45 protein-coding genes (1 of these 45 cut by a window edge) are annotated in these 52,488 nt (G+C 65.3%); 16 read left to right on the top strand and 29 right to left on the bottom strand.

Features of this window, described 5'->3' with window-relative positions; translation table 11 throughout:
* Positions 1–420 precede the first annotated feature (420 nt).
* From CXX84_RS17905 to CXX84_RS17895, 3 genes are read left to right on the top strand one after another with little or no spacing between them, the layout of a single operon-like run.
* Entirely contained in the window at positions 421–1,065 is a 645-nt protein-coding gene (locus CXX84_RS17905) for a biotin transporter BioY (RefSeq protein WP_102978074.1), read from the top strand.
* A 9-nt stretch (positions 1,066–1,074) separates the two neighbouring features.
* Entirely contained in the window at positions 1,075–1,800 is a 726-nt protein-coding gene (locus CXX84_RS17900; protein WP_102978073.1) for an energy-coupling factor ABC transporter ATP-binding protein, read from the top strand.
* Positions 1,797–2,420, top strand: coding sequence for an energy-coupling factor transporter transmembrane component T family protein (locus CXX84_RS17895; RefSeq protein WP_102978072.1), 624 nt, complete (start codon positions 1,797–1,799; stop codon positions 2,418–2,420). Before CXX84_RS17900 ends, CXX84_RS17895 begins: the two co-directional genes overlap by 4 nt.
* Before the next feature lie 16 nt (positions 2,421–2,436).
* On the opposite strand, the gene CXX84_RS17890 is transcribed toward CXX84_RS17895, so the two are convergent.
* Together CXX84_RS17890 and CXX84_RS17885 are read right to left on the bottom strand one after the other, a co-directional pair.
* Positions 2,437–3,615 carry a thiolase family protein gene (locus CXX84_RS17890; protein ID WP_102978071.1) on the bottom strand — a complete coding sequence of 393 codons (1,179 nt, stop codon included), beginning with the start codon at positions 3,613–3,615 and terminating at the stop codon, positions 2,437–2,439.
* Positions 3,605–5,011 (bottom strand): class I adenylate-forming enzyme family protein, encoded by a 1,407-nt coding sequence (locus CXX84_RS17885; RefSeq protein WP_102978070.1) that lies wholly within the window; start codon positions 5,009–5,011, stop codon positions 3,605–3,607. Before CXX84_RS17885 ends, CXX84_RS17890 begins: the two co-directional genes overlap by 11 nt.
* A gap of 59 nt (positions 5,012–5,070) precedes the next feature.
* Here CXX84_RS17885 and CXX84_RS17880 point away from each other — a divergent pair, with 59 nt between their 5' ends.
* Positions 5,071–5,955 (top strand): neutral zinc metallopeptidase, encoded by an 885-nt coding sequence (locus tag CXX84_RS17880; protein WP_102978069.1) that lies wholly within the window; start codon positions 5,071–5,073, stop codon positions 5,953–5,955.
* Positions 5,956–6,094: 139 nt separating this feature from the next.
* On the opposite strand, the gene CXX84_RS17875 is transcribed toward CXX84_RS17880, so the two are convergent.
* From CXX84_RS17875 to CXX84_RS17850, 6 genes are all read right to left on the bottom strand, one after another.
* Positions 6,095–6,427 (bottom strand): metal-sulfur cluster assembly factor, encoded by a 333-nt coding sequence (locus CXX84_RS17875; protein ID WP_102978068.1) that lies wholly within the window; start codon positions 6,425–6,427, stop codon positions 6,095–6,097.
* 13 nt (positions 6,428–6,440) lie between these two features.
* On the bottom strand, positions 6,441–7,235 hold the full coding sequence (gene sufC, locus CXX84_RS17870; protein ID WP_102978067.1) for a Fe-S cluster assembly ATPase SufC: 795 nt from the start codon (positions 7,233–7,235) through the stop codon (positions 6,441–6,443).
* A 79-nt stretch (positions 7,236–7,314) separates the two neighbouring features.
* Positions 7,315–7,674 (bottom strand): non-heme iron oxygenase ferredoxin subunit, encoded by a 360-nt coding sequence (locus tag CXX84_RS17865; RefSeq protein WP_102978066.1) that lies wholly within the window; start codon positions 7,672–7,674, stop codon positions 7,315–7,317.
* Between the two features lie 23 nt (positions 7,675–7,697).
* Positions 7,698–8,984, bottom strand: a complete 1,287-nt coding sequence (gene sufD, locus CXX84_RS17860; RefSeq protein WP_102978065.1) for a Fe-S cluster assembly protein SufD — start codon at positions 8,982–8,984, stop codon at positions 7,698–7,700.
* Between the two features lie 2 nt (positions 8,985–8,986).
* Positions 8,987–10,450: a Fe-S cluster assembly protein SufB gene (gene sufB / locus CXX84_RS17855; protein WP_013600910.1), complete on the bottom strand. Its 1,464-nt coding sequence runs from the start codon at positions 10,448–10,450 to the stop codon at positions 8,987–8,989.
* The gene (locus CXX84_RS17850; protein ID WP_411266227.1) at positions 10,450–11,292 is read right to left on the bottom strand and encodes a helix-turn-helix transcriptional regulator; all 843 of its coding nucleotides are present in this window, start codon (positions 11,290–11,292) and stop codon (positions 10,450–10,452) included. The genes sufB and CXX84_RS17850 overlap by 1 nt, the downstream gene beginning before the upstream one ends.
* Positions 11,293–11,397: 105 nt before the next feature.
* Between CXX84_RS17850 and CXX84_RS17845 the strand changes: the two genes are divergently transcribed.
* Genes CXX84_RS17845 through CXX84_RS17835 form a run of 3 tightly spaced genes read left to right on the top strand, consistent with a single transcriptional unit; the run spans position 11,398 to position 14,118 of the window.
* The gene (locus tag CXX84_RS17845; protein ID WP_102978064.1) at positions 11,398–12,366 is read left to right on the top strand and encodes an ABC transporter ATP-binding protein; all 969 of its coding nucleotides are present in this window, start codon (positions 11,398–11,400) and stop codon (positions 12,364–12,366) included.
* A complete protein-coding gene (locus CXX84_RS17840) occupies positions 12,363–13,166 on the top strand; it encodes an ABC transporter permease (RefSeq protein ID WP_223253152.1) in 804 nt (267 codons plus the stop codon). The genes CXX84_RS17845 and CXX84_RS17840 overlap by 4 nt, the downstream gene beginning before the upstream one ends.
* Before the next feature lie 7 nt (positions 13,167–13,173).
* The gene (locus CXX84_RS17835; protein WP_102978063.1) at positions 13,174–14,118 is read left to right on the top strand and encodes a COX15/CtaA family protein; all 945 of its coding nucleotides are present in this window, start codon (positions 13,174–13,176) and stop codon (positions 14,116–14,118) included.
* Positions 14,119–14,471: 353 nt separating this feature from the next.
* Here CXX84_RS17835 and CXX84_RS17830 read toward each other — a convergent pair whose 3' ends face one another.
* Complete coding sequence (locus CXX84_RS17830) at positions 14,472–15,431, bottom strand: heme o synthase (protein WP_102978083.1); 960 nt, start codon at positions 15,429–15,431, stop codon at positions 14,472–14,474.
* A gap of 509 nt (positions 15,432–15,940) precedes the next feature.
* On the opposite strand from CXX84_RS17830, the gene tkt reads away from it, so the two are divergent.
* Genes tkt through pgl form a run of 6 tightly spaced genes read left to right on the top strand, consistent with a single transcriptional unit; the run spans position 15,941 to position 24,161 of the window.
* Complete coding sequence (gene tkt / locus CXX84_RS17825) at positions 15,941–18,058, top strand: transketolase (protein ID WP_102978082.1); 2,118 nt, start codon at positions 15,941–15,943, stop codon at positions 18,056–18,058.
* 26 nt (positions 18,059–18,084) lie between these two features.
* The gene (gene tal, locus CXX84_RS17820) at positions 18,085–19,200 is read left to right on the top strand and encodes a transaldolase (RefSeq protein WP_102978062.1); all 1,116 of its coding nucleotides are present in this window, start codon (positions 18,085–18,087) and stop codon (positions 19,198–19,200) included.
* 6 nt (positions 19,201–19,206) lie between these two features.
* Positions 19,207–20,841, top strand: coding sequence for a glucose-6-phosphate isomerase (locus CXX84_RS17815; RefSeq protein ID WP_102978061.1), 1,635 nt, complete (start codon positions 19,207–19,209; stop codon positions 20,839–20,841).
* Between the two features lie 14 nt (positions 20,842–20,855).
* Positions 20,856–22,415 (top strand): glucose-6-phosphate dehydrogenase, encoded by a 1,560-nt coding sequence (gene zwf, locus CXX84_RS17810; RefSeq protein WP_102978060.1) that lies wholly within the window; start codon positions 20,856–20,858, stop codon positions 22,413–22,415.
* On the top strand, positions 22,412–23,353 hold the full coding sequence (locus CXX84_RS17805; RefSeq protein WP_102978059.1) for a glucose-6-phosphate dehydrogenase assembly protein OpcA: 942 nt from the start codon (positions 22,412–22,414) through the stop codon (positions 23,351–23,353). Before zwf ends, CXX84_RS17805 begins: the two co-directional genes overlap by 4 nt.
* A complete protein-coding gene (gene pgl, locus CXX84_RS17800; protein ID WP_102978058.1) occupies positions 23,343–24,161 on the top strand; it encodes a 6-phosphogluconolactonase in 819 nt (272 codons plus the stop codon). Before CXX84_RS17805 ends, pgl begins: the two co-directional genes overlap by 11 nt.
* Here the strand turns inward: pgl and CXX84_RS17795 are convergent.
* From CXX84_RS17795 to CXX84_RS17715, 17 genes are all read right to left on the bottom strand, one after another.
* On the bottom strand, positions 24,114–24,506 hold the full coding sequence (locus tag CXX84_RS17795) for an RNA polymerase-binding protein RbpA (protein WP_102978057.1): 393 nt from the start codon (positions 24,504–24,506) through the stop codon (positions 24,114–24,116). The genes pgl and CXX84_RS17795 overlap by 48 nt on opposite strands.
* A 113-nt stretch (positions 24,507–24,619) precedes the next feature.
* A complete protein-coding gene (gene secG / locus CXX84_RS17790; protein WP_102978056.1) occupies positions 24,620–24,877 on the bottom strand; it encodes a preprotein translocase subunit SecG in 258 nt (85 codons plus the stop codon).
* A 50-nt stretch (positions 24,878–24,927) separates the two neighbouring features.
* Positions 24,928–25,743 carry a triose-phosphate isomerase gene (gene tpiA / locus CXX84_RS17785; protein WP_102978055.1) on the bottom strand — a complete coding sequence of 272 codons (816 nt, stop codon included), beginning with the start codon at positions 25,741–25,743 and terminating at the stop codon, positions 24,928–24,930.
* A gap of 90 nt (positions 25,744–25,833) precedes the next feature.
* Complete coding sequence (locus tag CXX84_RS17780) at positions 25,834–27,060, bottom strand: phosphoglycerate kinase (RefSeq protein ID WP_102978054.1); 1,227 nt, start codon at positions 27,058–27,060, stop codon at positions 25,834–25,836.
* 10 nt (positions 27,061–27,070) lie between these two features.
* Positions 27,071–28,081: a type I glyceraldehyde-3-phosphate dehydrogenase gene (gene gap, locus CXX84_RS17775; RefSeq protein ID WP_102978053.1), complete on the bottom strand. Its 1,011-nt coding sequence runs from the start codon at positions 28,079–28,081 to the stop codon at positions 27,071–27,073.
* Between the two features lie 262 nt (positions 28,082–28,343).
* Entirely contained in the window at positions 28,344–28,970 is a 627-nt protein-coding gene (locus CXX84_RS17770; RefSeq protein WP_102978081.1) for a superoxide dismutase, read from the bottom strand.
* Positions 28,971–29,070: 100 nt separating this feature from the next.
* Positions 29,071–30,051: a DNA-binding protein WhiA gene (gene whiA / locus CXX84_RS17765; protein WP_015937022.1), complete on the bottom strand. Its 981-nt coding sequence runs from the start codon at positions 30,049–30,051 to the stop codon at positions 29,071–29,073.
* Positions 30,052–30,060: 9 nt separating this feature from the next.
* Positions 30,061–31,077 carry a uridine diphosphate-N-acetylglucosamine-binding protein YvcK gene (locus CXX84_RS17760; RefSeq protein WP_102978052.1) on the bottom strand — a complete coding sequence of 339 codons (1,017 nt, stop codon included), beginning with the start codon at positions 31,075–31,077 and terminating at the stop codon, positions 30,061–30,063.
* On the bottom strand, positions 31,077–32,000 hold the full coding sequence (gene rapZ, locus CXX84_RS17755; RefSeq protein ID WP_102978051.1) for an RNase adapter RapZ: 924 nt from the start codon (positions 31,998–32,000) through the stop codon (positions 31,077–31,079). The genes CXX84_RS17760 and rapZ overlap by 1 nt, the downstream gene beginning before the upstream one ends.
* 90 nt (positions 32,001–32,090) lie before the next feature.
* A complete protein-coding gene (gene uvrC / locus CXX84_RS17750) occupies positions 32,091–34,094 on the bottom strand; it encodes an excinuclease ABC subunit UvrC (RefSeq protein ID WP_102978050.1) in 2,004 nt (667 codons plus the stop codon).
* A 91-nt stretch (positions 34,095–34,185) separates the two neighbouring features.
* Complete coding sequence (locus CXX84_RS17745) at positions 34,186–34,854, bottom strand: lysophospholipid acyltransferase family protein (RefSeq protein WP_102978049.1); 669 nt, start codon at positions 34,852–34,854, stop codon at positions 34,186–34,188.
* Complete coding sequence (locus tag CXX84_RS17740) at positions 34,841–35,557, bottom strand: HAD hydrolase-like protein (protein ID WP_102978048.1); 717 nt, start codon at positions 35,555–35,557, stop codon at positions 34,841–34,843. Before CXX84_RS17740 ends, CXX84_RS17745 begins: the two co-directional genes overlap by 14 nt.
* 80 nt (positions 35,558–35,637) lie before the next feature.
* Entirely contained in the window at positions 35,638–38,562 is a 2,925-nt protein-coding gene (gene uvrA, locus CXX84_RS17735; RefSeq protein ID WP_102978047.1) for an excinuclease ABC subunit UvrA, read from the bottom strand.
* Between the two features lie 47 nt (positions 38,563–38,609).
* A complete protein-coding gene (locus CXX84_RS17730) occupies positions 38,610–38,990 on the bottom strand; it encodes a GntR family transcriptional regulator (protein ID WP_102978046.1) in 381 nt (126 codons plus the stop codon).
* On the bottom strand, positions 38,987–40,801 hold the full coding sequence (locus CXX84_RS17725) for an ABC transporter ATP-binding protein (protein WP_102978045.1): 1,815 nt from the start codon (positions 40,799–40,801) through the stop codon (positions 38,987–38,989). The genes CXX84_RS17730 and CXX84_RS17725 overlap by 4 nt, the downstream gene beginning before the upstream one ends.
* On the bottom strand, positions 40,798–42,549 hold the full coding sequence (locus tag CXX84_RS17720) for an ABC transporter ATP-binding protein (protein WP_102978044.1): 1,752 nt from the start codon (positions 42,547–42,549) through the stop codon (positions 40,798–40,800). Before CXX84_RS17720 ends, CXX84_RS17725 begins: the two co-directional genes overlap by 4 nt.
* Positions 42,550–42,708: 159 nt before the next feature.
* Positions 42,709–43,488 (bottom strand): trans-aconitate 2-methyltransferase, encoded by a 780-nt coding sequence (locus CXX84_RS17715; RefSeq protein WP_102978043.1) that lies wholly within the window; start codon positions 43,486–43,488, stop codon positions 42,709–42,711.
* A 96-nt stretch (positions 43,489–43,584) separates the two neighbouring features.
* Here CXX84_RS17715 and CXX84_RS17710 point away from each other — a divergent pair, with 96 nt between their 5' ends.
* The 3 genes from CXX84_RS17710 to CXX84_RS17700 are packed head-to-tail and all read left to right on the top strand — an operon-like array spanning position 43,585 to position 48,010.
* Positions 43,585–46,128 carry a DEAD/DEAH box helicase gene (locus CXX84_RS17710; protein ID WP_102978042.1) on the top strand — a complete coding sequence of 848 codons (2,544 nt, stop codon included), beginning with the start codon at positions 43,585–43,587 and terminating at the stop codon, positions 46,126–46,128.
* A gap of 42 nt (positions 46,129–46,170) precedes the next feature.
* Positions 46,171–46,671 (top strand): GNAT family N-acetyltransferase, encoded by a 501-nt coding sequence (locus CXX84_RS17705; RefSeq protein ID WP_102978041.1) that lies wholly within the window; start codon positions 46,171–46,173, stop codon positions 46,669–46,671.
* A 7-nt stretch (positions 46,672–46,678) separates the two neighbouring features.
* Entirely contained in the window at positions 46,679–48,010 is a 1,332-nt protein-coding gene (locus CXX84_RS17700; RefSeq protein ID WP_223253151.1) for an alpha/beta fold hydrolase, read from the top strand.
* Here the strand turns inward: CXX84_RS17700 and CXX84_RS17695 are convergent.
* The 3 genes from CXX84_RS17695 to uvrB all read right to left on the bottom strand — a co-directional run.
* On the bottom strand, positions 47,999–49,384 hold the full coding sequence (locus CXX84_RS17695; protein WP_102978040.1) for an MFS transporter: 1,386 nt from the start codon (positions 49,382–49,384) through the stop codon (positions 47,999–48,001). The genes CXX84_RS17700 and CXX84_RS17695 overlap by 12 nt on opposite strands.
* Positions 49,385–49,491: 107 nt before the next feature.
* Entirely contained in the window at positions 49,492–50,520 is a 1,029-nt protein-coding gene (locus CXX84_RS17690) for a TerC family protein (protein ID WP_102978039.1), read from the bottom strand.
* Positions 50,521–50,722: 202 nt separating this feature from the next.
* Positions 50,723–52,488 carry the 3' portion of an excinuclease ABC subunit UvrB gene (gene uvrB / locus CXX84_RS17685; protein ID WP_102978038.1) on the bottom strand. Its footprint extends 331 nt past the window's final position, so the window shows 1,766 of its 2,097 coding nt (coding positions 332–2,097); its start codon lies beyond the right edge, outside the window; it ends in the stop codon at positions 50,723–50,725.

Genomic DNA, 52,488 nt, shown 5'->3' with positions numbered 1-52,488 from the left:
CGACGCTCTTCGATCTGGCCACATCAATAACATCCTGGCGGAACTCCGCCCCATAAGCCGTGGGCATGGTCAACATCCTTCCACGAGCACAAGCTCGCTAGGTCAAGGAGTCAACAAAACCGGGGGCAGTCCCCCTTGGCTCTTATCTCTTTAGGAGACAACGCCTTGGTCCGGACTCATGGTGAACCAATTGTCGGCCTGTTTGGTCGTGCCCTCGACCGGGCGCGCGTCAGGGAGGCAACCGCGGAAGTTAAGAGACCCAAGCCGGACAGGTAGCGCAGCTATACACGACCACAGTTGTGCCCAGCCGTCAGCGCTTGGCACCGGCTTTAGTAGGCCCCCTACAAAAAACCCGCAGGTGCACAGCAGTAACGTCGGCAGTACATTAGATTCCGCTTGTACAACCCCGACAGGACTGCCATGAGCAACACCGACACCGCCGTCAAGAACACGCACAACACGAGGCGCCGCCGTTGGAACGCCACCGACCTCGGCCTGATCGCCGTTTTCGCCGCCCTGGTGGCCGGCGCAGCCCTGGTGCCCGGCCTGGCGGTCAACGGCTTCGGCGTCCCCATCACCTTCCAGACCCTGGCCGTCATGCTCACCGGCCTGGTGCTCGGCCCGGGACGGGGCTTCGCCGCCGTCGGTCTCTACGTCCTGCTGGGCCTGGCCGGCCTTCCCATCTTCAGCCAGGGCCGCAGCGGCCTGAGCATCCTCGCCGGCCCCTCGGCCGGCTACATCATCGCCTTCCCCATTGCTGCCGGCATCGTCGGATGGCTGGCCACAGTCGTCATCCGGCGGACGGCCAAGACCCGGGCCCTGTGGTTTTTCCTGTCCGCCGCCGTCACCAGCGCGGTGGTGGTGCACTCCCTCGGCATCGCCGGCATCTCCCTCAATACCAAGGCAACCCTGGAGCAGGCTTTCCTGAGCGACCTGGTCTTCTACCCCGGCGATATGGTCAAGAACATCCTCGCCGCCGTCATCGCCGTCGCGCTCCACCGGGCGTTCCCGGACATCCTGGTGCGCCGCGTCCGGCGCAGCACCGCCCAGCCCGCGAAGGCCTGAGGTGCCGCCATGCCCGCCGTCGCGTTTGACCACGTAACAGTCGCCGTCGAAACGGACCACTCCCCGGGGTCCAAGGTCCTGCTTAGCGACGTCAGCCTCCGGCTGGAAGAGCCGCGCGTGGGCGTCATTGGCGCCAACGGCTCCGGCAAGTCCACGCTGCTGCGCCTGGTCAACGGACTCGTCCAGCCCAGCACAGGCAGCGTAACGGTCGACGGCGACCATACAGTCCGTGCCGTCCGAAAAGTACGGCGGAACGTCGGCTTTGTCTTCACCGATCCCCTGTCCCAGCTGGTGATGCCAACGGGCCGGGAGGACGTGGAACTCTCCCTTCGCCGCTCCGTAAAGAACAGCGCCGAGCGGCGCAAGGCAGCCGAGGCCGCCCTGGACCGGCTGGGGCTCCTGCACCTCGCGGACCAGAGCATCTACGAATTGTCCGGCGGGGAGCGGCAACTCATGGCCCTGGCCGCGGTGCTCGCCGTTAATCCAACCGTGCTGGTGCTCGACGAGCCCTCCACCCTGCTGGATCTCCGCAACCGCGAGCTCCTCCGCAGGACCCTGGCCGGGCTGGAGCAGCAGATCATTATGTCCACCCACGACCTTGAGCTGGCACTGGAGATGGACCGGGTGCTGGTCATTGACCAGGGCCAGGTGGTGTTCGACGGGGGTCCTGCTGCCGCCGTCGCCGCCTACCGGGCCCTCTGCATGGACGGCCTCCACGCCAGGGAGCGGCGATGAGGGGACACGGCTTCCTCCTGGCCAACTACGTGCCCGGCAACTCGCTGATCCACCGGACACCGCTGGCCCTGAAGTTCCTCCTGGTGTTCGGCTGCGGCCTGGCCTCCTTCATCATTGTTGACTGGCGCATCTCGCTGGGGATGTTGGGACTACTATCCGGCTTTTTCCTGCTCACCGGCGCCGGTTTGAAGAAGCTTTGGGGCGCAATCCGCCCACTCACCGCAGTGCTGCTGGTGATAGGACTCTTCCAGTGGTGGCAGCTGGGAGCACCCACCGCGGCGCGCATCGTCCTGAATATCCTCGTGTGCGTCGTCGCTGCTTCGCTACTGACCGCCACGACTCCGGTCCAAAAACTCCTGGATGGCGTGGTCAAGGCAGCCACCCCCTTCAGGAGACTTGGCGCCGACCCCGAGCGGTTCGCGCTGACCATCGGCATCATGCTGCGCAGCATCCCCTATATCGCCGGCACCTTCGCCGACGTGCGCGATTCGGCCCGCGCCAGGGGTCTTGAGCGCAATCCGCGGGCCCTGATCCTGCCGGTCTTCATCACCTCCGTGGCCTTCGCGCGCCAAACGGGAGAGGCGCTCGCCGCCCGCGGGCTGGGCGAACCGGAAGACTGAGCCCGGGAAGATCGCGCTAAAACCGCCGGTATTCCAGCAGGGCTGCGGTTCCCATGCCACCGGCGCTGCTGATCATGGCAAGCGCCCGGCTCCCCTGTCCTCCCGCCCGCCGTGCCTGGGCGAAGATCCGGGTTACCAGGACCGCCCCGGAGGCGCCGTACGCGTGGCCCAGTGCCAGCGCACCGCCGTCGAGGTTGGCCCGCTCAGCATCGACGCCCAGCCCGTCAAGGCAGGCAAGCGTCTGTGATGCGAAGGCCTCGTTGAATTCGACAAAATCCAGCTCATCCGCTGCCACCCCCGCGGCTGAGAGCACGTCCCGCGCTGCGGCAGCGGCACCAATACCCAGCAGTTCCGGATCCACGCCGGCCGTCCCGCTGCCCAGCACCAGCAACGCATCGGCGGCCCCCAACTCTTGCGCCCGCTGGAGGGACGTCATGACGACGGCGGATGCCGCGTCCGCGTCGAAGCAGGAGTTCCCGGCGGTGACAGTCCCCCCATTGACGAATGCGGGCGGGAACCGCGCCATGACCGCTGCTGTCAGCCCCGGCCTGGGGCCGTCATCCACAGCAACCGTCCCCGTATCCATAGGCAACGGGACCAGCTCGCCGTCGAACAGCCCGGCCTTAACTGAGGCAAGCGCCAGGCGGTGGCTGCGCAGGGCAAAGGCGTCCTGGCGTTCCCTGCTCACGCCGAACGTCCGCGCCACGTTTTCCGCGGCCACGCCCATGTCCGGGTCTCCAAAGCCGGCCGGCACAAACTGGGCCCGGGCGTAAAACTCCGGCCCGCCGTCGTCATTCCTGTGAGCACGCAGGGGCGCAGTGCTGGTGCTCTCCACTCCCCCGGCCAGGAACAGCGGGCTGCCGCCGGCCGCCACCAGCCGCGATGCCAGGACCACCGCGTCGAGGCCGGAGCCGCACTGGCGGTCCACCGTCACACCGGGAACGCTGATGGGCAGCCCGGCTTCCAGCAGCGCCAGGCGTGCCACGTTTCCGCCGCCACCCACGGCATTGCCGATCACAACATCTGTCACCGCCCCGGCTTCCACCCCCGTCCCGGCCAGCAGTTCCCGGAGCACGGGGGCCAGCAGTTCATGGGCGCGCAGGTTCCGCAACGCTCCGTTGGCGCGGCACACCGGCGTGCGACGGGCGGCAATGATGACAGGCTGCCGGTCCGGAGGGAGCAGTTCAGCTGTCAAGGCGGCGCGCCTTCGGATCGCGGGACATGATCCAGTCCGCGAGCATGCGTCGGCTGACCTTGCCGCGCTCCGTCATGGGCAGCTCGCCCAGCAGGTAGTACTGCAGCGGATGCTTGTCGCGGGCAAGAACGCCTTCGAGTCCGGCGCGGAGCTGGGCGGCCGTGACTGCCCCATGGGAGGGGACAACCCCGGCCACCACCCGCTCGCCCCGCAGGTCATCGGGGATGCCGGCAGCCACGACGGCGGAAACACCGGGCACGGCCGCAAGCGCCAGCTCAACTTCATGGGGATAGATGTTCCTGCCGGATGTGATGATCATGTCCGCACGGCGGCCCAGGATGTGCAGCTCCCCCGCCTCAAGGTAGCCCTGGTCCCCTACCGTGAACCAGCCGCCAAAGGATTTCAGTGCCTGCCCGTCATCGCCCCAGAGATAACCGTTGCTGACCATGCCGCTCCGGACACAGATATTTCCTGCCGCCCCGTCAGGCAAGGGCAGCCCCGAGTCGTCAAGGATCCGCACGTCCACACCCGGAAAGGCCCGCCCGATGCCGGTGCCGCCCAGGACCGCCAACTGGCTTGCAGGCAGCCCTGCGCCCGAGACGAAACTCAGCTCCGAGGCGCCGTAGTACTCGAAAACGGTCGCGTTTGGCGCCCAGCGGCGGGCTGCCTCAAGCGTCCTCGCGTCGAGCTTGGAGCCGGCACAGATGATGGTCCGGACTCCGGAGGCATCCACGCATCCGGTCAGGCCGCGCTCGCTGAGCATCCTCAGCATGGTGGGCACCAGCACCAGCCGGGTGACGCGGTCATGGGCGATGGCGGCATGGACATCACCGACGTCGAAGCTTCCAAGGGTCTGGAATTCCGAGCCCGCGTACAGGCATTCCGCCAGTGCGTAGAGGTTGAGGCTGGCGGCCAGCGGGCCCGGTGCCAGCGTGACATCGTCCTGGCGGAGGCGGAAGAACTCGATGGATGCTTTAAAGGATTCCTGCCATGAGCGCCGCGAACGGCTGAAGGCTTTGGGAACTGAGGTGGTGCCGGAGGTCAGGCCAATGAGGAAGGTGGACTCCGGGGCGCCGTCTTCCAGGCGATCGTCCGGGGACACGGTAGCGGGCATTGCGCATGTTTCCACCCGCCGCCGGATGTCCTCCTGCAGTTGGGCCGGCCAGGCCGGATCGAGGACGGCGCACTGCCGACCGCCAGCCACCGCTGCGGCGAACTTCGCTGCGAACTCCACGGAGTTGGCTTCACAGAGGGAGGTCACGGCCTTGCTGTGCGCTACCAGTGCCGCAGCGAAGTCACGGAGCTGCATCCACGTGAGGCGGCGCCCCGCAATCACGACGGCGGTGTCGTGCGGCCGTTCGTCGGCCCAGCGCTGGATGTGGTTGAGGAAAGGCATCGGATCAACTTTACCGGCCGCCACGGATTGAGCTCCGGGACCGCGGGTATTGTGACTTTATGAGTTTCAATGACAATGTGCAGCTGGACCCCTCGCAGGTCCAGGACCGGCGCGGCATGGGCCGTGGAGCAAAAGTGGGCGGCGGCATCGGCGGCGGCCTCATCCTGCTGATCGCCGCGCTGCTGGGCGTGAACCCGCAGTTGCTGGAGGGCCTGGCCGGCGGCGCCGGACAGGAGCCCCAGACCCAGGGCACCGCCGCGGCTGCCTGCAAGGCGGGCACGGATGCGGACGCCCGGGTGGACTGCCGCATCATTGGCACCGTCAACAGCCTGAACGCATTCTGGCCCGCGTACCTGCAGCAGTACAACGTGCAGTACCCCCAGCCCGAGACGGTAATCTTCGAGCAGGGTGTCAGCACGGGCTGCGGTACGGCCTCCAGCGCCGTTGGACCGTTCTATTGCCCCACCGACACCACCGCCTACTTCGATCCCGGCTTCTTCCAGGAACTCGTGGACCGGTTCGGCTCATCAGGCGGCCCGCTCGCCCAGGAGTATGTGGTGGCCCACGAGTTCGGACACCACATCCAGAACGTCCTGGGAAATCTGGACCAGGCCCAGCAGGATCCGCAGGGCCCTGAGTCCGGGGCCGTGCGCGTTGAACTCCAGGCTGACTGCTACGCCGGACTGTGGGCCAAGCATGCTTCCACCCAGCCTGGCCCTGACGGGCAGCCGTTCCTCGAGGCGCTCACGCAGCAGGACCTGAATGACGCATTGTCCGCCGCCTCCGCGGTGGGTGACGACCGGATCCAGGAAGCAGCCACCGGGCGGGTCTCCCCCGAGGCCTGGACCCACGGCTCCAGCGAACAGCGCCAGCGCTGGTTCTACACGGGCTACGAGACCGGCGACATCAACCGGTGCGACACCTTCTCCGCCCCTAACCTCTAACGCGGGCCCACGCTCCCGAGGGGCCCCAATCGAGCTTGCGAGATTGGGGCCCCTCGGGAGCGGGGAACGACGACGGCCGGTTACCTTCGAAGCGAAGGTAACCGGCCGTCGTCGTACTTTTACGTATGCCGGTGGGGACTTAGATGTTGAAGCCGAGGGCCCGCATCTGGTCCTTGCCGTCGTCGGTGATCCGTTCCGGACCCCAAGGCGGCATCCAGACCCAGTTCAGGCGCCAGTCGTCAACTACGCCGTCCAGGGCCGTGCCCACCTGCTCCTCGAGCACATCCGTGAGCGGGCACGCCGCTGTAGTCAGGGTCATGTCGATCAGCAGCGCGCCGTCGTCATCGGAGTACTTCAGGCCGTACAGCAGCCCGAGGTCCACGATATTGACGCCGAGCTCAGGGTCGATGACGTCCTTGAGCGCCTCTTCGACGTCCTCAAGGCTCGTGCGAGCCGCGTTGATTTCGGTCATGGCAAGTCCTTTACTAGGCCTGTGCTGCGGCGGGTGCCGCGATGGCGGCTGAACCGGCGCCCTTGGCGTAACGGTCGTAGCCTTCTTCTTCGAGGCGGTCGGCCAGCTCCGGGCCGCCTTCCTCAACAACCTGGCCGTCCACAAACACGTGGACGAAGTCCGGCTTGATGTAGCGCAGGATGCGGGTGTAGTGCGTGATGAGCAGCGTGCCCATCTGGCCTTCGGCGTGGGCGCGGTTGACGCCCTCGGAGACAACCTTCAGCGCGTCAACGTCCAGGCCGGAGTCAGTCTCATCCAGGATGGCGAACCGGGGCTTGAAGAGTTCCAGCTGGAGGATTTCCACGCGCTTCTTCTCACCGCCGGAGAAGCCTTCGTTGACGTTGCGCTGGGCGAAGTCGGCGTCGATGCGCAGCTGCTCCATGGCAGCCTTCACGTCCTTGGTCCACGTGCGCAGCTTGGGGGCTTCGCCGTCGATCGCGGTCTTGGCGGTGCGCAGGAAGTTGGTCATGCTGACGCCGGGAACCTCCACCGGGTACTGCATGGCCAGGAAGACGCCGGCGCGGGCGCGCTCGTCAACGCTCATCTCCAGGACGTCCTCGCCGTCCAGGGTGATGGAGCCGCTGGTGACGTTGTAGCGGGGGTGCCCTGCAATCGTGGAGGCCAGGGTGGACTTTCCGGAGCCGTTCGGGCCCATGATGGCGTGGGTTTCACCGGTCCGGATGGTCAGGCTGACGCCCTTCAGGATTTCCTTGGTGCCCTGCTCCGTCTCAATGCTGACGTGCAGGTCCTTGATCTCAAGAGTAGACATGTGTCTTGTTCTCCTCTGCACCGGGCGTGGCGGCCGCGGTGCGCTCTTTGTCTGGAAGTTGGTTCGTAATTCGGTGGTGCTAGCTGAAGTTGGGAGCCTCGGCGCCATTGAGGACGTGGGTGAAGTCCACGTAGACCTCGTCCCCGACGATCTCGACGGCGAACACCGGCACGGGATCGTAGGCGGGCAGCTGAAGCGGCTGGCCGCTGCGCAGGTCGAACTGGGAGCCGTGGCCCCAGCACTCGATGGCGCAGCCCTCCACCTCGCCCTCGGACAGGGAAATGTCCGCATGCGAGCAGGTGTCGCCAATCGCGTGGATCTCCCCCATGGAGTCCTTGACGATCGCCACAGGATAGTCGTCAATCAGGATCCGCAGCGCCTGCTTCACCTGAATTTCGTCCACCTTGCAGACAAGCTCGCCCTTTGGCTGGTCAGTCATCTGAAAACCGTGCTCCGTAGCTTCTAGTTGTCCGTCAGGGCGAGTTCGTGCTCAACAGCCTCGGTCAGCCGCTCCTCGATGGAGGGGACCTTGATCTGCTGGATGATCTCGTTCAGGAAGCCACGGACCACCAGGCGGCGGGCAACATCTTCAGGGATGCCGCGGGCCATGAGGTAGAACAGGTGCTCGTCATCCATCCGGCCGGTGGCGCTGGCGTGGCCGGCACCCTCGATCAGTCCGGTCTCGATTTCGAGGTTGGGCACCGAGTCAGCGCGGGCGCCGTCGGTCAGCAGCAGGTTGCGGTTGGCCTCGTAGGTGTCGGTTCCTTCAGCTTCCTTGCGGATCAGGACGTCACCAACCCAGACAGCGTGGGCGTTGCGGCCCTGCAGTGCGCCCTTGTACAGCACGTTGGACTTGCAGTTGGGAACGGCGTGGTCCACAAAGAGGCGCTGCTCCAGGTGCTGGCCGGCGTCGGCGAAGTACAGGCCGAACATTTCGGCCTCGCCGCCGGGGGCGGTGAAACGGGCCGACGGCGTAACGCGGACCAGGTCGCCGCCGAGGCTCACCATGACGTGCTTGAGCTTGGCGTCGCGGCCGATCTTCGCCTGCTGCGAGGAGGCGTGGACGGCGTCGTCGTTCCATTCCTGGAGCGTGATCACGGTCAGGCTGGCGCCGTCTTCCACAATGATCTCGACGTTCTCCGACACGACGGCGGAACCACGGTGGTTCAGCACCACAACGGCCTTGGAGAACTTCTCCGCAACAATCACGAGGTGCTGGGCTGCGGAGTCCAGGGACGTGCCCTCGATGTCAACCGAAACCTCATTCAAGGCTTCGAACTCTGACGGGATGGTGACAACCGTGGCGCCGGCGAAGTTCTCCCAGGCGTTGGCGGACACGCGGTCCTCCGGGATACCGGCGGTACCGATCCGCTTGTCGTCGCGTCCCACGCTCTCGACGGTGATTTCCTCCGGGCCGGTGACGACGACGGTGGGCGCCGCGCCGGACAGGACCTCGGAGTGCAGGCCGCGGAGGCGCTTCAGCGGGGTGAAGCGCCAGTCCTCCTCCATGCCGGTGAGCGGCTTGAAGTCAGCGAGCTTGTAGGAGGTGAGCCGGCCGGCGCGTGAGCTGTCCGGAACGCCGACACCGCCGCCATGGGAGTGGCTCTTGGCCGAAGCGCCGGCGAGCGGGGCCTTGGAGCCGGCCGCGTTGATGGGCGAAAGGCTCTCGCCTTCCTCGGTGAAGCCGTCGATGAACGGCTGGGCTGAGGGCGCGCCGATGCGTGCCTTTTCAGTAGTGATTTCAGTCATCGTTATCCGACGGACCCTTCCATCTGCAGTTCAATCAGGCGGTTCAGCTCAAGTGCGTACTCCATGGGGAGCTCGCGAGCAATCGGCTCGATGAAGCCGCGGACGATCATCGCCATGGCTTCGTCTTCGCGCATGCCGCGGGACATCAGGTAGAAGAGCTGTTCTTCGCTGACCCGGGAAACAGTTGCCTCGTGGCCCATTACAACGTCGTCCTCGCGGATGTCGATGTACGGGTAGGTGTCCGAGCGGCTGATCGTGTCAACGAGCAGCGCGTCACAGCGGACGGTGTTGGCGGAGTGCTTGGCGCCTTCACGGACCTGGACCAGGCCACGGTAGGCGGCACGGCCGCCGCCGCGGGCCACGGACTTGGAGATGATGGAGCTCTTGGTGTTCGGCGCAATGTGCACCATCTTGGAGCCGGTGTCCTGGTGCTGGCCCTCGCCGGCGAACGCGATGGACAGGGTCTCGCCCTTGGCGTGCTCGCCCACGAGGTAGACGGCCGGGTACTTCATGGTGACCTTGGAGCCGATGTTGCCATCAACCCATTCCATGGTGGCGCCCTCTTCGCAGATGGCACGCTTGGTCACCAGGTTGTATACGTTGTTGGACCAGTTCTGGATGGTGGTGTACCGGACGCGGGCGCCCTTCTTCACGATGATCTCCACCACGGCTGAGTGCAGCGAGTCCGAGGTGTAGATCGGGGCGGTGCAGCCCTCGATGTAGTGGACGTAGGAATCCTCGTCCGCAATGATCAGGGTCCGCTCGAACTGGCCCATGTTTTCCGTGTTGATGCGGAAGTATGCCTGCAGCGGGATGTCCACGTGGACGCCCTTGGGGACGTAGACGAAGGAGCCGCCGGACCAAACGGAAGTGTTCAGGGACGCGAACTTGTTGTCGCCCACCGGAATGACGGTGCCGAAGTACTCCTGGAAAATCTCCGGGTGCTCCTTCAGCGCGGTGTCGGTGTCCAGGAAGATGACACCCTGCCGCTCCAGGTCCTCACGCAGCTGGTGGTAGACAACCTCGGACTCGTACTGGGCGGCGACACCGGACACCAGGCGCTGCTTTTCGGCCTCCGGGATACCCAGCTTGTCGTAGGTGTTCTTGATGTCCTCAGGGAGGTCGTCCCAGGACGTGGCCTGCTTCTCCGTGGAACGGACGAAGTACTTGATGTTGTCGAAGTCGATGCCCGACAGGTCCGCACCCCAGGTGGGCATGGGCTTGCGGTCGAAGTACTTCAGGCCCTTGAGGCGGAGGTCGAGCATCCACTCGGGCTCGCTCTTCTTGGCCGAAATGTCCCGGACCACTTCTTCGTTGAGGCCGCGGCGTGCGTTGGCACCGACGTCGTTCTTGTCAGCCCATCCGTACTCGTAGTTGCCGATGCCGTGGAGCTCGGGATTCTTTTCCAGAATCTCCGAGATCACAGTGTTTTCGGCTACTGCTTTCTCTGATAGTTGGTCCGTCATCACGGCCTTTCTTGCTGATGGTTGTTTACTTCATTCAGGCTGGCGGGGGCTGCTGAAGGCGTTGTGGGCCCTGCGACAGACAGCCGGCCTGTGGGTATATGGGTGGTGCAGACGTGCCCGCCGCGGGCAAGGGTGGAAAGCCGGCGCACGTCCACGCCCACCAGCCGGGCTAAGACTTCGGTTTCCACGTCACAGAACACGGGGAACCGGGCGGCGAGCTGCTGGATGGGGCAGTGGCCCTGGCAGAGCTGCACGCTGGAAAGGGCTGCCGGCAGCGGGGCTTTCGCTTCAATGGAGGCAGCGGATGCCACGAAGTTGTCCCGGCTTAGCGCGTCGGCCAGCGCCTTGGCGCGGTCGGTGATGTCCGGGCCGGCTTGATCGATCTCCGGCGCATAGCGGCGTTCCATATCAGCGAAACGTTCCACGGCGAATGCCCGCACGGCATCCGGTCCGGCAACTTTCTGCAGCTGCTGGAGCGCCAGTGCGGCGATGTCCAGGTAGTCGTTGCCCAGGCTTGACTGGCCCTGCGAACTCAAAACGTACCGTCGGGCAGGGCGTCCTGCGCCGGCTCCGGACTTGGCTACCCGCTTGACTTCGATAACGCCGGCGCGGGACAGGTGATCCAGGTGCCGGCGGACGGCGGCCGGAGTGAATCCCAGCAGGTCGCCCAGTTCGGCGGCGCTGACAGGTCCGTGTTCCAGGACAGCCGACAGGACGCGGTCCCGGGTGCGCTCGTCGGCGTCGGCCACCGGCCCTGCGGGCACAGCACCCCGCTCCGCTGGAACAGCGGAGGCCCCGTGCCTTACGGCAGGCACAGCAGTAGCGTTGGTCATGGAATACACAACACAATAGTGTCGTAATTTAGTCCCGCGTTCCAGTAAGGCGAGGCTGACCTGACCCGCCACGTAGCGGACTGCCGGTAATACTACTTCCCGTAGAATACTGGGGTGCGATCGCCCCATTCCCCCGTTCTGTCCATCCATGGGCTCGTTAAAGATGTAGGCCCGCTTTCCAGCATGGACGGAAAGATGCTCCGGGTGGTGAGCGGCGTCTCACTCGTTGCCGAGCGCGGACAGGTCACCGCACTGCTGGGAGCCAACGGTGCAGGGAAAACCACCACTCTCGAATGTGCGCAGGGCCTGCAGAAGCGCAGCGGCGGGAGCATCTCGCTGCTCGGCCAGGATCCGGCAGCCGCCGGCGCGGAACTGCGTTCCCGGGTAGGTGTGATGCTTCAGGACGGCGGCCTCCCGCCGTCGGCCCGTCCCGTTCCTCTGCTGCGGCACATCGCCGGACTTTACGCACAGCCCTGGCCCGTGGAGGACCTTGTTGATCGGCTGGGCATCGGCTCCTTCAGCCGGACCACTGTCCGCCGTCTTTCTGGCGGACAAAAGCAGCGCCTGGCCCTGGCTGCCGCCCTGGTGGGCAGGCCGGAGGTCCTGTTCCTCGACGAACCCAGCGCAGGCCTGGACCCGCAGTCCCGCCAGCTCGTGTTCGAGCTGATCGGTGAACTCCGCGACGCCGGGATGGGCATCATCCTCACCACGCACCTGATGGACGACGCCCAGCGGCTGGCCGATTACGTCTACATCATCGACGGCGGCCGCAACGTTGCCGAGGGAACCGTCCAGGAACTGCTGCAGCGCGGGCCCGCCGTGGAGGCCGGCGCGGACCACGTGCGGACCCTCGCCTTCGATGCACAGCCGGGGCTGGACCTGTCCGGCGTGCTGCCCGCCGACGTTGCCGTCCTGGAGGAGCGGGCCGGAAGCTACACCGCTACCGGCGCCCTGACTCCCAGCCACCTTGCCGCACTGGCCGAGTGGTGGGCCGCGCACGACATCATGCCCGCCGCCATGACCCTGCAGGCGCGTAGCCTTGAAGACGTCTTTCTGGACATCTCGGGAAAGGACATCCGATGAACCGGTCCTCCGCGGGCGCCGCAGCCGCCGTGCCCGTCAGCCCGGGCGCTCCCGGCGGGCAGCAGCCCGCACCGCTGTTCCGGCGCATCCTGCTGCAGGGCAAGTACGAAGCGCTGGCGATGCTGCGCAACGGCGAGCAGCTGATCCTCGCAGTGGTGCTGCCGCTACTGGCCCTCGTCGGACTGACCGTGACACCATTCCTGGACGGTTTGGGGGCCAGCCGCATCGACGTGGCCGTGCCCGGCATCCTCGCGCTCTGTGCCATGTCCACAGCCTTCACCGGACAGGGCATTGCCACTGGCTTCGACCGGCGCTACGGGGTGCTCCGCTTTCTGTCCACCACTCCCCTGGGCCGGGGCGGCCTGATTGCCGGCAAGGTGCTGTCCGTCCTTGTGGTGCTCTGCCTGCAGGTTGCCGTGGTGGCGGCCGTTGGCTTGGCCCTTGGGTGGCAGCCGACGGCGGCCGGCTGGGTTCCGGGACTGCTCCTCCTCGCGCTGGGGGCGGCGGCCTTCACCGCCCTGGGTTTGCTGGTGGCCGGAACCGTCCGCCCGGAGGCGACCCTGGCCATCACCAACCTGCTCTGGATCCTCCTCGGGGCCCTCGGCGGGATCGTGATTCCTGCGGAGCGGCTGCCGGCCGCGGCCCAGCAGATCGTGGGGTTCCTGCCCTCCGGCGCCCTCGGCGAAGCCCTGCGGGATGCCTTCCTGCACGGTGCGGTGAATGGCGCCGCCACCCTCATACTGGTGCTCTGGACAATCCTTGCCGGGGCTGCAGCAATCCGTTGGTTCAAGTGGAATTGAGATACTCGTGAGCACCGCCTTCCGCCTTCCCCAGTTCGCCGGCCGCCTGGCGTCACGGCTGCCCCGCACCGTGGACAGGAGTGTCCGTCGCCTCGCCGTGGCATCCCTGATCGGGCAGACCCTCCTGGTGGTCACCGGTGGTGCGGTCCGGCTCACCTCCTCCGGCCTGGGCTGCCCCACCTGGCCGCGCTGCACGGACACGTCCCTGGTGAACACGCCCGAGATGGGCATCCACGGGTTCATCGAGTTCGGCAACCGCCTCCTCACCTTCGCCCTGGCCGCCGTCGCCGCCCTGATGCTGGCGTACCTGTGGAACCTTCGCAAAGAGCGCCGGGACCTTTTCCTGCTGGCACTGGGCCTGCTGGCCAGCATTCCCGCACAGGCCGTCATTGGCGGCATCACGGTCCTCACCAACCTGAACCCCTGGGTGGTTGGCCTCCATTTCCTGGTGTCCATGGCACTGGTGGTGTTCGCCACGCTGCTGGTGAATCGCGCGTTCGGGCGGACCGGCCGCTTCCGTACCGTTCCCCTCGCCGCCCTGCCGGGGGTCATGCGGCCGGTGACGGCCGCCGTCGCACTTTTTTCCGCCCTTGCCGTGATGCTTGGCGTGGTGGTGACCGGCGCCGGTCCCCATGCTGGTGATGCCGATGCCCCGCGGAACGGGCTGGACTGGGACCTGGTCTCGCACATCCACGCCGTGCCCGCGTACCTGGTGACGGCTGGGACCCTGGTGGCACTGGCACTGGTGGTTCTGCGCCGTATCAGCGGGCCCATCCGCGCAGCTGTCGTGGGTCTTCTAGGGGTCACCTTGCTGCAGGCCGTCATCGGTTTCACCCAGTATTACAACGGCGTCCCGGTCCTTTTGGTGGCCTCCCACATGCTGGGGGCCGCACTGCTCATGGCCGCTGCAACCAACGCCTGGGACATTGCCCGGTCAAGCCCGGTGAAATAGCTCCACGCTTCCAAACCACCCCTGAGCGCTCCGGTTCGACTATGAACCGGGGCGTTCGCCCTTTAACGACGCTCCATCAGTTTCTGCGCCCATGTGGCCAACCCTTGCTCACCTCCTGCCCCCATGGCAGACCCTTACTCACCTCCTGCGCCCCAATGGCAGATCCTTACTCACCTCCCGCGCCCCCACCGCAGACCCTCCATCACCTCCCGCGCCCCCACGCCCAACCCTCCATCACCTGCTTAAAGCAAAAACCCTCCCTCACCAACAGGTGAGGAAGGGATCCGCTGTTTGACGCCATATGTGAGCGAGCGTCTCAGGAAAACCCGCCGGACGTGAGTGAGCGCGCGGCCCTACCCTGCCATGACAGCCGGCCCGATGAACGGATCGACGGCCAGGGCGATGAACAGGAGAGTCAGGTAGCTGATGGAGCCGTGGAAGACCTTCATGGCCCGCTTGTCCGAGATGTCCTCCCGCTGTGCCCTGTTGTACAGCCCATGGGACTCATAAAGGAACCAGGCGCCCGCCAGGACTGCGGTCACGGTGTAGACCCAGCCGGCACCGCCGGCGGGAACCATCAGCAGGGAGCAGGCAACCATGGCCCAGGCGTAGAGGACAACCTGCACGGAGACCACCTTGGCCCCTGCGATGGCGCCGAGCATGGGGACCTTGGCGTTGCGGTAGTCCTCGCCATAGCGCATGGACAACGGCCAGTAGTGCGGCGGTGTCCACAGGAAGATCACCATGAAGAGGATGACGGCCGGCCACTCCACCGAGTTGGTGACGGCGGCCCAGGCGATGAGCACGGGGAAGCACCCGGCCGCACCGCCCCACACAATGTTCTGCGCTGTGCGGCGTTTGAGGATGATCGTGTAGATCACCACGTAGAAGAAGATGGCCCCCAGCCCCAGCCAGGCTGACAGCGGGTTGGCGCCGAACCATAGGATTGCGATGGCGGCGGCGCCCAGGAGCCAGGAGAACACCAGCGCTTCACGCGGGGTGACTTCACCGGTGACGAGGGGACGGTTCTCCGTGCGGTGCATCAGTTTGTCGATGTCGCGGTCGATGTAGCAATTGAACGCTCCGGCACTGCCGGCGGCGAAGGCGCCGCCCACCAGCGTGGCCAGGATGAGTCCGATCGAAGGGAACCCGCGCTCTGCATAAATCATGGTGGGCAGCGTGCTGACCAGGAGCAGTTCAATGACGCGGGGCTTGGTGAGGGCGAGATACGCCTTTGCCTTACGGGCAATCCCGGGACGCGAGGCCCTGGATGCGTTTAGCGGCATATCTGTTGTGCTCACGGTGGCAGTCACCCGTTCTGTTGGCAGTTCTGTCTGGCTGTCCAGTTTTGTCATACGGCCCCGCCCCGACCGGGCGCCCGCGGAACAGTGATCCACGCAACAGCGGGAGTCCGGGCGGCTGAAGCAGTTTCCCCAACCCGGCGCTGGCCTCCGAATATCATACCGCGCCGGCCCCCTCCCAACCGCCGGTCATTTGGTGCTGATGATCGCTGGCGCATCAATTCGAGCAGATTAACTCACCCTCACTTCGGGCGTATTCACATAAGGCGAAATTGCGTCCAAAACGTGAGATTTGAGCCACCCAGAGAATGGATTAGAGCTAAGCTGTCACCAGATCAGCACGCAGCAAGGAAGCAGGGGAAAACGCATTCCCAGCTGTCCGGCGGCTGAGTGAAAAGATCAACGTTTCGATGGTGAACGGCTGGTACACACCGCAGCGGGCGCCACACAGCGTGCCTTCACACGGATCCGGTGTGCCACCTGCCATCAGCACAGAGAGGGGCCCGGTTTTCGTGCCACATTTGGAAGAGCAAGAACTGTCCTGGACCGACTTGGACCAGCGCGCCGTGGACACTGTCCGCGTGCTGGCCGCGGACGCGGTGGAGAAGGTGGGCAACGGCCACCCTGGTACGGCGATGAGCCTGGCCCCGGCCGCGTACCTTCTTTTCCAGAAGCTGATGCGCCACGATCCCCGCAATCCGGAGTGGCTGGGCCGTGACCGTTTTGTCCTGTCCCCGGGCCACACCTCGCTCACCCTTTACATCCAGCTCTTCCTTTCCGGTTACGGCCTGGAGCTGAAGGACCTGGAAGCGCTGCGGACGTGGGGTTCGCTGACCCCGGGCCACCCCGAGTACAAGCACACCGCCGGCGTCGAGATCACCACCGGCCCGCTGGGCCAGGGCCTCGCGTCCTCAGTGGGCTTCGCGTACTCGCAGCGCCGGATGCGCGGCCTGTTCGACGCCGATGCTGCCGCCGGTGAGAGCCCGTTCGACCACACCATCTGGGTCATTGCGTCCGACGGCGACCTCCAGGAAGGCGTCACGGCTGAGGCTTCCTCGCTCGCCGGGCACCAGGAACTCGGCAACCTTGTTGTTGTCTACGACGAGAACCACATCTCCATCGAGGACGACACCGACATCGCCTTCACCGAAGATGTCCTGAAGCGCTACGAGGCCTACGGCTGGCACGTCCAGCGCGTGGACTGGACCAAGACCGGCGAATACAAGGAAGACGTCCAGGAGCTCTACTCCGCGCTCCTCGCGGCCAAGGCTGAAACGTCCAAGCCATCCATCGTGTCGCTGCGCACCATCATCGGCTACCCGGCACCGAAGAAGCAGAACACCGGCAAAATCCACGGCTCCGCCCTCGGTGCAGAAGAAGTCGCAGCACTGAAGGAAGTCCTGGGCTTTGACCCGGCCAAGTCCTTCGAGGTTGACCAGGACGTCCTGGCCCACGCCCGCGCCGTCGTGGACCGCGGCGCTGCCGCCCGCAAGGAATGGGAAGAGTCCTTCAATGCCTGGCAGGCAGCCAACCCTGAGGGCTCGGCCCTGCTGCAGCGGATTGAGGCCAAGGAACTTCCTGATGACGTCGACGGCGCCCTTCCGGTGTTCCCCGCGGGCAAGGACGTTTCCACCCGTGCAGCATCCGGCAAGGTCCTGAACGCCCTGGGCCCGGTCCTTCCCGAACTGTGGGGTGGATCTGCTGACCTCGCGGAATCAAACAACACCACCATTGAAGGTTCGCCGTCGTTCGTTCCTGCCTCCAAGCAGACCGATGCCTGGAAGGGCAACCCGTACGGACGGGTCCTCCACTTCGGTATCCGCGAGCACGCCGCAGCCTCCATCGTGAACGGCATCAGCCTGCACGGCCGCACCCGCGCGTTCTCGGGCACGTTCCTGATCTTCAGCGACTACCAGCGGCCCGCCATCCGCCTCGGCGCGCTGATGGGTGTCCCGTCCCTGTACGTCTGGACGCACGACTCCATCGGCCTGGGCGAAGACGGACCCACCCACCAGCCGGTGGAACAGCTCGCCTCGCTGCGCGCCATCGTGGGCCTGGACGTTGTCCGCCCCGGTGACGCGAATGAAGTGGCTGTGGCCTGGAAGACCATGCTCGAAAACCACTCCAACCCGGCCGGCATCGTCCTGACCCGCCAGAACATCCCCACCTGGGAACGCGGCGAGGGAGAGGCCGACGGCGACACCTTCGGTTCCGTAGCCGGCGTCGCCAAGGGCGGCTACGTGCTGGCCGAAGCTTCCAGTGACGGCGCCACCGTCCCGGCCGACGTCATCCTCATTGGCACCGGTTCCGAGGTCCAGCTGGCCGTCCAGGCCCGCGAAGCCCTGCAGGCCGAAGGCATCGCAGCCCGCGTTGTCTCGATGCCCTGCGTTGAATGGTTCAACAAGCAGGACGCCGCCTACCGCGAGTCCGTCCTGCCCGCCGCCGTCAAGGCCCGCGTGTCCGTCGAAGCAGGACTTGCCCTGGGCTGGAGGGAATTCGTCGGCGACGCCGGCCGTTCCATCAGCCTTGAGCACTACGGCGCTTCTGCTGACTACAAGCGGCTCTTCCAGGAGTTCGGCATCACCGCAGAAGCAGTTGCCGCGGCCGCCAAGGACTCCCTCGCAGGCCTCCAGGCCTAACAACCGATTTCCAGGAGATAAACACCATGACTACTCCCACCCAGCAGCTCTCCGACGCCGGAGTTTCCATCTGGCTCGATGACCTTTCCCGCGGACGCCTGGACACCGGCACGCTGGCCAAGCTCATCGAAGAGAAGAACGTGGTTGGTGTCACCACCAACCCGTCCATCTTCCACGCCGCGATCACCGCCGGCACCGACTACGATGCCACGATCGCAAAGCAGGCAGCAGCCGGCGCATCCGTCGAGGACACCATCTTCGAAATCACCACCACGGACGTCGCCGACGCCTGCGACCTGTTCGCACCCGTGGCAGCAGCCACCAACGGTGTTGACGGACGCGTTTCCATCGAAGTCGACCCGCGCCTTGCCTGGGACACCGCCGGCACCATCGCCGAGGCCAAGCACCTGTACAAGCGGGTCAACAAGGACAACGTCCTGATCAAGATCCCGGCAACCCTTGAGGGCCTCGAAGCGATCACCGCCACCCTGGCAGAGGGCATCAGCGTCAACGTGACCCTGATCTTCTCCCTGGAGCGCTACCGCGCGGTCATCAACGCCTTCCAGGGCGGTCTGGAGCAGGCCAAGGAAAACGGCCACGACCTGTCAAAGATCCACTCCGTGGCCTCGTTCTTCGTCTCCCGCGTTGACTCCGAGATCGACAAGCGCCTCGACGCCATCGGCACCGACGAGGCCAAGGCACTCAAGGGCAAGGCCGGCCTGGCCAACGCCCGCCTGGCCTACCAGGTCTACGAAGAGCTCTTCGCCACCGAACGCTGGGCCCTGCTCGCCGAAGCCGGCGCACTCCCCCAGCGTCCCCTGTGGGCCTCCACCGGCGTCAAGGACCCGGCCTACCCGGACACCCTCTACGTCACCGAACTCGTCGCCCCCGGCGTGGTCAACACCATGCCCGAAAAGACCCTGGACGCCACCTTCGACCACGGCGTGGTCACCGGCGACACGGTCACCGGCACCTATGCAGAAGCCAACGCCACCCTCGACGCCCTCGAGAAGCTCGGCATCTCGTACAACGAGGTCGTCGCACTCCTGGAGTCCGAAGGCCTGGACAAGTTCGTGGCCAGCTGGAAAGAACTCCTGGGCGACGTCGAAGGCGCCCTCGCCTCTGCACGGAAGGCCTCCTAACCCACAATGAGCACACTCAGCTACGAAGCCACAGGTGCCGCGCAGCAGGCACTGGACCAGCACCTCCCCGTCCTGGTGGAGGACCGCATTGCCACCCGCATCTTCGCAAAGGACCACACCCTGTGGGGTCCCGACGCCGAAGCAGAGTCGGCCATCCGGCTCGGCTGGGTTGAGGCGGCCACCGTCTCCCAGCCGCTGGTGAAGGAGATCCTGGAGCTCCGCGACGCCCTCCGTTCCGAGGGTGTTTCCCGGATCGCGCTCTGCGGCATGGGTGGATCCTCGCTGGCTCCCGAGGTCATTGCCGGCACCGCCGGCGTCGAGCTGACTGTGCTGGACAGCACGGACCCGGACCAGGTCCGTGCTGCCCTGGCGGACCGGCTGGCGGAGACGGCCATTGTGGTCTCCTCCAAGTCCGGTTCCACCGTGGAGACTGACTCCCAGCGACGGGTCTTCGAAAAAGCGTTCAACGACGCCGGTATCGACGCCACCAGCCGCATCATCATCGTCACGGACCCGGGCTCGCCCCTGGACAAAGCCTCCCGCGAGGCCGGCTACCGGGCCGTCTTCAACGCCGACCCCAACGTCGGCGGCCGTTTCTCGGCACTGACCGCGTTCGGGCTTGTTCCTTCGGGCCTGGCCGGCGTGGACATCCAGGCCTTCCTGGACGAAGCCGAGGAAGCAGCCGAAGTCCTCAACGATGACGCGCCGGAGAACATCGGCCTGGCGCTGGGAACCGCCCTGGGCGGAACCAGCCCGCTGCGCAACAAAATCGTGATCGCCGAGGACGGGTCCGGCATCGTTGGCTTCGCTGACTGGGCCGAGCAGCTCATCGCCGAGTCCACGGGCAAGCTGGGCACCGGCGTCCTGCCGGTGGTAGCCGGCCCCGGCTCACCGGAGGTCAGCACCGGTGCACCGGACGTCCTGGTGGTGCGGCTGGTAGCTGCCGATGCCGACGTCGAACTCGGGGAAAACGAAGTTGCCATCGCCGGCGGGCTGCCCGCCCAGATGATGGTCTGGGAGTTCGCCACTGCCGTGGCGGGACGCCTGCTCGGCATCAACCCCTTCGACCAGCCCGACGTCGAGGCCGCCAAGGTGGCCGCCCGCGGACTGCTGGACGCACAGCCCGAACCTACGCCGGCAAAGTTCGTTGATGGAGCCATCGAGGTGCGCGGCGGTGAGTGGCTGGGCGATGCCGCGACGGCAGAGGACGCAGTCAAGGCCCTGCTGGACACGCTGGCCAGCGACAGCTACCTCAGCGTCCAGGCCTACTTCGACCGGCTGGCGTTTGCGCAGCTTGAAGGCATCCGGGACGAGCTGGCCGCTGTTTCCGGGCGCCCCGTCACATTCGGCTGGGGCCCCCGGTTCCTGCACTCCACCGGGCAGTTCCACAAGGGTGGTCCGGCCATCGGCGTGTTCCTCCAGGTCACAGCTGCTTTCGCGGAGGACCTTGCCATTCCGGACCGTCCCTTCACGTTCGGGGAACTGATCGCCGCGCAGGCCGCAGGCGATGCCCAGGTCCTGGCTGACCACGGCCGTCCCGTGCTTCGCCTGCACCTCACTGACCGCACTGCCGGTGTGGCACAGTTGCAGGACATCATTGCTGCGCTGTCCGCCAGGTCAGCCTCCGTTACTGAAAGCTAAGGCACAAAAGCACCATGCCAGAAACTGAATATGGCAGGAGGTCCGCTGGTCGCGGGCGGAATCCGCTCCGCGACCCGCGGGACCGCCGCCTGAACCGGATCGCCGGTCCGTCATCACTGGTCCTCTTCGGAGTGACCGGTGACCTTGCCCGCAAGAAGCTCATGCCGGCGGTGTACGACCTCGCCAACCGCGGCCTCCTGCCGCCCAGCTTTGCCCTGGTGGGCTTTGCCCGGCGCCAGTGGGACAAAGAGGACTTCGCGGCTGAGGTGAAGGCTTCCGTGCAGGCCTACGCCCGTACTCCTTTTGATGAAGCGGTCTGGAACCAGCTCTCCGAGGGCATCCGCTTTGTGCAGGGCGAGTTCGACGACGACGACGCCTTTGAGCGTTTGGGTGAAGTCATCGATGAGCTTGACGAGCTGCGCGGCACCCGGGGGAACCACGCGTTCTACCTCTCCATCCCGCCGAAGGCCTTCGAGCAGGTCTGCCGGCAGCTCTCCAAGCATGGCCTCGCGCAGGCTGAGGGTGACAAGTGGCGCCGCGTCGTGATCGAGAAGCCATTCGGGCACGACCTCGAGTCAGCCCGGCAGCTGAACGACATTGTGGAATCGGTGTTCCCCCCGGACGCGGTGTTCCGGATCGACCACTACCTGGGCAAGGAAACGGTCCAGAACATCCTGGCGCTGCGATTCGCGAACCAGCTGTTCGAGCCGCTGTGGAACGCCAACTACGTGGACCACGTCCAGATCACCATGGCCGAGGACATTGGCACCGGCGGCCGGGCAGGCTATTACGACGGCGTGGGCGCGGCCCGCGACGTCATCCAGAACCACCTGCTGCAGCTGCTGGCGCTGACGGCAATGGAGGAGCCCATCTCCTTCAATGCCGACGATCTACGCGCGGAAAAGGAGAAAGTCCTCGCCGCCGTCAAGCTCCCCGACGACCTGTCCTCGCATTCCGCGCGCGGCCAGTTCACCGGCGGCTGGCAGGGCGGCGAACAGGTCCAGGGCTACCTGGAAGAGGATGGCATCCCTGCCAACTCCACCACCGAAACCTTCGCCGCCATCCGGGTGGACATCCACACGCGGCGCTGGTCCGGGGTCCCGTTCTACCTGCGTGCCGGCAAACGACTGGGCCGGCGGGTCACCGAAATTGCCGTGGTGTTCAAGCGGGCACCGAACCTGCTGTTCCGCGACCATGCCGAGGACGACTTCGGCCAGAACGCGGTAGTAATCCGGGTCCAACCGGACGAGGGCGTCACCATCCGGTTCGGTTCCAAAGTCCCCGGCACCCAAATGGAAGTCCGGGACGTCACCATGGACTTCGGCTACGGCCACTCCTTCACCGAATCCAGCCCCGAAGCCTACGAGCGGTTGATCCTGGACGTGCTCCTGGGCGAGCCGCCGCTGTTCCCGCGGCACGAGGAAGTTGAACTTTCCTGGAAGATCCTTGACCCGTTCGAGGAATACTGGGCGACCCTGGACGAACAGCCCGAGCCCTACGCTCCGGGATCCTGGGGCCCTGCCTCGGCAGACGAGCTGCTGGCGCGCGACGGACGAACCTGGAGAAGGCCATGATTGTAGACCTGCCGGACACCACCACCTCAAAGGTTTCCAAGAAGATCATGTCCCTGCGCGAGCAGGGCGGCGTGATTGCCCTCGGACGCGTGCTCACCCTGGTCGTGGTCACCAAGTCCGGGCTGGAGGAAGAAGCCATCGAGGCCGCCAACGAGGCCAGCCGCGAACACCCCTGCCGGATCATCGTCCTGGCCGACGCCGGGGCAGACGCTGCAGACAAGCTGGACGGCCAGATCCGGGTGGGCGGTGACGCCGGAGCATCGGAGGTAATCGTGCTGCGCGGCTATGGCCAGCTCTCCCACGAAAGCGAATCCCTCGTGGCCGCACTGCTGCTCCCCGATGCACCAATTGTGGCCTGGTGGCCGCACGGCGCCCCGGAAAACGCCTGCGAAACGTCCATCGGGAAAATCGCGCACCGCCGCATCACCGACTCCGCCAACGAACCGGATCCGCAGCGGGCGCTGGAGAACATCCGGTCCACCTACAAAGCCGGCGACACGGACCTGGCCTGGACCCGCCTGACCAACTGGCGGATCCAGCTCGCCGCCGTCCTGGACCAGGTGGATTCCTCTCCCGTCACGGCCGTCGCCGTCGAGGGAGCCTCCGATTCCCCCAGCACCATCCTCCTCGCAGCCTGGCTGACCCTCACCCTGGACGCACCGGTGACCATCGTCGCTGACCCGGCAGGCACGGGCATCCGCCGGGTCCGGCTGACCAGGCAGAGCGGTGACATCCAGCTCTTCCGGCCGGGGTTGTCCGTCGCCGAACTGACCCAGCCCGGCCAGCCCGCACAGCGGATATCGCTGCCGCGGCGCAGCCTGCGGGACTGCCTCGCCGAGGAACTCCGCCGCCTGGACCCGGACGAAGTGTTTGGGGAAGTGATTACTATTGGACTGCCACGTACCAATCTAAGGAGCGTCCGACCCAGTGAGCGTTGACCCAAGAGTAAGCATCCATCCTGATTCGTCGGTCCTGATGGCTGCCATCGCGGCCCGCCTGATCACCAAACTGGTCGACGTCCAGGACAAATTCGGTGAGGCCACCGTAGTGCTGACCGGGGGAACAGTGGGGATCGGAACGCTGAAAGCGGTCGCTGACTCTCCGGCCGCTCCCGCTGTGGATTGGTCGAAGGTCAACTTCTGGTGGGGCGACGAGAGGTTCCTTCCCGCCGCGGACCCCGACCGGAATACGGTGCAGGCCTACGAGGCGCTGCTGTCGCACATTCCGGTTGACCCCGGGCGGATCCACGAGCCCGGATCAGCTGATGATTTCGGGAGTCCCGAAGAGGCCGCGGAGGACTACGCCCGGCGCCTGAATGATGCTGCCTCCCTTGAGCACGCGGCCGACATGTCCGATGACCGGCCCGAAGAGCCGGCCGCCCTGCCACGGCTGGACGTTGTCCTGCTGGGCGTTGGCCCCGATGCGCATATCGCCTCGCTGTTTCCCGAGCAGGCCGGTGTCCGGGACAAGGAACGCATGGTGGTGGGTGTGCGCAACTCGCCCAAGCCGCCGCCGCTGCGGGTATCGCTGACGCTGCCGGCAATCAACACCGCCTCCGAAGTCTGGATGGTGGTGGCCGGCGAAGACAAGGCCGGCGCCGTGGGACTGGCCCTTGCGGGCGCCAACCCGGTGCAGGTCCCCGCTGCCGGGCCGCGGGGTACATCGAGGACCTTATGGCTCATCGATGAGAACGCTGCCTCACGGGTCCCGCAGCAGCTCGTCCGGAAGGACGCCGCGGGCGCGTAGTTTTTCCAGGGCTCCGGCCAGGACGTCTTCTGCGTCCTGGCCGGAGCGCCGTTCTTTAACGTACTCAAGATGCGTCTTGTAACCGTCATCCAGCCCCTCCGCTGCTGCGGCCCCCTCCCCCTCCCGGGATGCGGGCGCTCCACAGCGGCGGCAATCCCAGATCAGCGGAATCTGGTCCTCGGGGAGCTTGAGGAAAACCGGGCTGGTCTCATGGCCCTTGGCGCACCAGTAGGACACCCTGATACGGGGCAGCGCCTTTCCCTGGTCCTCTGTCTCGAAGCTGACACCCGTCCCCTCCGTGACACCTGCCCGGGTGCCGCGGAAACCTGACGCCGGATGAATCATCGGGACTCCTGCCTGGTTAAACAAAAACTGTGGCTGTCGGGAACCGACAGCCACAGTTTAGTTCGCAGACCGGCGCCGCGGCAGTATCCGGGCCGGACCTTTTGGTGAACGGGTCAGGAGTCTCCGCCGCCGCTGAACCGCATAATCAGGCCCAGCGCGATAATCACGACGCCCCAGGTCACGCCAAGGATCACCGTGAACCTGTTCAGGTTGCGTTCGGCAACGCCGGAGGAGCTGAGGCCGGAGCTCATGCCGCCGCCGAACATGTCCGACATCCCGCCGCCCCGTCCCTTGTGGAGGAGGATGAGCAGCGTCAGCAGGAGGCTGGTGATGCCCAGGAGGATCTGCAGAATGACATGAAGAACGTCCACGACGGCCTTTCAGGAAGTTGGAATTGCGGGAGTGTGCGCAGCGGGACGGACTAGTCCGTCACCAGGTGACTCTCGAACCTGACAATATTAGCAAACTCGGCAGGATCGAGGCTTGCACCGCCTACCAGGAGCCCGTCCACGTCGCGTTCCTTCAGGATGGCGGCCGCGTTGTTCGCCTTCACTGAACCGCCGTACAGCAGCCGGGTCTTCGCCGCCACATCTCCGCCGAACAGTGACTCAAGCTCGGCGCGGATGGCTGCACACATTTCCTGAGCGTCCTCAGGGCCTGCCACTTCACCGGTGCCGATAGCCCAAACGGGTTCGTAGGCCACGACGAGTTCGGCAGCCTGCTCGGGCGTCAGGCCGGCAACCCCGGCGCGCAACTGGTCCAGGGTGTGGTTGACATGTGTTCCCGCCTGGCGGATCTCCAGGCCCTCGCCGACGCACAGCACGGGGGTGAGGCCGTGCTTGAAGGCTGCCTTGACCTTGGCGTTGAGGACGTCGTCGGATTCGTTGTGGATGGTCCGGCGTTCGCTGTGCCCCACCAGCACGTACTTGCAGCCCAGCTTGCTCAGGAACTGGCCGGAGATGTCACCGGTGTAGGCGCCCGAATCGAACTGCGAAAGGTCCTGCCCGCCGTAGGCGACATCCAGGTCGTCACCTTGGACAAGGGTCTGGACGCCGCGGAGGTCCGTGAACGGCGGGAAGACGGCAACCTCAACCCGGCTGTAGTCATGCTTGGCGTCGGAGAGGGTCCAGGCCAGCTTCTGCAGGAGGGTGATGCCCTGCACGTGGTCCATGTTCATTTTCCAGTTGCCGGCAATAAAGGGCTTGCGGTCGAAAGCGCCGTTCGTTGACGTAGTCACGTATTCTCCAAACAAGTTCTTGATATGTGTTCGGCCGGCAGGCTGCCGCGGGGCAACCTGCCGGCCGGAGGACAAAAGAGCCAGGTACTGCTAGCGGTCCAGGACGCTGAGCCCCGGAAGCTCCTTGCCTTCGAGGTACTCCAGGCTGGCACCGCCACCGGTGGAAATGTGGCCGAACTGGTCGTCGGCAAACCCAAGCGTGCGGACTGCAGCGGCTGAGTCGCCTCCGCCCACCACGGTAAATGCTTCGGTTTCGGTCAGTGCCTGTGCAATGGCCCGGGTACCGGCGGAGAAGGCTTCGAACTCGAAAACCCCCATCGGGCCGTTCCAGAAGACTGTCCTGGCACTCTTGATCCGCTCAGCAAATGCGGCTGCCGAATCCGGTCCGATGTCCAGCCCGATGCCCTGGGCGCCGAAGCTGCTGCCTTCGATGTTGTCCGCGGGAACAGTTTCGTGGGCCGCGTCTGCGGCGAACTTTTCCGCCACCACGACGTCCGTGGGAACCACGAATTCAGTGCCGGCGTCCGCTGCGCGCTTGAGGTAGTCCTGGACTACGGGAATCTGGTCCTCCTCCAGCAGGCTGGAGGCCACCTTGTGACCGGCTGCGGCGAGGAAGGTGAAGAGCATTCCGCCACCCACCAGGATGGTGTCCGCCTTGCCCAGCAGGTTATCGATGACGGCGAGCTTGTCCGAAACCTTGGATCCGCCGAGCACCACCACGTAGGGACGCTGGGTGTCGGTGGTGAGCTTCCGGAGGACTTCCACCTCAGTGTGCACAAGGTCGCCGAGGTAGGACGGAAGCCGGGTGGCGACGTCGTACACGCTGGCGTGCTTGCGGTGCACTGCGCCGAAGGCGTCGTCCACGTAAGCGCCGTTGTCGCCAGTCAGCGCCACCAGCTCGTCAGCGAAGGCGCCGCGTTCGGCGTCGTCCTTGCTCGTTTCGCGGGGGTCGAAGCGGACGTTCTCCAGGACGAGCACTTCGCCATCCTGGAGGGATTCTGCTGCTTCCCTGGCGGCGGTACCGACCGTGTCACCGGCAAGGGTGACCTTGAAGCTGGCCAGTTCGGCCAGTCGGGCGACTGCGGGCCGAAGGGAGTACTTGTCCTCAGGGGCGCCCTTGGGGCGGCCGAGGTGGGCTGTTACCAGCACGCGGGCACCGGCGTCCGTGAGCTTCGCCAGCACTGGGAGTGAGGCCTTGATGCGGCCGTCGTCAGTGACTGTAAAGCCGTCGAGCGGCACATTCAGGTCGCTTCGAACCAGAATGTACCGCCCGCGGACACCTTCAGCGATGAGTTCGTTGAGGGTGTTGGATGTCATGTGTCTAACCCTAGCCCAGCTTGGCTGCAACAAGCTCCGTGAGGTCAACGAGGCGGTTGGAGTAGCCCCATTCGTTGTCATACCAGGAAACAACCTTGACCTGGTTTCCGATCACCTTGGTCAGGCCGGAGTCGAAGATGGACGAGGCCGGGTCACCGACGATGTCCGAGGAAACGATCGGCTCGTCCGTGTAGGTCAGGAAGCCCTGGAGCTCCTCGGACTCGGCAGCGCGCTTGAGGGCGGCGTTGACTTCCTCCACGGTGGTCTCGCGGGAGACGGTGACCGTCAGGTCGGTTGCGGAGCCGGTGGGAACGGGAACGCGGATGGCGTAGCCGTCGAGCTTGCCCTTGAGTTCCGGCAGGACCAGGCCGATGGCCTTGGCAGCTCCCGTGGACGTGGGCACCATGTTGATGGCGGCAGCGCGTGCACGGCGCAGGTCCTTGTGGGGGCCGTCCTGCAGGTTCTGGTCGGCGGTGTAGGCGTGGACGGTGGTCATGAGGCCGCGCTCGATGCCGAACTCGTCATTGACCACCTTGGCCAGCGGGCCGAGGCAGTTGGTGGTGCAGGAGGCGTTGGAAATGATGTGGTGCGTGGCGTTGTCGTACAGGTTGTGGTTGACGCCCATCACGATGGTGATGTCCTCGTCGGAGGCAGGAGCGGAAATCAGGACCTTCTTGGCGCCGGCGTCGATGTGCTTCCGGGCATCGGCGGCCTTGGTGAAGAAGCCGGTGGATTCGATCACGATGTCCACGCCCAGCTCACCCCAGGGAAGGTTGGCGGGATCCCGCTCGGCGAGCACCTTGATGACGGTGCCGTTGACGACGATGTTGCCGTCTTTGACCTCAATGGTTTCCTTCAGGCGACCGCCGACGGAGTCGTACTTGAAGAGGTGTGCGAGTGCTTCGGGGCTGGTGAGGTCGTTGACTGCAACGATCTCCAGGTCCGCGCCCTGAGCGAGTGCTGCGCGGAAGTAGTTGCGGCCAATACGGCCAAAGCCGTTGATACCAATACGGGTCGTCACTTTTTCAGTCTCCTTGGTGCTTTCTGAAGCACAACTAGTTGAGCGGGCTATCAAGCCAACTAACAGATCCCGCACGCCATTGGGCAGAGATGATTTACAAACGGAGGGCGACCAGCCTCATTGCTGAAGGCTAACCGCCTTCCGTGACCTATCTTACGTTTAACTGGGTCCGCCCCCGCAAGTGCGGGGTCGGACCGTCCACATCCCGGCCACTATAAGTCCGGTTTGTGAGGTTTGTTACATACTCCTGCGCTGTGCGCTGCTACGGAAGGGTGATGAGTCCCGTGGCGTTGGTGCGGGCAGCCTCGAAGCGCTTTGCAACGTCCGCCCAGTTAACGATGTTCCAGAACGCCTTGACGTAGTCCGCCTTCACGTTGACGTAGTCCAGGTAGAAGGCGTGCTCCCACATGTCCAGCATCAGCAGCGGGGTGGTGCCCAGCGCGGTGTTGCCCTGCTGGTCGTACAGCTGCTCGATGACCAGGTTCCCGCCGATGGGCTCGTAGGCCAGGAAGCCCCATCCGGAGCCCTGCAGGCCAAGTGCTGCTGCGGAGAACTGGGCGCGGAAGGCGTCGAAGGAGCCGAACGCGTCGTCGATGGCCGCCGCGAGCTCGCCTTCGGGCTTGTCGCCGCCGTCCGGGGAAAGGTTGTTCCAGAATACGGAGTGGTTGACGTGGCCGCCGGTGTGGAACGCGAGGTCCTTGGAGAGCCTGTTGATGTTGGCGAAGTCGCCCTTCTCACGTGCTTCAGCCAGCTGGGCCAGGGCGTTGTTGGCGCCGGCAACGTAGGTTGCGTGGTGCTTGCTGTGGTGCAGCTCCATGATCCGCGCGGAAATGTGCGGCTCCAGGGCGGCGTAGTCGTAGCTGAGTTCGGGCAATACGTACTCGGTCACAAAATCCTCCAATATCGTGGACATTCGGTCCGGTTGGTAACTCTCGGATTGTGCATCCGGGCGGCGCGCGCCCGGAATCTTTTTGATTCTATGGGGGCTGTTACTCGTCCAGCATTTCCGGTGTCACATTGGCGTCGGTCCCCGGGATGCCAAGGTCCAACGCGCGCTTGTCCGCCATGGCCAGCAGCCGGCGGATCCTGCCGGCGATCGCGTCCTTGGTCATCACCGGGTCCGCAAGGCGTCCCAGCTCATCCAGGCTGGCCTGCTTGTGCGCCACCCGCAACTCGCCGGCGTACTTCAGGTGGTCCGGAACGTCGTCCCCGAGGATTTCCAGGGCACGGTCCACACGCGCTCCCGCGGCCACGGCTGCCTGGGCAGAGCGGCGCAGGTTGGCGTCGTCGAAATTTGCCAGCCGGTTGGCGGTGGCGCGGACTTCCTTGCGCATCCGCCGTTCCTCCCAGACCATCAGGGCGTCATGGGCGCCCATCCGGGTGAGGAGGGCCGCGATGGTGTCGCCGTCCCGGATCACCACGCGGTCCACGCCGCGGACCTCACGGGCTTTCGCCTGGATGTCCAGGCGGCGTGCGGCGCCCACGAGCGCCAGCGCCGATTCGGGGCCGGGGCAGGTGACTTCGAGGGATGATGACCGGCCAGGTTCCGTCAGGGAGCCGTGCGCCAGGAAGGCGCCCCGCCATACGGCTTCGGCGTCAGCGGCAGAACCATTAACGACGGCGGACGGCAGCCCGCGGACGGGACGGCCGCGGCCGTCGAGCAGGCCGGTCTGGCGGGCCAGCGCCTCGCCGTCGCGCACGACACGAACGACGTAGCGGCTGGCGCGGCGCAGTCCCCCGGCAGAAACCACAATGATTTCACTTTGGTGTCCGTAGACTTCCGCGATGGCAGCCCGGAGGCGCCGTGCGGTGGAGGCAAGGTCCACTTCCGCTTCAATCACGATGCGGCCAGAGATGATGTGCAGCCCGCCCGCGAAGCGGAGCATGGCGGAAACTTCGGCCTTGCGCACTGATGACTTTTTGATGTCCAGACGGGACAGTTCTTCTTTGACCGATGCTGTCAGTGCCATGGCACCTTCCTAACTGTTCCCAAAAATGTCCTGGTACGCCGTCGCCAGACGCAGGGGGTCGTGGACGGGACGGCGGCCCGACGCCCCTACTTTACCCAAGACCACCTCGGCGCCGATCATCGCGGCGGCTTGCACGAACTCCTGCCGGTCCGGGACGGATGCGGGATCGGCCAGGACAACGTCGACGCTGAAGTCGGGAGCGTAGCGCCGCAGCACGTGGAGATGGTCCGCCGCAGTCATGCCGGATGTTTCCTTCGTATCCGTGGCCAGGTTCATGGTCAGGCAGCGCTTGGCCGGCGTCTGGCACAGCGCCTGCCGCATCTCAGGCAGCAGGAGGTGGGGCAGGACGGAGGTGTACCAGGAGCCCGGCCCAAGGATCACCCAGTCCGCGAGTTCGATGGCCGTCAGCGCTTCGACGCAGGCGGGCGCCGCTTCGGGCAGGAGCCGGACCTGCTCCAGGGAGCCGGCCACGGCGCACCGCGCCTGGCCGCGGATGGTGTGGACGGCGGAGCCGCCGTCGGGGGCGCTGACACGCACGTCCCCCTCAATGGTGAGCGGCACAGTGGACATGGGCAGCACCTGGCCGCGTGCTCCCAGCAGAGCGCCGGCCCACCTGAGCCCGGCGACGGCGTCGCCCAGCAGCTCCCACAGGGTGACAATGAGCAGGTTTCCCATGGCGTGGTCGTCGAGGGAGCCGCCCCGGCCGTTGCCGGGCCGGAAGCGGTGCTGCATCACGTCCCGCCACGTGCGTCCCCAGTCGGTGTCGTCACAGAGGGCGGACAAAGCCATCCGCAGGTCCCCGGGCGGAAGGACGCCGTACTCCTCGCGCAGCCGCCCGGACGAGCCGCCGTCGTCGGCCACCGTCACAACGGCCGTCAGGTCCGAGGTGAGCAGGCGCAGGGCGGACAAGGACGCGGAGAGGCCGTGCCCGCCGCCCAGGGCGACAATGTTGGGCCCTTTGTCCTGCTGGCCGGCCCCTGTCCCGGCAGGTGGAATCAAAGGCAGGGCGCCGGTGAAAACCGACATTACTCGCGGCCCAGATCCCGGTGCGTGGTGGTCACCGTGACTCTGGGAAACTGGGCAAGTTTCTTGGAAAGCTCGACGGCGACCGCAACTGAGCGGTGTTTCCCGCCTGTGCAGCCCACGGCGATGGTGGCGTAATGCTTGTTCTCGCGGCGGTAACCATCCAGGACAGGCTCCAGGGCCATGACATAGCGGTCAACGAAGTTCTTGACGCCCTCGGCTTCGAGGACGTAATCGCTGACGTCCTTGTCCAGTCCCGTGTGCGGACGCAGCTGCGGCACCCAGTGGGGGTTGGGGATGAAACGGACGTCCGCCACGTAGTTGGCGTCCACGGGAAGGCCGTACTTGAAGCCGAAGCTCATGACGTTCAGCCGCAGCGCCACAGGGCCCGTTTCGCTGAACAGCTCTGTGATGGCGGTCGCCAGGCCGTGGACGTTGTAGCCGGAGGTGTCCAGCACGACGTCGGAGCTGTCGCGCAGTTCCTGCAGCAGCTCACGTTCAGCAGCGATGCCGTCCAGGATGCGGCCGCCGCCCTGCAGCGGATGCGGCCGGCGCCCCTGCTCGAAGCGCCGGACCAGGACGTCGTCGCTGGCGTCGAGGAAAAGCACCCGGAAGGTGACGCCGCTGGAGGCCAGCGCGCCCAGCGCGGCACGGATGTCCGCGAAGAGTCCCTTGCTGCGCACGTCGATGACCACTGCCAGCCGGGGAATGGACTGCGGTGCATGGGAGACCAGGTCGGCGAGCGTTCCGAGCATCTGCGGGGGAAGGTTCTCCACGACGTACCAGCCGTGGTCCTCCAGGGCATCAGCGGCTGTACTGCGCCCTGCTCCGGACATCCCGGTGACCACCAGCAGCTCCGCTTCGAGGGGCTTGACAGGCTGCAGCCCGTCCTGCCCTGCTCCGGATTCCGCCGTCGTGTCTGCCATTAAGTCCGCCCCGTTTCCGTTGTTGTCCCGCAGGCCGCCGCGTTGGCGGAAACCCCGATCTTTACCCTAGCCAAGTTTCAGCGGACTCCGCTAAGTTTCGATGATTTCGCCGGTGGTCATATTGATGGCGGGCACTGCAGCCGATTCGGCTCCGTCCGGCGCAAAGTGGTTGACGATCGCGCCGGCCAGGGCAGGGCCGATGCCTTTCGCCTGGGACAGCTCTGCTGCAGAGGCAGCCTTGACGCCCCTAACGGAGCCGAAGTGGGCCAGGAGGGCCTTGCGCTTGGAGGCACCGAGCCCCGGCACCCCGTCCAGGGCGGAGACGGTCATCGCCTTCCCCCGCTTCTGCCGATGGAAGGAGATGGCGAACCGGTGTGCCTCGTCCCTGATGCGCTGCAGCAGGTACAGCCCCTGCGACGTCCTGGGGAGGATCACCGGGAAATCGCTGTCCGGCAGCCAGACTTCCTCCAGCCGCTTGGCCAGTCCCACCACGTACACGTCCTCGATGCCCAGGTCAGCCAAAGCGCGCGCTGCAGCGTTCACCTGGGGTTTGCCGCCGTCCACCACCACGAGGTTGGGCGGGTAGGCGAACTTGGCCCGCGGCGCCGGTGTAGTGGTATCCAGCGAAGAGACCTGTCCCTGCTCCGGGTCTTCGGGTGTGCCGGTGAGGGCCGCATCATCCACCTGCGCCGACTTGTCCTGCAGGTAGTGGCGGAACCGGCGGGTCAGGACATCGTGCATGGCCGCGGTATCGTCCGCCGCTGCAGGCCCGGTCACCGAGAACTTCCGGTAGTCCGACTTCTTGGGCAGGCCGTCCTCTACCACCACCATGGAGGCCACCACGTTGGTGCCCTGGACGTGCGAGACGTCGAAGCACTCGATGCGGAGCAGCGGCACGGGAAGGTCCAGCGCCTCCTGGAGCTCCTGGAGTGCCTGCGACCTGACGGTGAGGTCCCCGGCCCGGCGGGTCTTGTGCAGCTTCAGGGCGTGCTCGGCGTTCTCCCGCACGGTGGACATCAGGGCGGCTTTGTCCCCGCGCTGTGGCACCCGGATCTCAACCTTCGCCCCCCGCAGTCCGCCGAGCCACTGCGACAGCTCCTCAGCGTTGCTGGGGACAACGGGCACCAGGACCTCCCGCGGCAGCCGCCCATGGCTGTCGCCGTCCTCGCCGTAGACCTGCTGCAGGAGGTGCTCCACCAGGTCCGGGGTGGTTGAATCCTCGACTTTTTCGACCACCCACCCGCGCTGGCCGCGGATCCGGCCGCCGCGGACATGGAACACCTGGACGGCAGCTTCCAGTTCATCCTCGTGCAGGGCAAAGATGTCCGCGTCCGTCTCATCCGCCAGGACCACGGCGTTGCGCTCAAAGACCTTGCGCAGGGCCGTGATGTCATCGCGCACCCGGGCAGCGCGCTCGTAGTCCAGTTCGGCGACGGCTTCAGCCATCTGCTTTTCCAGCTTGGCGATGAATCGCTTGGCCTCCCCGCCCATGAAGGCGCAGAAGTCATCAGCGAGGGCCCGGTGGTCCTGGGGAGAGATCCGGCCCACGCACGGGGCGGCACACTTGTCGATGTAGCCCAGGAGGCAGGGCCGCCCGCTGGCTTCAGCGCGCTTGAACACCCCCGCACTGCAGCTGCGCACCGGGAAGACGCGGAGCAGGGTGTCCATGGTTTCGCGGATGGCACCGGCCGTGTAGGGGCCGAAGTAGCGGGTGCCCTTCCTTTTGTCGCCCCGCATTACCTGCACGCGCGGATACTTTTCGCCGAGGGTGACGGCCAGGTAGGGGTACGTTTTGTCATCCCGGAAGACGACGTTGAACCGTGGCTTGAATTCCTTGATCCACGTATATTCCAGCTGCAGCGACTCAAGCTCACTGCCTACCACAGTCCATTCAACGCTGCTGGCCGCGTGGACCATGGCGTAGGTCTTGGGCAGCAGTCCGGCGGGGTTGGCGAAGTAGGAGTTCAGGCGGGAACGCAGGCTTTTCGCCTTGCCCACGTAGATCACGCGGCCGTGCTGGTCGCGGAACCGGTACACCCCCGGGTTGGTGGGAATTTCTCCCGTCTTGGGCCTGTAACTTGCTGGATTTGCCACCTATACAGTCTACTGAGGCGCGCCGGGCAGCTTTGCCAGTCAGCCGCCTGCCGGAGTAACGCCAATAGCGAAAGGAACGGCAAGCGGGCTGCTATTCCGCCGTTTTGCTCTGGTTGTAGCTGGTGGACCGCTCCTGCCCGCTCAGTTCAGCGATGGCGTCCATGATCCGGTCCGTCACTTCCCGCCGTGCCGGCAGCGAGTGGTCCGGGCCCGTCTTGTCGAAGTACAGCGGCTCCCCCACCTTCATGGTGAAGTGCTGCGGCCGTACACCGCTCTCTCCCGCGCGCTGAAGGTTCTCCGTTCCGATCAGCCCCACCGGAATAACCGGCGCGCCCGTGGTCAGCGCGAGCCAGCCCACACCGGTGCGGCCGCGGTAGAGGATGCCGTCCCGGGACCGGGTGCCTTCCGGGTAGATTCCAATTCCCTTGCCCGATTCCAGGATGTCCAGCAGCGTCTTGAGCGCCTGGACGCTGGCCGCCTGCTCGCCCCGTTCCACCGGAATGGAGCCGACGGACTCGAAGAAGGCCTTCATGACCTTGCCCTTGGCTCCTCCCGTGGTGAAGTATTCGGCCTTGGCGAAGAATGCGACGGGGCGCGGCATCAGTGCCTGGACGATGACGCTGTCAAAAAAGGACAGGTGGTTGGGGGCCACAATGAACGGCCCGTCGGTCGGGACATTTTCAATGCCGACGACGGTAGGCCGGCAGGTCCCCGAGATCAGGCTGCGTGTGGTCCAGCGGACCGCCTCAAACATTGCCATCGTTAGTCACCTCACCCATGGCTGCCGCGTGAATGGCCTGCATCCGTCCAATGAGCTCGGCCAGGCCTTCGGCGGTTTCCACGACAGCCACCGCGCCTGCCTCTTCGAGCTCACCGTCAGGAGCAAAGCCCCAGGCCACTCCAATGCAGTCCAGGCCGTTTGCAATGGCGCCTGAAACGTCCTGAGCCCGGTCACCAACCATCACGGCATGCCGGGTGTCCAGGTCCTTCAAGGCAGCGGCGATGACCCCGGTCTTCCCGAGCGGGATGCCCGCCACGGCCGTCTCATCATCTGCGGATCCGTGGATGCCATGGAACAGCCCGTCGATCCCGTGGTGTTCCAGGACGGTGCGGGCCAGGCGCTGCGGTTTTTGGGTTGCAACCGCAACCGGAAGCCCGTCTTTCGCAAAGGTTTCCAGGAGGTCACGGACGCCCGGGTAGATCCGGCTCTGCGCGATACCGGTGGCCACGTAGTACTCGCGGTACAGCCGAATAACGTCATCCAGCAGCTCCGCAGGCACATTGGCCACATTCAGCAGGGCGTCACTGAGCTTGGGACCGATCATCGAGTGGAGCAGGTCCTGGCCGGGAACCGGCAGGTCCAGGGCCTGCAGGGCCCGGGAGATTCCGTCTGTTATCCCACCCGCCGGATCGACAAGAGTGCCGTCCAGGTCAAAGATCACGGGCACTGTTGTTTGAGTCACCGGGTTAGTTTCTCACGACACCACTCGTGCCTGAAACTCGCATACCCGCGGCGGAATATATCCGGGAAATTTTCCTTCCCTTACTCCAGGATTTCAGCGAGGAAGGCAGCAGTGTGGCTGGTGGTGGACTTGGCCACCTGCTCGGGCGTGCCGGTGGCCACGATCTGGCCGCCGCCGGATCCACCGTCGGGTCCAAGGTCAACGACCCAGTCGGCACTCTTGATGACGTCCAGGTTGTGTTCGATGGTGATCACGGTATTGCCTTTGTCCACCAGACCCTGCAGCACCATCAGCAGCTTGCGGATGTCCTCGAAGTGAAGCCCGGTGGTGGGCTCGTCCAGGACATAGACGCTGCGCCCGTTGGACCGCTTCTGGAGTTCCGCGGCCAGCTTGACGCGCTGCGCCTCGCCGCCGGACAACGTGGTTGCGGGCTGGCCCAGGCGGACGTAGCCCAAACCGACGTCCACCAGGGTGTTGAGGTGCCGGGCGATGGGCGAGAAGGCAGCGAAAAACTCGGCGCCCTCTTCGATGGGCATGTTCAGGACATCCGCGATGGTTTTGCCCTTGTAGTGGACTTCGAGCGTTTCCCTGTTGTAACGCGCCCCGTGGCATACCTCGCAGGGCACGTAGACGTCGGGCAGGAAGTTCATCTCGATCTTCAGCGTGCCGTCACCGGAGCAGGCCTCGCAGCGGCCACCCTTGACGTTGAAGGAGAACCGGCCAGGGAGGTAGCCGCGAACCTTCGCCTCGGTGGTTTCGGCGAAGAGTTTCCGGATGTTGTCAAAGACGCCTGTGTAGGTGGCCGGGTTGGAACGCGGAGTGCGGCCGATGGGGCTTTGGTCCACGTGCACAACCTTGTCCAGGTGCTCCAGGCCCTGGACTGCCTTGTGCCGCCCGGCTACCTGTTTGGCACCGTTGAGCTTGTTGGCCAGGACCTTGTACAGGATCTCATTCACCAGGGTGGACTTGCCGGAACCGCTCACACCGGTCACGGCAGTGAAGAGGCCCAGCGGGAACGCTGCATCCACGTTCACAAGGTTGTTTTCCCGCGCGCCCACAACCTTAAGCTCACGCTTCTTGTCGTATTTGCGGCGCTTGGCGGGCACGTCAATCTTCTTGCGGCCGGAGAGGTAATCGCCGGTCAATGAAGCCGTGTTCTCCAACAGTTCCTTGTAGGAACCGGAGTGGACCACCTGGCCGCCGTGCTCCCCCGCGCCCGGTCCGATGTCCACAATCCAGTCCGCGACATGGATGGTGTCCTCGTCGTGTTCGACGACGATGAGCGTGTTGCCCATGTCCCGGAGCCTGGTCAGGGTATCGATCAGGCGCCGGTTGTCACGCTGGTGCAGGCCAATGGACGGCTCGTCCAGGACGTAGAGGACACCCACCAGACCGGACCCGATCTGGGTGGCCAGCCGGATACGCTGTGCTTCGCCCCCGGAGAGCGTGGCGGAGGGACGTTCGAGGTTCAGGTACTCCAGGCCGACGTCGAGCAGGAAGGTCAGCCTGGCCTGGATCTCCTTAAGCACCTGGTGGGCGATCTGTGCTTCGCGTCCGGTCAGCACCAGGGTGTTCAGGAACTCCGCGCAGTCGCGCATGGGAAGGGCAGCAACCTCGGCAATTGACTTGCCATTGATCAGCACCGACAAGGACGCCGGGTTAAGCCGGGCACCGTTGCAGGCCGGGCAGGGAACCTGCCGCATGTACTCTTCGTAGCGGTCGCGGGCCCAGTCGGAGTCCGTCTCACCGTGCTTGCGGTGGACGTACTGGATCGCTCCTTCAAAGCCGGTGCTGTACTTGCGCTCCCGGCCAAAACGGTTGCGGTATTGAACCACCACCTTGTGGTCCTTGCCGTGCAGGACAGTCTGGCGAACATCCTTGCCCAGCTTCTCCCACGGGGTGTCCATCGAGAAGCCGAGTTCCTTGGCAAGGCCGTCAAGGAGCCTGTTCCAGTATTCCGTGGTGGCTGTTCCCATGGACCAGGGCGCGATGGCGCCGTCGGCCAGGGAAAGCTCCGGGTTGGGAACAATAAGTTCCTCGTCCACCTCCAGCTTTGTGCCGATGCCGCTGCAGGCCGCGCAGGCGCCGAAGGGATTGTTGAACGAGAAGGAGCGGGGCTCGATCTCGTCGATGGCAAGGGGGTGCTCGTTAGGGCAGGCCAGGTTTTCCGAGAATGCCCGCAGCCGCCCGGGATCGTCCGCATCAAGGTCCACGAACTCTGCCAGGACGCGGCCCTCGGCCAGGACCAGGGCGGTTTCGATGGAGTCCGTGAGCCGCTGGCTAATGCCTTCCTTGACCACCAGGCGGTCCACAACAACCTCAATGGTGTGCTTGTACTGTTTTCCGAGCTTGGGCGGATCACTCAGCTGCACCAGGTCTCCGTCGACCCGTGCGCGGGAGTAGCCCTTTGCCGTCAGTTCCTTGAACAGGTCGACGAACTCGCCCTTGCGGCCGCGCACAACGGGTGCCAGGACCTGGAAGCGCGTACCCTCCTCAAGCTCCAGCAGCTGATCAACGATCTGCTGGGGCGTCTGCTTGGCGACGGGTTCGCCACACACAGGGCAGTGCGGCCGCCCGACGCGGGCCCACAGCAGGCGCATGTAGTCGTAGATCTCGGTAATGGTGCCTACCGTGGACCGCGGGTTCTTGCTGGTGGATTTCTGGTCGATGGAGACCGCCGGAGACAGTCCCTCGATGAAATCGACGTCGGGCTTGTCCACCTGGCCGAGGAACTGGCGCGCATAGGCGGACAGGGATTCGACGTACCGCCGCTGGCCCTCCGCGAAGATGGTGTCGAACGCCAGGGATGACTTCCCGGATCCGGAGAGGCCGGTGAACACGATCATCGCGTCCCGGGGCAGGTCGAGATCGACGTTGCGAAGGTTGTGTTCCCGCGCGCCCTTGACGATGAGGCGGGAGAGGTCCGGGCGTTGTTGGGCAGCCGCAGGAGGTACGGTCAAAGCGGTGGAGGGGGCAGAAGTTTCTTCAGCTACGGCTTTAGGCACCCCATTATGCTAATCGAAAACTTCTTCGAACTTGCACGGTTCCGCCCTCAGGGAACATCGTAGGCGGCGGCCAGCAGCTTCACGGCCTCCGCGAAAGTGGCGCCCTGCGCTTTGGCCGCCGCGGCGTAGGCTGCGGCCGCGGCAGCGAGCCCGCCGAGGCGTTCATCGGCCGCGCACACCACGGTGCCGTTCCGGCCTCGGGTGGCAACGATTCCAGCAGCTTCGAGCTCCTTGTAGGCCCGGGCAACTGTATGCGGGGCAACGTCCAGGCCCTCGGCCAGTGCCCTCACTGCCGGGAGCCTCGTTCCCGGCGGCAGCGCGCCCTTGTCCACCAAATGGATGACGTGGAGCCGCAGCTGCTCGAACAGCGGCACGGAGCTGGCGTTGTTCGGCTTCCAGGCTCCCGGGAATCCGGCTGCCGGGGTCAAATGCCGGCCTCGAGCGCGTCCGTCCTGCCGGGGCGGGCGGAGAACTGTGCATTGTGAAGGCGGGCGTAGTAGCTGTTGGCAGCAAGCAGGCTGTGATGCGTGCCCTGTTCAACGATGCGTCCATGGTCCATGACCAAAATTAGATTAGCGTTGCGGATGGTGGACAAACGGTGGGCAATGACAAAACTGGTCCTGCCCTGCCGCAGGCGCTGCATTGCCTGGCGGATCAGGAGCTCGGTTCGTGAATCAACGGAGCTGGTGGCCTCGTCAAGAACCAGGATGGCCCGGGCCGCCAGCTGTGCCCTGGCTATGGTGAGGAGCTGCCGCTGGCCCTGGCTGAGTGGTTCACCACCGTCTTCCAGCACTGTGTCGTAACCGCCGGGCAGTGCCCTGACGAACCTGTCCACATAGCTGGCTTCAGCCGCTGCGATGATGGCGCTTTCCGTGGCGCCCGGCCTGCCGTAGGCAATGTTTTCCCTGATGGTTCCCGCGAAGAGCCAGGCGTCCTGGAGTACCACGCCGTATTGTTCCCGCACCCGGTCCCGGGACATTGCGGCAATGTTTGTTCCCCCCATGGTTATCCGCCCGGACCCTGGCTCGTAGAACCGCAGCAGGAGGTTTACCACGGTGGTCTTCCCTGCTCCCGTGTGCCCGACGATGGCAACCGTCTCCCCGGGCTCCACGGAGAAGGAGAGGTTATGCACTGCCGGGGCTGAGTCCGGGTAGCCGAAGGTGACGTCTTCAAAGGCAATCCGTCCGCCCGGCGGGGCCGCGCCGGCATCCGCCGGCGGTTCGGCCGGATCCTCCTCCGCGTCGAGGAGGGCGAACACACGCGCGGCGGACGCAACGCAGGACTGAATGAGGTTCAGCATGCCGCCGATTTGGCCGACGGGCTGGGTGAAGAGCCTGCTGAACTGGATAAAGGCCTGGATCCCGCCGATGGTCATTGCCCCGGCAATGACCTGGAGGGCACCAACCACTGCCACGGCAATGTAGTTGAGGTTTGACATCAGCACCATCAGGGGCTGCACCACGCCTGCCGAATACTGCGCTTTGGTGGCGGCACGCGCAAGCCGGTCATTGCTCCGCGCGAAGGTCTTCGCGGCCTGGGCCTGCTGCCCGAAGGCCTTGATGACCTCGTGGCCCGAGACGAACTCTTCCACATGCGCGTTCAGCTCGCCGGTCTCTGTCCACTGCCTCGCAAACTGGGCCTGGGACCGGCGGGCTACAAGCACGGTAATGAGGGTGGACAGTGGAACGGTAGCAATGGCGATTGCGGCGAGCAGGGGTGAGATCCACAGCATCATGGCCAGGGATCCGCACAGCATGAGGAAGGACATGATCAGCTGCGTCAGGAGCTGGTTCATGGCCTGGGCGATGTTGTCGATGTCGTTCGTTGCCCGGCTCAGGACATCACCCCTGGAGCGTTCGCGGAAATATGAGGCCGGCAGCCGGTGCAGCTTGTCTTCCACCGACGCACGCAGACCGTACATAAGACCTTGCACTGACCTGGCTGTGAGTGCTCCCTGGATCCAGTTGAACAGTGAGGCAAAGACGTACATCAGGGCAACCCCGGCGAGCAGCAGGCCAAGCCTGCCCTGGTCCAGGGCTCCCTGGAACATGCCATCCACCACCACGTCAGTGGCGTCGCCGAGGTATTTCGGCGCCGCGACATTGAGCCCCGCAAAGGTGCACGTGGCTGCTACGGCGCCGAGCATGAACCTCCTGAACGGCTGCAGCCGGCCCAGCAGCCTCCCTGCTGTGGGCCAGAACTTTTCGGTCGCTCCCGGAGCAACGGGCAGCGGCGTCATCCCGGGCCATCCAGTGCGAGCTGCGACTCTGCAATCTCCCGGTAGGTGGAAGAGCTCTTCAGCAGCTCGGGGTGCGTTCCCTGCGCCGCCAGCTGCCCGCCGTCGAGCACCAGGATCAGGTCAGCGCTTTCGACGGCGGAGATCCGCTCTGCCACCACTACCACCGTGGCAGTGGCAAGCTCTGCTGCCAAAGCGTGCCTCAACCGTGTGTCTGTGTCGTAGTCCAGCGCTGAGAAACTGTCGTCAAAAAGATAGAGCGGGCTCTTCCGCAACAGGGCCCGCGCAATGCACAGCCGCTGCCGCTGCCCGCCGGACAGGTTCGTCCCGCCCTGGCCGATGGGTGTGGCGAGTCCCAGCGGCAGGTCGCGCATAAACCGCATGGTCTGTGCCGTCTCCAGGGCAGTCCAGAGTTCTGCGTCCGGGGCATCCGGAGCGGCCATCCGAAGGTTCTGTGCGATGGTGCCCGAAAACAGATGGGAGTGCTGGGGAACGATCGACATGCCTGCCCGCAGGGTGTCCAGCGGAAGGTCCCTGATATTGACGCCATTGAGGCTGATGGTCCCCGTGGTGGAATCGAGGAAGCGTGGGATCAGGTTGAGCAGCGTGGACTTTCCACTTCCCGTGGAGCCGATGATGGCCGTTGTGGTGCCCGGTCCCGCGGTGAAGCTGATGTCCGCCAGGACCGGAGCTTCCGCCCCCGGATAGGAGAATCCCACCTGGCTGAATTTCAGAACACCGGCGGTGTCCGGCGGGACCCGCGGGCCGGAGCCGCGAACCGGGAGTACCGCCGGGGCTTCCTGCGGATCACGAACCGAGGGCTCAGTGGTGAGTACAGCGTCGATGCGCTCGGCGCAGACTGCTGCCCGCGGTGCGGTCATGAGGACGTACATCGCCATCATGATGGCGAGCAGGATCTGCAGGATGTAGGCGATGAAGGCGGCAAGGGCTCCAATGTTCATCAGGCCCGCCTGGATCCGGTGCCCGCCGAACCATACGACGGCCACGGAGGAGATGTTCACAACCAGCATGATCAGCGGCAGCATTCCTGCCACCAGCAGGGCAGATTGCAGATTGTTTGCTGTCAGGCTGCTGTTGGTCCGCGCAAAGCGCCGGACCTCGTGGTCCTGGCGGACAAAGGCCCGGATGACGTTGGCTCCGATGATCTGCTCGCGGAGGATGCCCCCTGCCCGGTCGAGGAGGTCCTGGCCCTCACGGTAGAGGGGGATGAGGCGCCTGACGATGCCGTACATGATCAGGAGCAGCAGCGGCACGATAACGATCACCACCGCGGAGAGCGCCACGTCCTGCTGCAGGGCAAGGACAATTCCGCCCAGGCCCATCGCCGGCCCCGCTACCAGCATGGTGAACACCAGCACTGCAAAGGCCTGGATCTGCTGCGTATCGTTGGTGGCGCGCGTGGTGAGGCTCTGGGTTCCGAAGGCAGCCACCTCCTGGGAGGACAGCGACTGGATTTTGGTAAAGATTTCCGCGCGAAGCTGGTGCCCGATCCGCATCGCCACCACAGCCGCCAGGTAGCCTGCCGCTATTGCGGCCGCTGCCTGGACGGCGGCCAAGGCGGCCATCATGATGCCCAGGCGGTTGATGACCGCCGTGTTCCCGGCCACGATGCCGTCGTCGATGATGGCGGCGTTCACGGTGGGCAGCATCAGGGTAGCGGCCGCCTGAAACAGCTGGAGAACAACGATGGCAGCGACGTGGCCTTTGTGGGCCCCCAGCAGCCGCCTCATTAATCCGGTCAGCAACGTACCTCCAGTAAGGTCAGTCAGCCGAGGGGGCAGCCGGCGGTAGCCTCTCCCCCTTCAGCCACCCCGTTATTGTAAGCCACGTCACTTTCGAAACTTGTCATATGCCGTGACCAGGTTGTCGAGTGCGTCAAGCCACAGCCTTTACCCATTCTTGCGGCCCACCGCAAAGATCCTGCGGAAAGGAAAGACGGTGCCATGAGCGGTGGGTGGGTAGGCGTCCCTCAGCGCCGCGGCGTAGTTGGCCTCAAAGTCGGAGCCTTCCTCAGGGGTAAGAACGGCCAGGACGGGCCGTAGCGCAGTGCCGCGGACCCACTCCAGAACAGCATCCCTGCCCGGAAGGACCTGCTGGTAGGTCGTCTCCCAGGCGTCCGCGGTGTACCCGGCGTCCAGCAGGATGTGGAGGTATTCCCCGGGCTCGGCCACGGACTCGCCCCCGCGCAGCACCCCGGCGAGCTGCGGTGCCCACCGATCCGAAGCCGCCAGCTCGCGCATCAGGACGTGGGACGGGGCGTTGAAGTTCCCCGGGACCTGCATTGCAAACCATGAGCCCGGACGGAGCGCCTCAAGCCAGGAACGCATCATCTCCTGGTGGCCGGGGACCCACTGTAGTGCGGCGTTGCTCACCACCACCCCGGTTTCCTGGGACGGCATCCATTCAGCGATGTCCATGCGGCCAAAGCGCAGGGAGGGTGTTCCCTCCGCAACTGCCTCTGCTCTTGCCAGCATCTCGGCCGAGGAATCAAGCCCGACAACGTCGGCCTCAGGCCACCGCTCCGCGAGGGTCGCGGTGAGGTTTCCCGGTCCGCACCCCAGGTCCACCACCTGCCCTGGCGAGTCCGCATGGACCCTGCCCGTCAGGTCGAAGAAAGGCCGGTCACGGTAGTCGCCGAACTGGACGTATTTTGACGGATCCCATTTCATGTCATTTGTCTCCAGGTTCTGGTTCTGCAGGTACGCGGAAGCCTAACCCGCAGGCGGCGATTTTCCCGGCGCGGCCGGGCACTAAGCTGGAAATCAATGAAACTCGTTGACCAGCTGACCGATTTGCCCGCTCCCGGCCTGCCCGCCGGCGTCGATCCCGATGACCTCTACACGCGGTTTGTCGAGTGGACGGAAAGCCGGGGGCTGGCCCTGTACCCGGCGCAGGACGAAGCCATCATGGAGCTGGCGACGGGGGCTAACGTCATTTTGGCCACGCCGACCGGGTCCGGAAAGTCACTCGTGGCCATCGCAGCCCACTTCCAGGCGATGGCCCAGGGCCAGCGGAGCTACTACACCGCGCCCATCAAGGCGCTGGTTTCCGAGAAATTCTTTGCCCTGTGTGACATTTTCGGCGCCGAAAACGTGGGAATGATCACCGGCGATTCCGGCGTCAACCAGGACGCTCCCATTATCTGCTGCACGGCCGAAATCCTGGCGAACACCGCACTCCGTGAGGGGGCGGCCGCGCAGCTGGGCACCGTCATCATGGACGAGTTCCATTTCTATTCAGACCCGCAGCGCGGCTGGGCCTGGCAGGTTCCCCTGCTTGAGCTCCCGCAGGCGCAGTTCCTGCTGATGTCCGCCACCCTCGGTGACGTCAGCAGGTTCGAGGAAGGCCTGACCGCACTGACCGGCCGCACCACCACCACGGTGAGCTCGGCAGAACGGCCCATTCCGCTGCATTACTACTACCACGAGACCCCCGTCCACGAGACGCTGGAGGAACTGCTTTCCACCAGGCAGGTTCCGGTCTATGTGGTCCACTTCAGCCAGATTGAAGCGATTGACCGCGCGCAGACCCTGATGAGCATCAACGTCTGCACCCGCGAGGAAAAGGACAAAATCGCCGAGCTGATCGCCAACTTCAGGTTTGCCGCCGGTTTCGGCAAGACGCTGAACCGGCTCGTGCGCCACGGCATCGGCGTGCACCACGCAGGCATGCTGCCCAAGTACCGGCGGCTGGTGGAACAGCTGGCACAGGCCGGGTTGCTCAAAGTCATCTGCGGCACCGACACGCTGGGGGTGGGAATCAATGTGCCCATCCGCACCGTCCTGCTGACTGCACTGAGCAAATACGACGGCGTCCGCACCCGCCTGCTCAACTCCCGGGAGTTCCACCAGATCGCGGGCCGGGCCGGCCGGGCGGGTTACGACACAGCGGGGACCGTTGTGGTCCAGGCGCCCGAGCACGTCACCGAGAACGTCAAGGCCATGGCCAAGGCAGTCGCCAAATTCGGCGACGACCAGAAAAAGCTGCGCCAGGTGGTCAAAAAGAAGCCGCCCGAAGGATTTGTCAGCTGGGGGGAGCCTACGTTCAAACGGCTGGTCGAATCCGTGCCGGACCCGCTGTCGTCAAGCTTCACCGTGACCCACGCCATGTTGATGAACCTGATGGAACGCCCCGGCGACCCCTTCACCGCAGCCCGGCGCCTGCTCACCGAGAACCACGAGCCCCGTTCCTCCCAGCTGCAGCTCATGAAAAAGGCACTGGGCATCTACCGGGAGTTGCTCGCGGCAGAAGTTGTGGAGCGGATCCCCGCGAACGAGCAGGGACGCGATGGCCGCACCGTCCGGCTGACCGTCCACCTCCAGCCGAACTTCGCACTGAACCAGCCGCTGTCCCCCTTCGCACTCGCCGCGCTGGAGCTCCTGGACCCGGACTCGCCGTCGTACGCCCTGGATGTGGTGTCGGTGATCGAGGCGACCCTGGAGAAGCCCCGCCAGATCCTCTCCGCGCAGATGAAGAAGGCCCGCGGCGAGGCGGTCGCCGCCATGAAGGCGGACGGCATCGACTACGACCAGCGGATGGCAATGCTGGACGAGGTGTCCTACCCCCAGCCCCTGGCCGAAATCCTCGGCGAGGCGTTCGAGGTGTACCGGAAAGCGGCACCCTGGGTAGGCGACTTCGAACTGGCGCCCAAGTCAGTGGTCCGGGACATGTACGAGCGCGCCATGAACTTTGGCGAGTTCGTCCAGTTTTACGGGCTGGCCCGGTCAGAGGGCATCGTCCTGCGCTACTTGGCGGATGCCTTCAAAGCGCTCCGGCAGACAGTTCCCCAGGACATGCTGCGCGAGGACCTGGAAGACCTGGTCGCCTGGCTCGGCGAACTGGTCCGGCAGGTGGACTCCAGCCTGCTGGACGAATGGGAGGAACTGGCATCCGGCCTGGCCCCGACGCCGCACGACGCACCGCCGCCTCCCCCGCCGTCGCTCACGTCCAACATCAGGGCTTTCCGGGTAATGCTCCGCAACGAGATGTTCCGGCGCGTGGAACTGTTCGCCGACGAGGACGCTGCAGCGCTCGGCGAACTCGACGGCGCGGCAGGCTGGAACGCGGACCGCTGGGAAGACGTGCTGGACGACTACTTCGACGAGCACGATGACATCGGAACCGGGCCGGACGCCCGCGGACCGGCCCTGCTCATCATCACGGAGGAGAAAGACCGGTGGAAGGTCCGGCAGATCTTCGACGATCCGGCGGCCAACCACGACTGGGGAATCTCCGCAGAGGTTGACCTTGCAGCATCGGACGAAACGGGAACCGCCGTCATCAGGGTGACTGACGTCAACCGGCTCTGACCGGTACCCGTTTCGGGCGGACCCGGACGGTAAGCTCGAATAATGAGTGTAATCCGCCCCGCAACCCCCCACGACGTTCCCGCAATCCTTCGGATGATCCACGAACTGGCGCACTACGAGAAGGAACCGGACGCCGTCCGGAACACCCCGGAAATGCTGCAGCACGTGCTCTTCGGGGACAACCCGCGCGTGTTCGCTGCCATGGCGGAAAACGAGGCAGGGGAAGTCCAGGGATTCGCTTTGTGGTTCCTGAACTATTCCACCTGGGAAGGCGTCCACGGCATCTACCTGGAGGACCTTTACGTCAGCCCGGAAGCCCGCGGCGAAGGACATGGGAAGGCCCTGCTCCAGCACCTGGCCGCCACCGCGGTGGAAAATGGATACGCCCGCGTGGAGTGGAGCGTCCTCGACTGGAACGAGCCGTCCATCAATTTCTATCGGAGCCTCGGCGCCCGGCCCATGGACGGTTGGTCCACTTTCCGGCTCACCGGCCAGGCCCTTGAACAGTTCGGCAGCGCAGTCCCGGCCGGCGCCAATGGCTAACGCAGGGATGTCCGCTATCTCCGGCTCCAGGATCCGTGCCAGGCATGAGGTCAGGGGGCGGCATGAATTCCGCGGCATGCGCACCGTGGAGCACCTATTTACCGTGCCGCTGGACCACACCGCTCCCGGCGGGGAGACGATCACCGTTTTTGCCCGTGAGTACGTCTCGGCCGCACACTCCAAGGAGGAAGCCGCGGAACTTCCCTGGCTGTTGTTCCTCCAGGGCGGCCCCGGGGGTCGCGGCAACAGGTTTGGATCACTGGGTGGCTGGAGCAAGGCGGCTGCCCGGGACTTCCGGATCCTCATGCTGGACCAGCGCGGCACCGGGCTCTCCTCGCCCATCGACCGCACCACGCTGCCGCTCCGTGGGTCAGCCCAGGACCAGGCTGCTTACCTGGAACACTTCCGTGCGGACTCCATCGTGGCCGACGCCGAGCTTGTCCGGGAGGCCCTCGGCTCCGGTCCGTGGACGGTGTACGGCCAGAGCTATGGCGGCTTCTGCGCCCTGACCTACCTGTCGTTTGCTCCGGACGGGCTGCAGGAAGTCCTGGTGACCGGCGGCCTTGCGCCCCTCGCCGGCCCGGCCGACGACGTCTACCGCGCCACGTTCCAGCGCGTGGCCGCCCGGAACGCCGAGTACTTCGGCTGGTACCCGGAGGACAGGGTCATGGTGGAACGGATTGCCCGCCATCTGCGGCACACTCCCGAGTTCCTGCCTGACAGCAGTCCGCTCACGGTGGAGCGCTTCCAGATGGTGGGCGCCTTCCTGGGCGGGAACACCCGCGTGGACAGCCTGCATTACCTGCTGGAGGATGCTTTCGTCTCGACGGGAGACGGGGTGCGGCTGTCGGACGCCTTCCTGGACCAGGTGCAGGGCATTGTCTCCAGGCGCTCCAACCCGCTTTATGCGCTGATGCATGAATCGATTTACGGCCAAGGGCAGGCGACGGACTGGGCGGCCTGGCGGGTGCTGGCGGAGTATCCGGAGTTCGGCCCGGACGCCGAGCCGCTCCTGCTGACGGGCGAGATGGTTTATCCCTGGTACTTCGAACAGGACCCTGCGCTTCAGCCCCTCAGGGACGTGGCCCACCTGCTCGCCGCCAAACAGGACTGGAAGCCGCTGTACGACGTCGGACAGCTGGCAGCCAACACTGTCCCGGTAGCCGCGGCTATCTACTCTGACGATATTTATGTGGACCGGCAGCTGTCCCTCGAGACAGCGTCCGCCGTCCGCGGGCTGCAGGTCTGGGAGTCCGGCGACTTCCACCACGATGGGATTTCCGACGACGGGGAAGGCATCTTTGCGCGGCTCCTGGGTATGGCGCGCTCAGGCCGCTGACTGCCGCCGCGCAGCCATGACGGTCAGGAACGCCGCAGCCAGGACGCACGCGCCTACAACGCCGCCGAGCAGATTAAGACCCAGGTAACCCAGCCAGCTGAGGACCACGCCGGACACTGCCCCGCCCACCGCACCGGCAGCACCCATGAGCATGTCGGAAACGCCCTGGACGGCCACCCTGGACTCCTGCGCTACGCTTTCGGCCAGCAGGGTGGATCCGGAAACAGTGGCCGCAGACCAGCCCAGGCCCAGGAGGACCAGGCCCACCGCGACGGCGGCGGTGGAGCCCTGGCCGAACCCGGCGACAGCGACCGAAACGAGCAGCAGGCCGAACCCGATCATGATGGTTTGGGCCCTGCCCGCCTTGTCCGTCAGCCAGCCCATCACGGGCGAGAGGGCGAACATCCCGGCGATGTGCAGGGAAATGGTGAAGCCGATAATCACCAGCACATCACCGGATGCTGTGTGCCCGGCATGGCCGGAGCCGGGCACCTCCAGGAGTTCCTGCAGGTGCAGGGGAGTCATGGACATCACACCCACCATGACGGCGTGCGCTCCGACGACGGCGGCCACCGCCAGGAGCGCCGGCCGGGAGCCGCGGATGGCACGCAGGCCGCGGACCAGCGTCCCGCCGTCGCGCTTTACTGTGGCGGGAGTGCCGGCCCCTGCATAGCCGTCCCCTCGCGGGGCCTGGCCTTCGTGCCGGGAGCCCTCGGGTGCTGCCGCCGCCTGACGGGAAGCAAGTTCCCTGGCCAGCAGCAGCGGATCCGGCCGAAGTCCGGCAAAAAGCACGGCGGCTGCCAGGAGGAGGCCGGCGCCGGAGATCACGAAGGGCCCCGCCACGGGCGGAAGGCCAAGGGCCTCCCCCACCACAGTTCCTGGCTGGATCAGGTTGGGCCCTGCCACAGCTCCGATAGTTACTGCCCAGACCACGGTGGACAGTGCCCTGCCGCGGTGTTCGGGGTCGGCAAGATCCACCGCGGCGAAGCGGGCTTGGAGGCTGGCCGCGCTGCCGACGCCGATCCCGGCGGCACCCAGCACCAGCAGGATGAAGAGTCCGGACACCACCGCAAGCACCATCAATACAGCGCCGGCCAAAGCGCAGGACAGGCCGGTTACCTGCCCGATCCGGCGCCCCCGGCGGTCTGCGAGCGAGGCAAGCGGCAGGGCAGCCAGCGCCGCGCCAAGGGTCATCACCGTGGCCACGGCACCCGCCCAGGCGCTTGACCCTGAGAGCTCCACCGCAAGGATCGACCCGATGGAAACCGTTGCGCCGGTTCCGATACCGCCGAAAACCTGGGCCGTCGCCAGCAGCGCCACTGTGCGCTTCTGCACGTGGCGCACGTCCTGTTCCGTAATCAGTGTCGGGCCCATGGAGTGAGCATAGTCCCCCCGCGCAGGCCGCTGCAGAGGCTGCTTAAAGGCCAACGATCCCGGCCGCAGGAGCGGGCGGGATCGTTGACAGGCAAGACCTGGGCGCGTTACTCGGCGTCGCTGTGGCTCTTCCGGACGTCCTCTTCGAGGCGGGGGTCCACGTGGGCTTCCTTGGCCTTGGAGCTGACCAGGCTGGCAACGACGGCGATGATGATGGTGCCGACGATGACTGCCAGGGACACAAAGGTGGGGATTTCGGGAGCCCATTCAATGTGCTGCCCGCCATTGATGAACGGAAGTTCGTTGACGTGCATCGCATGCAGCACCAGCTTGACGCCGATGAAGGCGAGGATGAAGGACAATGCGTGCTTCAGGTAGATCAGGCGGTTCATGAGGCCACCGAGCAGGAAGTACAGCTGGCGCAGGCCCATCAGGGCAAACAGGTTGGCTGTGAACACAATGAACGGGCTCTGGGTGAGGCCGAAGATTGCGGGGATGGAGTCGACTGCGAAGAGCAGGTCCGTGAGGCCGATGGTGATGAACACGATCAGCATCGGGGTGAAGACCTTCTTGCCGTCCACCGTAGTCCGCAGCTTGCCGCCGTCGAACTTCTCGGACATGGGGATGACCTTGCGGATCTTGGCGATGAGCGGGTTTTCCCGGTCTTCTTCGTCTTCGCCTTCGTCCTGGGCCTGCTTCCAGGCAGTCCACAGCAGGAACGCGCCGAAGATGTAGAACACCCAGCTGAACTGCTCAATCACGATGGCGCCGAGAAGGATGAAGATACCGCGCAGGATCAGTGCGATGATGATGCCCACCATCAGCACTTCCTGCTGGTATTTCCGGGGCACGGAGAAGCGGGCCATGATGATGATGAAGACAAACAGGTTGTCAATGCTGAGGCTGTATTCGGTCACCCAGCCGGCGACGAACTGGCCGCCGTATTCCGGGCCGGTAAAGGCGAACATGGCCCCTGCAAACACCAGGGCGAGGCTGACGTAAAACGCTACCCAGAGTCCGGCTTCCTTCATGGAAGGTTCATGGGGGCGCCGGACCACCAAGAGAAGGTCGATCAGGAGGATCAGGCCGAGGACGACAAGTGAGCCGACTTCGAACCACACGGGCAATTCGAGCACAGGGTAGCCTTTCGCAGGGTACAGAGATGCGGTGTAAGTCTCTCCGGCCTGCCTGTGCACTTGGTGCTGATGTGGCGGCCCGCTACGCCCGGCGGGGCAACCATGCCCTGCGTGTTGACGATCGTAGCGCTCGGGATACTCCCCTACGTGACCTTAACTCTACCCCAGGCAGCTGGCCTGCCTGTCCCTGGCGACTTTTGTGTCAGGCGTGGCCCGCCGCCTGCATCTGCCTCAGTTCCTTCTTCAGCTCGCTGACTTCGTCCCTGATCCTGGCTGCCACCTCGAACTGCAGCTCGGCAGCGGCACCGTGCATCTGCTCCGTCAGCTGTTCGATCAGTCCCACGAGGTCCTCCGCCGGTGCCGCGGCCAGTCCGTCCGAGCGCACCTGGGCCGCGCCCTTGGCCGCGGACTTCCGCTTGCCGCCCTTGGCCAGCCGGTTGTTGTTCAGCAGCTCCTGGGTGTCGGCGTCTTCCTTGGCCAGCTGGTCGGTGATGTCCGCGATCTTTTTCCGCAGCGGCTGCGGATCCACTCCGTGCTCGGTGTTGTAGGCCACCTGGATGGCACGGCGCCTGTTGGTCTCGTCGATGGCGTGCGCCATGGAGTCCGTAATACGGTCGGCGTACATGTGGACCTGCCCGGAAACGTTACGGGCAGCGCGGCCGATGGTCTGGATCAGGGACGTGGAGGAGCGCAGGAAGCCTTCCTTGTCGGCGTCCAGAATGCTGACAAGGGAAACTTCGGGCAGATCCAGCCCCTCACGGAGCAGGTTGATGCCCACCAGGACGTCGAACTTGCCCATCCGTAATTCGCGCAGCAGTTCAACGCGCCGCAGGGTGTCCACGTCGGAGTGGAGGTACTCCACCTTGATCCCGTGGCCCAGGAGGTAGTCGGTGAGGTCCTCCGCCATCCGTTTGGTCAGGGTAGTGACCAGGATGCGCTCGTTCTTTGCTGTGCGGGTCTTGATTTCGCCAAGCAGGTCATCGATCTGGCCCTTGGTGGGCTTGACCACCACCTCCGGATCGATGAGCCCGGTAGGCCGAATGATCTGCTGTACGAAACCGTCGGCCTTGCCCAGTTCGTACTTGCCGGGCGTCGCAGACAGGTAGACGGTCTGGCCGATGCGCTGGAGGAATTCGTCCCATTTGAGCGGCCTGTTGTCCATCGCGGAGGGCAGGCGGAAGCCGAAGTCCACCAGATTCCGCTTGCGGGACATATCGCCCTCGTACATCGCTCCGATTTGCGGGATTGTCACGTGGGATTCGTCCACCACCAGCAGGAAGTCGTCCGGGAAGTAGTCGAGCAGGCAGTGCGGGGCTGTTCCGGGGGCCCGGCCGTCGATGTGCGAGGAGTAGTTTTCGATGCCGTTGCAGAAGCCCATCTGCTGCATCATCTCAAGGTCATAGTTGGTCCGCATCCGGAGGCGCTGCGCTTCAACCAGCTTGTTCTGGCCTTCCAGCACCTTGAGCCGGTCGGCGAGCTCGTCCTCGATCCGCTTGATGGCCCTGGACATCCGCTCGGGCCCGGCCACGTAGTGGGAGGCGGGAAAGACGTACATTTCCTCTTCGTCCCGGATCACCTCGCCGGTCAACGGGTGGAGGGTGTGGATGTTCTCAATCTCGTCACCGAAGAATTCGATCCGGATGGCCAGTTCCTCGTACATCGGGATGATCTCCACGGTGTCCCCGCGGACCCGGAACGTGCCCCGGTGGAAGTCCATGTCGTTGCGCGCGTACTGCATGGAGACAAATTTCCGGAGGAGGTCGTCCCGGTTCATCTCCGCCCCCTTACGGAGCGTGACCATGCCTGCAATGTACTCTTCAGGCGTACCCAGGCCGTAGATGCAGGAAACCGTCGCCACCACGATCACGTCCCGGCGGGTCAGCAGGGCGTTGGTGGCGGAGTGGCGGAGCCGTTCCACTTCCTCGTTGATGGAGGAGTCCTTCTCGATGAAGGTGTCCGTCTGCGCCA

Source organism: Arthrobacter sp. AFG7.2, assembly GCF_002892835.1.
GTDB lineage: Bacteria > Actinomycetota > Actinomycetes > Actinomycetales > Micrococcaceae > Arthrobacter.
This window is presented reverse-complemented; position numbering and strand designations above follow the sequence as displayed.

Coding starts and splice junctions, on each gene's coding strand:
- CXX84_RS17905 (WP_102978074.1), top strand. CDS start 421: ATGAGCAACACCGACACCGCCGTCAAGAACACGCACAACACGAGGCGC.
- CXX84_RS17900 (WP_102978073.1), top strand. CDS start 1,075: ATGCCCGCCGTCGCGTTTGACCACGTAACAGTCGCCGTCGAAACGGAC.
- CXX84_RS17895 (WP_102978072.1), top strand. CDS start 1,797: ATGAGGGGACACGGCTTCCTCCTGGCCAACTACGTGCCCGGCAACTCG.
- CXX84_RS17885 (WP_102978070.1), bottom strand. CDS start 5,011: ATGCCTTTCCTCAACCACATCCAGCGCTGGGCCGACGAACGGCCGCAC.
- CXX84_RS17880 (WP_102978069.1), top strand. CDS start 5,071: ATGAGTTTCAATGACAATGTGCAGCTGGACCCCTCGCAGGTCCAGGAC.
- CXX84_RS17875 (WP_102978068.1), bottom strand. CDS start 6,427: ATGACCGAAATCAACGCGGCTCGCACGAGCCTTGAGGACGTCGAAGAG.
- sufC (WP_102978067.1), bottom strand. CDS start 7,235: ATGTCTACTCTTGAGATCAAGGACCTGCACGTCAGCATTGAGACGGAG.
- CXX84_RS17865 (WP_102978066.1), bottom strand. CDS start 7,674: ATGACTGACCAGCCAAAGGGCGAGCTTGTCTGCAAGGTGGACGAAATT.
- sufD (WP_102978065.1), bottom strand. CDS start 8,984: ATGACTGAAATCACTACTGAAAAGGCACGCATCGGCGCGCCCTCAGCC.
- sufB (WP_013600910.1), bottom strand. CDS start 10,450: ATGACGGACCAACTATCAGAGAAAGCAGTAGCCGAAAACACTGTGATC.
- CXX84_RS17840 (WP_223253152.1), top strand. CDS start 12,363: ATGAACCGGTCCTCCGCGGGCGCCGCAGCCGCCGTGCCCGTCAGCCCG.
- tal (WP_102978062.1), top strand. CDS start 18,085: ATGACTACTCCCACCCAGCAGCTCTCCGACGCCGGAGTTTCCATCTGG.
- CXX84_RS17815 (WP_102978061.1), top strand. CDS start 19,207: ATGAGCACACTCAGCTACGAAGCCACAGGTGCCGCGCAGCAGGCACTG.
- zwf (WP_102978060.1), top strand. CDS start 20,856: ATGCCAGAAACTGAATATGGCAGGAGGTCCGCTGGTCGCGGGCGGAAT.
- CXX84_RS17805 (WP_102978059.1), top strand. CDS start 22,412: ATGATTGTAGACCTGCCGGACACCACCACCTCAAAGGTTTCCAAGAAG.
- CXX84_RS17795 (WP_102978057.1), bottom strand. CDS start 24,506: ATGATTCATCCGGCGTCAGGTTTCCGCGGCACCCGGGCAGGTGTCACG.
- CXX84_RS17780 (WP_102978054.1), bottom strand. CDS start 27,060: ATGACATCCAACACCCTCAACGAACTCATCGCTGAAGGTGTCCGCGGG.
- whiA (WP_015937022.1), bottom strand. CDS start 30,051: ATGGCACTGACAGCATCGGTCAAAGAAGAACTGTCCCGTCTGGACATC.
- CXX84_RS17760 (WP_102978052.1), bottom strand. CDS start 31,077: ATGTCGGTTTTCACCGGCGCCCTGCCTTTGATTCCACCTGCCGGGACA.
- rapZ (WP_102978051.1), bottom strand. CDS start 32,000: ATGGCAGACACGACGGCGGAATCCGGAGCAGGGCAGGACGGGCTGCAG.
- CXX84_RS17745 (WP_102978049.1), bottom strand. CDS start 34,854: ATGGCAATGTTTGAGGCGGTCCGCTGGACCACACGCAGCCTGATCTCG.
- CXX84_RS17725 (WP_102978045.1), bottom strand. CDS start 40,801: ATGACGCCGCTGCCCGTTGCTCCGGGAGCGACCGAAAAGTTCTGGCCC.
- CXX84_RS17720 (WP_102978044.1), bottom strand. CDS start 42,549: ATGAGGCGGCTGCTGGGGGCCCACAAAGGCCACGTCGCTGCCATCGTT.
- CXX84_RS17715 (WP_102978043.1), bottom strand. CDS start 43,488: ATGAAATGGGATCCGTCAAAATACGTCCAGTTCGGCGACTACCGTGAC.
- CXX84_RS17710 (WP_102978042.1), top strand. CDS start 43,585: ATGAAACTCGTTGACCAGCTGACCGATTTGCCCGCTCCCGGCCTGCCC.
- CXX84_RS17705 (WP_102978041.1), top strand. CDS start 46,171: ATGAGTGTAATCCGCCCCGCAACCCCCCACGACGTTCCCGCAATCCTT.
- CXX84_RS17700 (WP_223253151.1), top strand. CDS start 46,679: ATGTCCGCTATCTCCGGCTCCAGGATCCGTGCCAGGCATGAGGTCAGG.
- CXX84_RS17695 (WP_102978040.1), bottom strand. CDS start 49,384: ATGGGCCCGACACTGATTACGGAACAGGACGTGCGCCACGTGCAGAAG.